General features: G+C 60.4%; 51 protein-coding genes, 2 tRNA genes and 1 other RNA gene. 17 read left to right on the plus strand and 37 right to left on the minus strand.

Annotated elements, in window-relative coordinates; translation table 11 throughout:
- Positions 1 to 155 precede the first annotated feature (155 nt).
- A complete protein-coding gene (locus HMPREF2526_RS01775; RefSeq protein WP_046647925.1) occupies positions 156 to 590 on the minus strand; it encodes an RDD family protein in 435 nt (144 codons plus the stop codon).
- 129 nt (positions 591 to 719) lie between these two features.
- Here HMPREF2526_RS01775 and glnA point away from each other — a divergent pair, with 129 nt between their 5' ends.
- Positions 720 to 2,153: a type I glutamate--ammonia ligase gene (gene glnA, locus HMPREF2526_RS01780; RefSeq protein ID WP_046647924.1), complete on the plus strand. Its 1,434-nt coding sequence runs from the start codon at positions 720 to 722 to the stop codon at positions 2,151 to 2,153.
- Between the two features lie 1,620 nt (positions 2,154 to 3,773).
- Positions 3,774 to 5,651: a hypothetical protein gene (locus tag HMPREF2526_RS01790; protein ID WP_070510551.1), complete on the plus strand. Its 1,878-nt coding sequence runs from the start codon at positions 3,774 to 3,776 to the stop codon at positions 5,649 to 5,651.
- 169 nt (positions 5,652 to 5,820) lie between these two features.
- Here the strand turns inward: HMPREF2526_RS01790 and HMPREF2526_RS01795 are convergent, their stop codons facing one another.
- Positions 5,821 to 7,272 carry a hypothetical protein gene (locus HMPREF2526_RS01795; protein ID WP_070545492.1) on the minus strand — a complete coding sequence of 484 codons (1,452 nt, stop codon included), beginning with the start codon at positions 7,270 to 7,272 and terminating at the stop codon, positions 5,821 to 5,823.
- 478 nt (positions 7,273 to 7,750) lie between these two features.
- Between HMPREF2526_RS01795 and HMPREF2526_RS01800 the strand changes: the two genes are divergently transcribed.
- Positions 7,751 to 8,719 carry a TDT family transporter gene (locus tag HMPREF2526_RS01800; protein ID WP_083295498.1) on the plus strand — a complete coding sequence of 323 codons (969 nt, stop codon included), beginning with the start codon at positions 7,751 to 7,753 and terminating at the stop codon, positions 8,717 to 8,719.
- 35 nt (positions 8,720 to 8,754) lie between these two features.
- On the opposite strand, the gene HMPREF2526_RS01805 is transcribed toward HMPREF2526_RS01800, so the two are convergent.
- The 7 genes from HMPREF2526_RS01805 to thrC form a co-directional block, all read right to left on the minus strand.
- Positions 8,755 to 9,333, minus strand: coding sequence for an META domain-containing protein (locus HMPREF2526_RS01805; RefSeq protein WP_230308874.1), 579 nt, complete (start codon positions 9,331 to 9,333; stop codon positions 8,755 to 8,757).
- A gap of 167 nt (positions 9,334 to 9,500) precedes the next feature.
- Positions 9,501 to 10,112 carry an META domain-containing protein gene (locus tag HMPREF2526_RS01810; protein WP_070545497.1) on the minus strand — a complete coding sequence of 204 codons (612 nt, stop codon included), beginning with the start codon at positions 10,110 to 10,112 and terminating at the stop codon, positions 9,501 to 9,503.
- Between the two features lie 274 nt (positions 10,113 to 10,386).
- Positions 10,387 to 11,484: a DNA alkylation repair protein gene (locus tag HMPREF2526_RS01815; protein ID WP_065422016.1), complete on the minus strand. Its 1,098-nt coding sequence runs from the start codon at positions 11,482 to 11,484 to the stop codon at positions 10,387 to 10,389.
- A gap of 115 nt (positions 11,485 to 11,599) precedes the next feature.
- Entirely contained in the window at positions 11,600 to 12,133 is a 534-nt protein-coding gene (locus HMPREF2526_RS01820) for an NUDIX hydrolase (RefSeq protein WP_070517383.1), read from the minus strand.
- A 16-nt stretch (positions 12,134 to 12,149) separates the two neighbouring features.
- Positions 12,150 to 12,929, minus strand: a complete 780-nt coding sequence (locus HMPREF2526_RS01825) for a trypsin-like serine protease (RefSeq protein ID WP_232745386.1) — start codon at positions 12,927 to 12,929, stop codon at positions 12,150 to 12,152.
- 61 nt (positions 12,930 to 12,990) lie between these two features.
- Positions 12,991 to 13,143, minus strand: coding sequence for a hypothetical protein (locus tag HMPREF2526_RS13350; RefSeq protein WP_168163144.1), 153 nt, complete (start codon positions 13,141 to 13,143; stop codon positions 12,991 to 12,993).
- Positions 13,144 to 13,147: 4 nt separating this feature from the next.
- A complete protein-coding gene (gene thrC, locus HMPREF2526_RS01830; protein ID WP_070517381.1) occupies positions 13,148 to 14,593 on the minus strand; it encodes a threonine synthase in 1,446 nt (481 codons plus the stop codon).
- A 38-nt stretch (positions 14,594 to 14,631) separates the two neighbouring features.
- On the opposite strand from thrC, the gene HMPREF2526_RS01835 reads away from it, so the two are divergent.
- Positions 14,632 to 15,933 (plus strand): MFS transporter, encoded by a 1,302-nt coding sequence (locus tag HMPREF2526_RS01835; RefSeq protein ID WP_070517379.1) that lies wholly within the window; start codon positions 14,632 to 14,634, stop codon positions 15,931 to 15,933.
- A 12-nt stretch (positions 15,934 to 15,945) separates the two neighbouring features.
- On the opposite strand, the gene HMPREF2526_RS13460 is transcribed toward HMPREF2526_RS01835, so the two are convergent.
- The 5 genes from HMPREF2526_RS13460 to HMPREF2526_RS01855 all read right to left on the minus strand — a co-directional run bounded on the left by HMPREF2526_RS13460 (position 15,946) and on the right by HMPREF2526_RS01855 (position 21,562).
- The gene (locus tag HMPREF2526_RS13460; RefSeq protein WP_158395987.1) at positions 15,946 to 16,098 is read right to left on the minus strand and encodes a hypothetical protein; all 153 of its coding nucleotides are present in this window, start codon (positions 16,096 to 16,098) and stop codon (positions 15,946 to 15,948) included.
- Positions 16,099 to 16,232: 134 nt separating this feature from the next.
- Positions 16,233 to 16,670 (minus strand): hypothetical protein, encoded by a 438-nt coding sequence (locus HMPREF2526_RS01840; RefSeq protein ID WP_070517377.1) that lies wholly within the window; start codon positions 16,668 to 16,670, stop codon positions 16,233 to 16,235.
- A gap of 29 nt (positions 16,671 to 16,699) precedes the next feature.
- Complete coding sequence (locus HMPREF2526_RS01845; RefSeq protein WP_070510008.1) at positions 16,700 to 17,017, minus strand: hypothetical protein; 318 nt, start codon at positions 17,015 to 17,017, stop codon at positions 16,700 to 16,702.
- Between the two features lie 140 nt (positions 17,018 to 17,157).
- On the minus strand, positions 17,158 to 20,217 hold the full coding sequence (locus HMPREF2526_RS01850) for a bifunctional [glutamine synthetase] adenylyltransferase/[glutamine synthetase]-adenylyl-L-tyrosine phosphorylase (RefSeq protein WP_070545499.1): 3,060 nt from the start codon (positions 20,215 to 20,217) through the stop codon (positions 17,158 to 17,160).
- Positions 20,218 to 20,224: 7 nt separating this feature from the next.
- On the minus strand, positions 20,225 to 21,562 hold the full coding sequence (locus tag HMPREF2526_RS01855) for a glutamine synthetase family protein (protein WP_046647739.1): 1,338 nt from the start codon (positions 21,560 to 21,562) through the stop codon (positions 20,225 to 20,227).
- Between the two features lie 199 nt (positions 21,563 to 21,761).
- Between HMPREF2526_RS01855 and HMPREF2526_RS01860 the strand changes: the two genes are divergently transcribed.
- Positions 21,762 to 22,838 carry a DUF2786 domain-containing protein gene (locus HMPREF2526_RS01860; RefSeq protein ID WP_070545500.1) on the plus strand — a complete coding sequence of 359 codons (1,077 nt, stop codon included), beginning with the start codon at positions 21,762 to 21,764 and terminating at the stop codon, positions 22,836 to 22,838.
- A gap of 110 nt (positions 22,839 to 22,948) precedes the next feature.
- A complete protein-coding gene (locus tag HMPREF2526_RS01865) occupies positions 22,949 to 24,688 on the plus strand; it encodes a CYTH and CHAD domain-containing protein (RefSeq protein WP_070545502.1) in 1,740 nt (579 codons plus the stop codon).
- A gap of 147 nt (positions 24,689 to 24,835) precedes the next feature.
- On the opposite strand, the gene HMPREF2526_RS01870 is transcribed toward HMPREF2526_RS01865, so the two are convergent.
- Positions 24,836 to 25,024: a hypothetical protein gene (locus HMPREF2526_RS01870; RefSeq protein ID WP_046647736.1), complete on the minus strand. Its 189-nt coding sequence runs from the start codon at positions 25,022 to 25,024 to the stop codon at positions 24,836 to 24,838.
- 146 nt (positions 25,025 to 25,170) lie between these two features.
- Here HMPREF2526_RS01870 and HMPREF2526_RS01875 point away from each other — a divergent pair, with 146 nt between their 5' ends.
- The gene (locus HMPREF2526_RS01875) at positions 25,171 to 26,442 is read left to right on the plus strand and encodes a galactokinase family protein (RefSeq protein ID WP_070545504.1); all 1,272 of its coding nucleotides are present in this window, start codon (positions 25,171 to 25,173) and stop codon (positions 26,440 to 26,442) included.
- Here the strand turns inward: HMPREF2526_RS01875 and HMPREF2526_RS01880 are convergent.
- From HMPREF2526_RS01880 to HMPREF2526_RS01900, 5 genes are all read right to left on the minus strand, one after another.
- The gene (locus HMPREF2526_RS01880; protein ID WP_070545506.1) at positions 26,439 to 27,842 is read right to left on the minus strand and encodes an RNB domain-containing ribonuclease; all 1,404 of its coding nucleotides are present in this window, start codon (positions 27,840 to 27,842) and stop codon (positions 26,439 to 26,441) included. The genes HMPREF2526_RS01875 and HMPREF2526_RS01880 overlap by 4 nt on opposite strands.
- Before the next feature lie 36 nt (positions 27,843 to 27,878).
- An RNA gene (gene rnpB / locus HMPREF2526_RS01885) (RNase P RNA component class A) lies at positions 27,879 to 28,311 on the minus strand.
- Between the two features lie 15 nt (positions 28,312 to 28,326).
- The gene (locus HMPREF2526_RS01890; protein WP_070545508.1) at positions 28,327 to 29,508 is read right to left on the minus strand and encodes a bifunctional RNase H/acid phosphatase; all 1,182 of its coding nucleotides are present in this window, start codon (positions 29,506 to 29,508) and stop codon (positions 28,327 to 28,329) included.
- Positions 29,505 to 30,221 carry a zinc ribbon domain-containing protein gene (locus HMPREF2526_RS01895; RefSeq protein ID WP_049156859.1) on the minus strand — a complete coding sequence of 239 codons (717 nt, stop codon included), beginning with the start codon at positions 30,219 to 30,221 and terminating at the stop codon, positions 29,505 to 29,507. The genes HMPREF2526_RS01890 and HMPREF2526_RS01895 overlap by 4 nt, the downstream gene beginning before the upstream one ends.
- Positions 30,222 to 31,070, minus strand: a complete 849-nt coding sequence (locus HMPREF2526_RS01900; protein WP_070545510.1) for a Nif3-like dinuclear metal center hexameric protein — start codon at positions 31,068 to 31,070, stop codon at positions 30,222 to 30,224.
- A 103-nt stretch (positions 31,071 to 31,173) separates the two neighbouring features.
- On the opposite strand from HMPREF2526_RS01900, the gene HMPREF2526_RS01905 reads away from it, so the two are divergent.
- Genes HMPREF2526_RS01905 through HMPREF2526_RS01915 form a run of 3 tightly spaced genes read left to right on the plus strand, consistent with a single transcriptional unit; the run spans position 31,174 to position 33,034 of the window.
- Positions 31,174 to 31,665, plus strand: a complete 492-nt coding sequence (locus HMPREF2526_RS01905; protein WP_070545512.1) for a low molecular weight protein-tyrosine-phosphatase — start codon at positions 31,174 to 31,176, stop codon at positions 31,663 to 31,665.
- A gap of 31 nt (positions 31,666 to 31,696) precedes the next feature.
- On the plus strand, positions 31,697 to 32,695 hold the full coding sequence (locus tag HMPREF2526_RS01910; protein ID WP_070545514.1) for an SURF1 family cytochrome oxidase biogenesis protein: 999 nt from the start codon (positions 31,697 to 31,699) through the stop codon (positions 32,693 to 32,695).
- Positions 32,696 to 32,716: 21 nt separating this feature from the next.
- Positions 32,717 to 33,034, plus strand: a complete 318-nt coding sequence (locus HMPREF2526_RS01915; protein ID WP_168163145.1) for a hypothetical protein — start codon at positions 32,717 to 32,719, stop codon at positions 33,032 to 33,034.
- A 399-nt stretch (positions 33,035 to 33,433) separates the two neighbouring features.
- On the opposite strand, the gene HMPREF2526_RS01920 is transcribed toward HMPREF2526_RS01915, so the two are convergent.
- A complete protein-coding gene (locus tag HMPREF2526_RS01920; RefSeq protein ID WP_158013216.1) occupies positions 33,434 to 34,126 on the minus strand; it encodes a DUF2599 domain-containing protein in 693 nt (230 codons plus the stop codon).
- Positions 34,127 to 34,460: 334 nt separating this feature from the next.
- Here HMPREF2526_RS01920 and HMPREF2526_RS13765 point away from each other — a divergent pair, with 334 nt between their 5' ends.
- Positions 34,461 to 34,685, plus strand: a complete 225-nt coding sequence (locus HMPREF2526_RS13765) for a recombinase family protein (RefSeq protein WP_371326138.1) — start codon at positions 34,461 to 34,463, stop codon at positions 34,683 to 34,685.
- Here the strand turns inward: HMPREF2526_RS13765 and HMPREF2526_RS01925 are convergent.
- Together HMPREF2526_RS01925 and HMPREF2526_RS01930 are read right to left on the minus strand one after the other, a co-directional pair.
- Positions 34,642 to 34,717, minus strand: a tRNA-Val gene (locus tag HMPREF2526_RS01925). The two genes, HMPREF2526_RS13765 and HMPREF2526_RS01925, sit on opposite strands and share 44 nt — an antisense overlap.
- A gap of 113 nt (positions 34,718 to 34,830) precedes the next feature.
- Entirely contained in the window at positions 34,831 to 35,268 is a 438-nt protein-coding gene (locus tag HMPREF2526_RS01930; RefSeq protein ID WP_046647091.1) for a DUF3052 domain-containing protein, read from the minus strand.
- Positions 35,269 to 35,441: 173 nt separating this feature from the next.
- On the opposite strand from HMPREF2526_RS01930, the gene aceE reads away from it, so the two are divergent.
- A complete protein-coding gene (gene aceE, locus HMPREF2526_RS01935; protein ID WP_070545519.1) occupies positions 35,442 to 38,198 on the plus strand; it encodes a pyruvate dehydrogenase (acetyl-transferring), homodimeric type in 2,757 nt (918 codons plus the stop codon).
- A 259-nt stretch (positions 38,199 to 38,457) separates the two neighbouring features.
- On the opposite strand, the gene HMPREF2526_RS01940 is transcribed toward aceE, so the two are convergent.
- Positions 38,458 to 39,474 (minus strand): alpha/beta fold hydrolase, encoded by a 1,017-nt coding sequence (locus HMPREF2526_RS01940; protein ID WP_070545521.1) that lies wholly within the window; start codon positions 39,472 to 39,474, stop codon positions 38,458 to 38,460.
- Between the two features lie 26 nt (positions 39,475 to 39,500).
- On the opposite strand from HMPREF2526_RS01940, the gene HMPREF2526_RS01945 reads away from it, so the two are divergent.
- Both HMPREF2526_RS01945 and HMPREF2526_RS01950 read left to right on the plus strand, forming a co-directional pair.
- Complete coding sequence (locus tag HMPREF2526_RS01945; RefSeq protein WP_070545523.1) at positions 39,501 to 39,803, plus strand: acyl carrier protein; 303 nt, start codon at positions 39,501 to 39,503, stop codon at positions 39,801 to 39,803.
- Positions 39,804 to 39,820: 17 nt separating this feature from the next.
- A complete protein-coding gene (locus tag HMPREF2526_RS01950) occupies positions 39,821 to 40,579 on the plus strand; it encodes an HAD-IIA family hydrolase (protein WP_158396164.1) in 759 nt (252 codons plus the stop codon).
- 12 nt (positions 40,580 to 40,591) lie between these two features.
- Here the strand turns inward: HMPREF2526_RS01950 and HMPREF2526_RS01955 are convergent, their stop codons facing one another.
- The 3 genes from HMPREF2526_RS01955 to HMPREF2526_RS01965 form a co-directional block, all read right to left on the minus strand.
- On the minus strand, positions 40,592 to 41,023 hold the full coding sequence (locus HMPREF2526_RS01955; protein WP_049156841.1) for a hypothetical protein: 432 nt from the start codon (positions 41,021 to 41,023) through the stop codon (positions 40,592 to 40,594).
- Between the two features lie 400 nt (positions 41,024 to 41,423).
- Positions 41,424 to 42,227, minus strand: a complete 804-nt coding sequence (locus tag HMPREF2526_RS01960) for a serine hydrolase domain-containing protein (protein ID WP_070510630.1) — start codon at positions 42,225 to 42,227, stop codon at positions 41,424 to 41,426.
- A 10-nt stretch (positions 42,228 to 42,237) separates the two neighbouring features.
- Positions 42,238 to 42,909: an excalibur calcium-binding domain-containing protein gene (locus tag HMPREF2526_RS01965; protein WP_070510631.1), complete on the minus strand. Its 672-nt coding sequence runs from the start codon at positions 42,907 to 42,909 to the stop codon at positions 42,238 to 42,240.
- Between the two features lie 154 nt (positions 42,910 to 43,063).
- Between HMPREF2526_RS01965 and HMPREF2526_RS01970 the strand changes: the two genes are divergently transcribed.
- Entirely contained in the window at positions 43,064 to 44,713 is a 1,650-nt protein-coding gene (locus HMPREF2526_RS01970; RefSeq protein ID WP_049156837.1) for an alkaline phosphatase D family protein, read from the plus strand.
- Positions 44,714 to 44,866: 153 nt separating this feature from the next.
- Here the strand turns inward: HMPREF2526_RS01970 and HMPREF2526_RS01975 are convergent, their stop codons facing one another.
- From HMPREF2526_RS01975 to HMPREF2526_RS02010, 8 genes are all read right to left on the minus strand, one after another.
- On the minus strand, positions 44,867 to 46,432 hold the full coding sequence (locus HMPREF2526_RS01975; RefSeq protein ID WP_049156835.1) for a mechanosensitive ion channel family protein: 1,566 nt from the start codon (positions 46,430 to 46,432) through the stop codon (positions 44,867 to 44,869).
- A gap of 43 nt (positions 46,433 to 46,475) precedes the next feature.
- The gene (locus tag HMPREF2526_RS01980; protein ID WP_232745382.1) at positions 46,476 to 48,074 is read right to left on the minus strand and encodes a peptide ABC transporter substrate-binding protein; all 1,599 of its coding nucleotides are present in this window, start codon (positions 48,072 to 48,074) and stop codon (positions 46,476 to 46,478) included.
- Positions 48,075 to 48,122: 48 nt separating this feature from the next.
- Positions 48,123 to 49,196: a trimeric intracellular cation channel family protein gene (locus HMPREF2526_RS01985; RefSeq protein WP_046647250.1), complete on the minus strand. Its 1,074-nt coding sequence runs from the start codon at positions 49,194 to 49,196 to the stop codon at positions 48,123 to 48,125.
- A gap of 100 nt (positions 49,197 to 49,296) precedes the next feature.
- Entirely contained in the window at positions 49,297 to 49,653 is a 357-nt protein-coding gene (locus HMPREF2526_RS01990) for a hypothetical protein (protein WP_070510638.1), read from the minus strand.
- Between the two features lie 74 nt (positions 49,654 to 49,727).
- Positions 49,728 to 50,177: a Panacea domain-containing protein gene (locus tag HMPREF2526_RS01995; protein ID WP_070517348.1), complete on the minus strand. Its 450-nt coding sequence runs from the start codon at positions 50,175 to 50,177 to the stop codon at positions 49,728 to 49,730.
- Positions 50,178 to 50,294: 117 nt separating this feature from the next.
- A tRNA-Ile gene (locus HMPREF2526_RS02000) sits at positions 50,295 to 50,368 on the minus strand.
- Positions 50,369 to 50,475: 107 nt separating this feature from the next.
- A complete protein-coding gene (locus HMPREF2526_RS02005) occupies positions 50,476 to 51,015 on the minus strand; it encodes a hypothetical protein (protein WP_070545525.1) in 540 nt (179 codons plus the stop codon).
- Positions 51,016 to 51,121: 106 nt separating this feature from the next.
- The gene (locus HMPREF2526_RS02010; protein ID WP_230308877.1) at positions 51,122 to 51,496 is read right to left on the minus strand and encodes a hypothetical protein; all 375 of its coding nucleotides are present in this window, start codon (positions 51,494 to 51,496) and stop codon (positions 51,122 to 51,124) included.
- A 197-nt stretch (positions 51,497 to 51,693) separates the two neighbouring features.
- On the opposite strand from HMPREF2526_RS02010, the gene HMPREF2526_RS02015 reads away from it, so the two are divergent.
- The gene (locus HMPREF2526_RS02015; protein ID WP_070545545.1) at positions 51,694 to 53,022 is read left to right on the plus strand and encodes an AAA family ATPase; all 1,329 of its coding nucleotides are present in this window, start codon (positions 51,694 to 51,696) and stop codon (positions 53,020 to 53,022) included.
- 65 nt (positions 53,023 to 53,087) lie between these two features.
- Here the strand turns inward: HMPREF2526_RS02015 and HMPREF2526_RS02020 are convergent, their stop codons facing one another.
- Together HMPREF2526_RS02020 and HMPREF2526_RS02025 are read right to left on the minus strand one after the other, a co-directional pair.
- On the minus strand, positions 53,088 to 53,660 hold the full coding sequence (locus HMPREF2526_RS02020; protein WP_070545529.1) for a PIN domain-containing protein: 573 nt from the start codon (positions 53,658 to 53,660) through the stop codon (positions 53,088 to 53,090).
- A gap of 58 nt (positions 53,661 to 53,718) precedes the next feature.
- On the minus strand, positions 53,719 to 54,162 hold the full coding sequence (locus HMPREF2526_RS02025; protein ID WP_070510649.1) for a helix-turn-helix domain-containing protein: 444 nt from the start codon (positions 54,160 to 54,162) through the stop codon (positions 53,719 to 53,721).
- Between the two features lie 359 nt (positions 54,163 to 54,521).
- Between HMPREF2526_RS02025 and HMPREF2526_RS02030 the strand changes: the two genes are divergently transcribed.
- Entirely contained in the window at positions 54,522 to 56,786 is a 2,265-nt protein-coding gene (locus HMPREF2526_RS02030; protein ID WP_070545531.1) for a DEAD/DEAH box helicase, read from the plus strand.
- The last annotated feature ends 109 nt before the right edge of the window (positions 56,787 to 56,895 follow it).

Consider the following 56,895-nt stretch of genomic DNA (forward strand, 5'->3'; position numbering starts at 1 on the left):
GTTTCGTCAGATGGTTCTACTCAGAGGGTTTACTTGACCCCAAGTAAACCCTCTAGCGTTATGAAGAAGGTTTGTTTGCCCCCAAACAAACCTTTTCAGGGGAACCATTTGTGGGGCATCTGTGGTGGATACGACCGGCTGACGCAGAACAAGCCTTAAGCCATGATGACGGCGGTGCCGGTGGCGCGGTCGTGGAGGCCGCGGCCGTCGGCATCGACCATCGCTGCGGGGAAAAGCACTGCAGTCAGCAGCGTGCGGACCGCGGCTCGCCACAAGCCAACGGAAGAGCCCGGCACATCAAGACGTGCGACTCCCATCCCCAGCAGCGCCATGCCCGGGGTGCGGGCGAAGAGCCAACCGCACACGATGCCCATGACTACCCACACCGCATAGCCCAAGAATGCCGGGCCACCGAGCGAATTCGTAAAGAGCTCGAGGAGATTGGCTATCAGCATTGCCAAGAGCCAGTCAATGAGAACGCCAAAAGTGCGCCGCATTACAGAAGCCAGGGAACCTGAGCCCTCCTTGGGCAAGCCCATTGTTTGCCCAGGCCACTGCCCGTTCTCAAAGCCATCGTTGTTATCAGCCATGCCCACCAATCTAGCCGTCGGCTCTGCTAAGCAGAAAATTTGCCTCCACGTGCCCCAGACACCCCAGCGACAAAGCCAATACCTGTAAACTAGTCGGGAGTACTACACGTCAACCAACAGGAGACCACCGTGTCCTTTGAGACAATCCAGGACGTCATCGCATTCATCAAGGAAGAGGACGTCAAGTTCGTTGACATCCGGTTTACGGACGTCCCCGGCACTGAGCACCACTTCTCTATTCCGGCCGAGGAATTTACTGAAGACGCAGCTGCCGAAGGCCTCGCCTTTGATGGTTCTTCCATCCGCGGATTTACCACCATCGATGAGTCCGATATGACGCTGCTGCCGGATCCGAAGACCGCCTTCGTGGATCCTTTCCGCACCGCGAAGACCCTGAACATCAAGTTCTTCGTCCACGACCCGTTTACGTTGGAGCCCTTTAGCCGCGACCCGCGCAACATCGCGCGCAAGGCTGAGGAGTACCTCGCTTCCACCGGCATCGCGGATACCTGTAACTTCGGCGCTGAAGCTGAGTTCTATATTTTCGACTCCGTGCGCTACAGCACCGACGTTAACCACGGCTTCTACGAGGTTGATACCGATGAAGGCTGGTGGAACCGCGGTTCCGAGACCAACTTCGATGGCACCCCGAACACCGGTTTTAAGACTCGCGTGAAGGGCGGCTACTTCCCTACGGCGCCCGTCGACAAGCACGGCGAAGTTCGCGACGCCATGGTGGAGCAGCTGCAGAAGGCAGGCTTTGTCATCGAGCGTTTCCACCACGAGGTGGGCAGCGGCCAGAACGAGATCAACTACCGCTTCAACTCCCTGCTGCACGCGGCGGATGATATTCAGACCTTCAAGTACATCATCAAGAACACCGCGGAGCAGTTCGGCAAGACCGTGACCTTCATGCCTAAGCCGCTGGCCGGCGATAACGGCTCCGGCATGCACGCCCACATGTCGCTGTGGCAGGATGGCAAGCCGCTCTTCCACGATGAGGCCGGCTATGCAGGCCTGTCTGACATTGCTCGCTACTACATCGGCGGCATCCTGGCCCACGCACCGGCGGTTCTGGCGTTCACGAACGCAACCCTGAACTCCTACCACCGCCTGGTTCCGGGCTTTGAGGCACCGATCAACCTGGTGTACTCGCAGCGCAACCGCTCGGCTGCCATCCGCATCCCGATTACCGGCTCCAACCCGAAGGCCAAGCGCATCGAGTTCCGTGCGCCGGACCCGTCCGGCAACCCCTACTTCGGTTTCGCCGCCATGATGATGGCAGGCCTCGACGGCATCAAGAACCGCATCGAGCCGCACGCCCCGGTGGACAAGGACCTCTACGAGCTGCCGCCGGCAGAGGCTGCGTCCATTCCGCAGGCCCCCACCTCCCTGGAGGCCTCCATCGCTGCGCTTGAGGAAGACAACGACTTCCTTACTGAAGGCGATGTCTTCTCCGAAGACCTCATCGAGACCTACATCAACTACAAGCGCGAGAACGAGATTGCGCCGGTGCGCCTGCGTCCGACTCCGCAGGAATTTGAGATGTACTACGACTGCTAGTTTTGAGGTTTGTCCCTGGCCTGTGTGTTTCCGTTTGTGCAGGTCAGGGACTTTTCATGTTTTGCGGTGTTTGCATGTTTTCGGGGGTTTGCGGGATTTCTACGGGATTTTGCCTTGAGGTAGCCCCCTTAAAACGACGAAAGCACCTCCACCATTTAGGTGGGGGCAATCCTCAAAGCTCTTCATAAACTTCAAAAGCTAGAGGCGAAGGCATGTTTGCACAACTGACCTGCGTTGATTTGCATTACTGCTAGGTAGAAGCGAACCCCTCGACGTTTCGTCAGAATTGTCGAGGGGTTCGCTATTTTTCATATCCTATTTGGGCGGTTTTCGACTCGATTAGCCCTGTCACTGCCCGCTTCACGGGCTATTTCCGGCACCTGACCACGGGTTCAAGGCCACGGCCTCCTGGAGAGTTCCAGCAAGGCTCGTGACTTCTTATGCGGCTTCGCCAATCTGAGGCGGGGCATTAGCGCCCGCAATGCTCAGCATGTCCTCGCGTGCCCGGCCTTTACGCGGGCGCCCGCCCCGAGGGGGGGACGTGGACCAGGGCCCTCGTCAACTTGCCTGCGCAAGTAGTTCATTGCCTGCAAGGCATTGGTTCCAGCGACAGCAAGACCGATAAGGAGCATGAATGCGGCCACGCTTCGCGTATAGCGTTTTGTCCGCTCCCCCCCTTACCAATAGCAACCAGGCTTTTCAGACTGTGGTTGCGTGCCTCGATAATGTTGCGTGGCTTACGGTAGAGCTTTTCCCACTCTTTCGTATAGAGAGGGAAGGCCCTGCTGCGCGTACTTATGGAAGCGGTCGTGTTCGTGGATACTCACCAGTACTGAGGCTTGGGAGCAAATCTTGCCGGAGGTATTCACCTTGTCCAGGACGTGTTGTGGCAGTGGCATGGGTGGCTGACCCAACGCGGTTTTCTTGGCCGCTGCTTCGCGAGCGCGTTTGTTACCAGCCCGAAGCGGACAGATCACCTTGCCAGACAATGCCGGGCACTCGAAACGTTGTGAGCCGTCAGTGCGTGTTGCCTTAATCGGAAGTTGAAGGGTCTTGCGCCGAGCGTGCTTCGCCTCGCGCTCAGCGCCGATCATGTCTTTGCTTTCGTGGTCCGCCTTGGGATACAACAGGTCCTCATAGGCAGCAATACACGGACAGTAGGCTTGGCCCGCAACCTGGGTAATACCCTCCACGTCGGCAGTAATACCGAGGGCTTCTTTTCTGTCTGGGAGGTCGCCAATATGTCCCCAGTTGTCCTGGCGCGTTGGGCGTTGGTACTTGTCGACCGCAGAAGCAGGCGAGCAAATACTCGGTCCCCAATAAGATACCGCCTCGGCAAACCTGTATTCTGGAAAACCGCCATTGCCTGCAAGTCATTCTCACCTTCATGCAGCCGACACGGGCGAGCTAGTCTGAATTACCCGCACCAAGGTCGGCACGTACTGCACCGCGCGGCGGTTGCGGTTGCAGGGTATTCACACAAACATTTTCCTGGGTACATGGGAGCGGGTGTAGCTAGTCCCTAGACACTCGGATTTCACGCATCTCCAACAACGAAAGACTACGAGTACTGCCTGGTAAACTCTAGTGATCTGAACTAGACGCAACTTGGGAGTACTCGTGGATAACGACGATATTGAAGAAGCAGCCGTTAACTACATCCAAGACCTGCTCCGTGGGAACAAGCACCTGCGGGCTGAGCTGTCTAAGAACGACAAGACAGCAATCGTTGACGGCGAACTCAAATACTACGCCCCCGACAAGACCAAAAAGACCGAACACTTTCAATGGGCAGTTAGGTCGCAGTGCAAGGGGCACGAGCTGAAACAGGCCGAGCAATTCAAGAATCTCGCCAAGTTCAAACTAAAGAAGAAATACCTGACTGGTTTTCACAACTCAGACGGCGTAATACTCTTCGTTGTCCATATTCGAGGCTTGGAACGCCGAGCTTATTACCTCATTCTAGGCCCACTTGACATCGAACACGAGCTGAGGGAAATGGGCGACAAGAAATCCCGAACAGTGAAACTGTTGCCGTTCCCCGAAGACTGTGACGCGCAAACTAGAATCGCGAAACTTGCCCGAGCGAAGTGCCAACCCAGCAACATTAAGTTGTCGGATGACATGCTGTCCCTAGCAACAGGCCTCCACGTTTCGACAGTGGATTCCCTTAACTTCAACAAGCCGGGAGTAGTCGGTATCGGGACAGGTATCCCCTCTCATATCGAACTGAAACTGCGAGACGGAAACAGGGTGCCACTGCCCGGTCACTTCCAGTATTGGCCGGAAGAATACGCTTCACATGAACTCGGCCATGAACTTCGCGCAGGCTCAATTGTCATTTCGGATGCACGCCGACGGCTTATCAACGACCACCTTATGGAACTCGCTGTTACTCCCTCCTTACGCATCACCCTAGACATTAAGAACCAAGGCGGAGAGGTCAACTCTTCCCTAGTCGAGGACTTTGACGAAGCACTTACCAATCTTGAATTTCTTAACTACTGGATCGAAAACGAATCGTTTGACATCGGGGAAAACGAAGTCCGGTGGAAACTCAACGACTACGACTTCACACCTCAAAGGCAAAGCCTGCGAATCTTTCAAGACATCAACGCCTTGTGCGAACTCCTCAACGTCGACACCTCGCTACTGCATGTTCGCGACTTCGATACCAACCTCGACATGCTGGAGAACATTGTCAAGTACTTCGTGTACGGTGGCAAGTTCTCTCTCCCCGACGAACAACCTCACAAACTTATGGTCGAACTTGGAAAATGGCAGCTTCGCTTCCTTGCTTCCCACCGCAACAACGAAGACTTTGCGACCATCAAAAGCGTTGGAGACCTCGACAATGGGCAGTTTTGGTGGGTTGCCAAAGACGACCCCGAGGTCCACACGCGCATTACTGCATTTGAAGTTCTCACGGCAGAAGAAATCTCAACCACACTCAACCTTGGACTTGAGCACATCACCGAGGCATATGAGATGTATGTGGACAACGACAGGAGAACCAACTTCGCCAACGAGACCGTGCTGAAACTTATCGAGGCCGCGGACTTACAGCCACGACGCGCCACGGAACTGCTCAGAGGAGCCAGAAAACTTGCCACCTGGCTCTTCACCGAACCCGAATTTTCCGAGATTGCGCAGGTAAACGTGTGGCAAATTGATAAGCGGCTCGGGAATCTGACTGACGCTGACCTTACGGATATTCGACTTTTTCGCGAAAGTCTGCCAGCCAATCACCACTATGTAGCACCGTTAAAAGCAGGAGCCTCAATCCTGCTGGGGCAGCCCGACGAAACCGCATTTTGGTTGGAACGAAGTCGCGAAGACGACCGCACCAGGTTCAAGGAAACTCCGATTTACCAGTTGCACACGGACCCGGAACTCACATCGAGATACGCGGATGCAGCGCCGCGGCCAGAAGCTAAATGGGAGCAGTACGAAAGAAAGTTCATCGAGGAGTCCGTTCTCAAGGAACTCTCGCGCTAACCAGACAAGGACGAGACATCGGCAATGGAGTCACACATCCCTTTAGCTCTTTGGGCTCACTCGAGCCCTGTCACCCACTGTTCCCTGGTGAGCAGTGTGCCTGCCTAACAGGGAAGTTATCGTACCCGATCCCGTTCAGCGCCAATGCGATTCCTCAAAACGAATCCACCTACGCTGGCCCCGAAGTCTCAGCGCCGTCGAACCCGACCTGCGTCCACACGTCCAGCTCGGAATCATCGAGTGTCCCCGCGACCTCAACAATCTCCTCTTTGAACACCTCCCTATCGAGTTCCGGCACCTGCGGGACGGCTAGCACCGGCACGGGGTTTTCTCGCTCCAGGATATGCTTGCACCACGCGAGGTAGTCAGCATCGACATTGCTGGTTCCCTCCAGCTCGCTCACGAAAGCGAGTAGCCCCTGATGCTCTCGGTAGATACTGGCTTGCCGACGCAAAGTCTCCAGCTCGAACGCGCGCCCCTCACGAACCCTCAAAATCTCGGCGGCGTGGTCTTTACGACGCTGCCACGACGCCTCCGCTTCACGTTTGAAGTCGCTGTCGCAACGAGTAAAGAATCTCTCGACGGCAGTCTGCGTCATGCGCGTCGCTAGTGCCGTGTCTAGGCGACGAGGGTTACGCTTCGTGTCGTTGACCCTATTCCACCCCATTTCAATGGTGAGCAAGCCATTCGGAACATGGTCATACACCGGCTCCATGCCCCTCGTTTTGTCCCAGTTATAGCGATTAAGCTCTGCTTTTTCTTTCCTGATTGGTTCACGCTCCACCTTGTCAGTCTGCTCGGTGACTGTAATCTCCCGGCCAGCGACATAGACACCTGTGCGTGACGGCGTGTTCCACTTCCTCGACTCAATTTCTCGCGAATTCACCTCCCACCCAATCCGTTCGGCCTCGGTGAAAAGCACATGAAGTAGCCGCCTTGCACGCGGCGCAGCTTTCGCGGAGACATCAAAGCTGGCCTTGTCAGTAAACAGCGCAACCATCGGGTGCAACTTGCTCACTCGTCGCTCCCCGGAAAGAAGCAGACGTGAGCTTTCTGTAAGAACCACCTCGTCGACAAACCCGGCCTGCACATGCGTCGGCCACCACGAGTTCCAGCCTTCTTCCTTGAGGTTAAAGACAAGACGACGTGAGCGCTGCTTTTCTTGCGCCACGCGTTGCGCAGCCTTAAGACGGGGTTCCCACTCGCGCTCAAACTCCTCCTTGCTGCACTTGACGCGAAAGAAGCCGCGGTGCGCGCCCTCGATAGCGGCAAGGAGCTGTTGTGCTTCCCCAACGGTCGGCGTAACGCGGGGACGATACGGGGTGGCGGGGCGATTGGGTGTGGTCACGACTCGCTCGCTACCCGTGGCCGGCCCGCCAACAGTAGTCTTCTTCTTTTTCTTCGGCCGAAGTGGCTCCGTACCTGTGAGCACCCGCTTGCCGCGCTCGGTGATGGTTGCCGTCCATGCGTCGCCATGTCCTTTAATCTTCACCAGCTCGTAGCCTTCGAGACTGCGGGCGGAAATCTTGTAGTTGCCGCTGGGTGCCGAGTCTTCGGGGCAACCAGAGTTCACCCATTCCAGGACGGTGCGCTGGAGGTCGCTGAGCTGTTGTGGGGCCATAGGGAGATTATCTCGGGATACTTACCTAAGTGCAGGGCGAATTGCTTTTGGCCTGGAATTGGCCCCTCATCGAGGGGTAGCAAATTTGATGTTACGGGGTAGGTTTCTAGAGGGGCCGTCTAGGCTGAGGTCAGAGAGTTTACTGACACCCATACACTCGGGGGTATTTCTCGGGAGATAATTCCGTTCCATTGACCAGCGACAACCAAATATTTGACAAAAAATCAGCAAGTTACTGTTGCGCGCGCGTTCAATTTTGTTCCTCTACGCTTACACTTAAGACATTGCTCCTCACCGTTCCCAGCAATGAGGGTTGGTGAGGTTTTCTAGCCTGGAGAACACACGCGGTTCCAACGGCGGTGAAGTCAACCGCCACACGCGCTCTGTGTGCCCTCCCCTACTGCAGTACACAACAAGGTGCAATCTCACGTCCTAATCCCGCTGATCAAACGAGCTTTCCTGCAGTGGGGTGGCTACCATGCCATCTGTGACTGACAGATTCCGCCAACTGCCACCGCCCGGCCCCGCGTGGGGCGGCAGCCTCATGGGCACCTCCATCGTCTCCCGGCTGCTCGTTGAGGAAGACATGCTGGTTGGCTCCGCCATCTTCGCAGCGCTAGCCTGCGTCATCCTGCTCGTGCTGACGGTCGGCTTCGCGCTCTACCGCCAGCCCAGCTTCGCGCGGACCTCCATGGCGGAATGGTCCATGTACTTCATCGGCATCCTGGCACTCGGCGCAGCACTGTCCGGATTGACGGATATCGGAACCTTCCGCCTAGTGGGCTTCTGGATCGGTGGCCCGGTCACCGTCATCACGTGGGCCATCCAGCTCACCCGCTTCGACGGTCAGCCGCGGTTTACCTGGGGCCTGCCGCTGGTCGGCCCCATGATTTCCTCCTCCGTAGCCGGCTTCCTCGCCCTCGACTACGGGCGCGCCTACCACGTGATGGGCACCGTTTTATTCATCATGTCTATCTCCACTGCGGTCCCCATCTTCATCCGCGTGTATTGGGCTGCTTGGCACGGCAAAGTCAACCTCACCGGCGCCAACTCCGCGACGGCATGGGTGCCGCTGGGCGTGGTGGGCCAATCCACTACCGCCATGCAGATCCTCTACCCCGGTAGTTTCTCTGTCTACTACGGGCTCACCGCCATGGTGATTGCCATCCCCCTCGCGCTTTATGCCATGGTCACCTTCTACCCCAACGTGGCTCGCTGGGTGGATTACTCGCCCGCGTGGTGGGCCTGCACATTCCCACCGGGAACGGTCAGCATGGGCGGGCACCAAGTAGCGCTGGTGAATGGCTCGGAGCTTCTCGACGTCATCGCGCTCAGCATCCCGGTGCTGCTTGTCGCACACTGGTCTGCCTGCTCCTGCCGCTTCATTGGCTGGCTCGTCGAGGGCCGGCGCGCACGCACAAGCGGGGCCAGCCCACTCTCGGACTAGCCCCGCCACGTGCAATGCTGGACGCTTAGGAAGCCTTAGTTCTCGGCCTTCTCAAACTGGATGACCTGGCCCTGGCTACCCAGTGCGTAGTTGTTTCCCTCCAGGGGGAAGACAACGGGCTTGGCCGAGAGAATAGCCTTGAGCGCATCGGCGTCGGCCATGGCATCCGGGGAGCATGCACGCAGCGTAGAGTTCAGGTTCTCCACCACAATGGCATCGGTCTGATCCAGCTTGTAGCTAGCACCACCGGAGTTGCAGCCATCGTTGTAGGCGAGGGTTCCATCGGAATTGAAGGTCACGGAAATCTCTGGGTTCTTCTTTGCGGTGAAGGTACCGTTGAGAACCTTCTGGGCCTCATCAGCCGGCAGCTTGTCTTGCAGACCGTCGACGTCCTCGTACTTCTCAATCAGCCCGGAGCCTTCCGGCGCTTCAGAGTCCTCCGGGGTGCCCGGACCGCCAAAGAGGCGGGAGCTCAGCTCCTGGATCTGGCTGGACTGCGGGGAATCGACGGAGGACAGCTCTTGCGCACCGGCAGTACCGGCGCCCAGGACGCCGCCGGCGAGGGCGACGAACGCGGTTGCAGTGGTTACTTTCTTCAGTGTGCGTGAAATCATGGCCCCGAAGCTATCGGCCACGGCCGCCGACATCAACCCATTTCATGCGTTTCCGATGATATTTTGAGGCAACTCTACAACTCCCCCATCCCCTTACAGGCCGCAGACTAAAACACAGAAAGTGGCCAACCTCCCGCTGGGGGTTGGCCACTGATAAGGAAGGTTATTTACTTCTCTTCAGGGGTATCGACCTTGACGAACTGAATTGCCTGCCCATCTTTGACCAATGCGATGGTGGTGTCATCGATGGAATAGACCTGTGGCTTCTTCGGAACAATGACGTTGAAATCGTGAACATCGACCATCACGTCCGGCTCGCAAGCCTTCATAGTGGTAATGACGTCTTTGATCTCTAGGGCGCCGGTGTCCTCCGCGATAGAGTATGTACCGTTACCGAGGTTACAACCATCAGAAACTCCTACGGTTCCATCCGGTTGGAAGGAAAGCCCGATCTTATCGTTCTTCTTCGCAACGAAGCTGCCGTTGAGAACCCCCTTGGCTTGCTCTGCCGTCAGCGGTTCTGTGAGGCCCTCCACGTCCTCTGCCTTTTCAATCAGGCCAGAACCTTCCGGCGCTTCTGGGTTTTCGGGGTTTTCCGGAGCAGGCTTCGAGCTACCAAACAGTGTGGAGCTCAGCTGTGCCAGCTCACCGGAGCTGGAGCCGAAGGAGATTCCAGAAGAAGGCTCTGCCGCGGAGGCAACCCCGGTTCCGAGTGCCGTGCCAGCGAATGCGGCGAAGGTTGTGGCGATGGTTACTTTCTTGAATCTGAGTGACAACATGATCCTGAAGCTATGCGGGATAGTTTCATATAGCAATGTTTTTTATGCATTTCCCATGATATTGACACGTTCTCCCAATGTCGCCGGAGGCCAGTTCTCCCCGCTTGCCGCAGCCAGGCTGGCAGCATAAACACCTGTTTAAAGCACTAAAACCAGATTAAGAGGCGCGCTTGACGTATCCCATCCGCAGTCAGAACATGATGAGAAGGGCGATCGAGCCCCACAAAGTGGCGGGCACACTCACAGGTTTTGGTGCAGTCATCTAGCGCCGCGGTTACAACTGGGTTAGCTCAAATTCCACTTGCTCGCCTTCGCGGCCGTTAATCACCAAGCTTAAGGCCTGCGTGCCCGGATAGTAGGTGCGTGTGCTGGTGACCCGAAACGGGTGCGTCTTGGTCACCACTCGGGTTTCGCCCGGATCAAGCGTGTATTTGCCGAGGCGAAACACACTGGGCTTCCGGGTTCCGTTCTTTTTAAGGAAGTGCACGCGATACTCTGCAAGCACATGTGCGGGCGCATCGCCGGTGTTGGTGAGTGTCGTTGAAAGAGTCGCCTTTTCACCAATGGCCACAGTGTGGGGGAACTCGGGGCGGGTGGCGGTGACGGCGGTGGACGGAGAAAAGCCAACAAGCTCTAGGGCCTCCTTATTGCCGCGCTTGATCAGCCCGCGCAACCCCTGTTCCACCACCCACGCTGCGTGCGACGATCCGCTGTCTGCCCATCGCGAGGCGGTTGCAAGAGCCAACTCGGGGTGCGTACGGCCAATGTCGTTGAGGTTGTTGGCTACGGACTTGCGCACGAACAGCGACGCATCGTCGTACAGCCGGCCCAGGACCGGAAGGATCGGCGAGGGGTCCGCCACAAACGGCGCGTGCACCTTTGCCCACGGCAGGCGCGGACGGATGCCCTCGGAAGCCAGGCGGCGCACGTTGTGGCTGTCCGAACCAGCCCACTCATTCACCCGGGCCATGGTCAGCTCTGGGTAGCGCTCTAAGAAGGGACGCACCGCGAACTCACCGGTGAACACCCTGGTGAGCGCCTCAATTGCATCTAAAGAAACCTCCGGCTCATCTATCCCGTACAGCTCGATGAAACGGCTCACCGGCCACAGGTGGAATGCGTGGTTGAAGTAACCTTCCCCCTCCGCAAGCTCGGGCCCAAGCTTATCGACGATTCCGCCAATCACCCCGACATAATCCCCGCCGAGCTGTTCCCGAAGCCCTTGTGCAAACACGGTCACGCGGTCCAGGATCTCTAAATCCTCGACTCGCGGCGCGACCCACGCGGCATACTCTTCGCCGTCAATTCCAAGCTGTGCACCGAGTTTTTGTGCCGTGTCAGCGTTGAAGTAGTCCTTCATTTTGGGAGCCATAGCTGTGCATGTTACCCGGCGCGGAGAGACTTTTTCGCGGCAGGATTAAGGATTGCCGCCTCGATACACCAATTAGCTCCAGTGCCCTCACATCAATGCTTATGGAGAAAACCTTTTAAGTGGTGCGCTTGACATATCCCATCCGCGGGCGGAAGCCCTGCGGGTGCTTCATCTGCGCCACGGCGTCCCCGATGATCATGCGGTGGCGGGCGCTGACAGACGTCGGCATCTGCGCCACCGAAAACCACTGCGCGGCCAGGTTCTCTTCGTCGGAGATAACCGGCTCCGCATCGTCCAGCACGGAGACCCGGATGGAGGTATCCATGTAAAGACACTTATCCCCATTGGGGCAGACTACTGGGCCAACCTGGCCCACGCCGAGGAGCGCTTCGATGCGTCCATCGAGGCCCACTTCCTCCTTGACCTCGCGCAGCGCGGTCGTCGTAATCTCCTCCCCCGGCTCGCAGATACCGGAGATGGGAGCCCACGTGCCATTATCGGCACGCTGGGCAAGCAGCACCGAGGGCAACTCCCAGATAGCGGAACCCGTGGGCACGGCCCGCACGATAACCGCGGTCACGCTGGGAAGGAAGAGCTGCTCGTGACCGATTTTCTCACGCAGAGACACAATGAAATCAGGAGTCGGCATGGGTTAAGCCTAGCACCTAAACCCGCTCCAGAATCTCCGGCAGGAGTTCCTCGATCTTGGCGGCAGGTGTAAACGACATCTGTGCTTCCGAACCATCCGCGCACCCCTCACTGCTGGCTGCAGCATCAGTGGTGCCCGAGAGAACCCCTACGATCACGTCCTCATAAGGGCTGCCCTGCGCGCCATACACCGGGGCTCCTGAATCGCCATGTGTGGAGCACACCTGGGCGCGCGCCGCGACGGTCTCCACCGTGCGGTCATCAAACTGGAGTTTGCCCTGCCCCTCACGATGTGTCAGCGGGCCGCAGGTCTCACCGGTGATGCGGCCCAGCTTGCAGACGCTGTCAGGCAACATGTGTTCATCCGCCGCGACGACGGTAGTGGGCATGTCCCGCGGGACATAAAACTCAGCCTCCCTGGTGATTTCCACCAAAGCGAAATCCAGCTGGTGCGTCTTCGGCGCGCTGAGATCGGAGTAGATAATGGTGCCGACGGGCTCTGCCGGGTAGACAAATTCACCGTCGGCAGCGCCTGCCCACACGGTATCCCCCGGCTCACCGCAATGGGAAGCGGTGACGGCGATGGTGCGGGCGTCGTCAAGCACGAAGCTCCACGCCACCGTGCACAGGTTGAAGTCAAAGGCTTCGCCGGGCACGGGCTGCGTGGTCGAAATATCCAACGCCGCGCCCGGTGGCACCGGGGAGGCATCCTGCGAATGCACCTGCGGCTCAGCTGGCACCACGGTGGAGTAGACAGCTGAGCTGGAGGCTGCCTTCTGTACGGGTCCGGCTCCCATCGGCACGGTGCACCCGGCCAGCGCCAACCCCGCTGCGCTCAGTGCCCCAAGGAGGCGCCGGCTAGTCTTCCTTCGCGGATGCAGCCTCACCCGAGTCCGCCTTATTCTCCTTATTTTCCTTCTCCATCTCAGCGACCTGCTTCATGTCGCGGATGAACTTCTCCGGATCAAACTCGGTGAAATACTCCGGGCCTGAGAATTGTTCCTGTCCCATTGTCTTAAACCTCCGTGCTCTTGATGTACTGCGTGATGTAGTCCTTCACCGCCGCCGCATCATTGGGCAGATCCGTCACATGGCGCTCGGCGTCCAAGATGCCGGCGAAACGCTCCGGCACCTCCGGCTCGCTGCCGATGGCCTCCTTGATGGTCTCCGCAAACTTCACCGGCAGGGCGGTCTCTAGGCAGATGATGGGGGTGTCGACCCCATATTCTTCCTGTACCGCGCGGGCGACCTTGATGCCGTCCGCGGTGTGCGGATCCACCAGCACGTCGTAGCGCTCGTGGACATCCTTAATGGTGGCGAGGCGATCCGCGTGGGTGGAGGAACCGGACAGGAAACCGTACTCCGCGTGGGCGGCGTCAAGTGCCTGCTTCTCGACGTTAAAGCCGCCTTCCTTCACCTTCGTCCCGAACAGCTCCTTGATCTGTGCGGCATCGCGGCCTAGCAGATCGAAGGCGAAGCGCTCGAAGTTGGAGGCGCGGGAAATATCCATCGACGGCGAGGAGGTCTTGTGGGTTTGCTCCGAGGAGCGCGGGCGGTAGTTGCCGGTGCGGAAGAACTCATCGAGCACGTCGTTTTCATTGGTTGCCACAATGAGGCGGTCGATGGGCAGCCCCATCTGGCGAGCGATGTGGCCGGCGCAGATATCGCCGAAGTTGCCGGTCGGCACGCTGAAGGAGACCTTTTCGGTGTTTTCCGTAGTGACCTTGAGGTAGCAGTTGATGTAGTACACCACCTGCGCCATGAGGCGGGCCCAGTTAATGGAGTTCACCGCACCGATGCGGTTCTCGGCCTTAAAGTTGGCGTCGGCCGATACCGCCTTAACCACGTCCTGGCAATCATCAAAGACGCCATCGAGGGCGATATTGCAGATATTCGGGTCATCCAGCCCGAACATCTGAGCCTGCTGGAATGGCGTCATGCGCCCAGCCGGGGTCAGCATGAAGACGCGGATGCCCTTGCGCCCGCGCATGGCGTACTCCGCCGAGGAACCGGTGTCACCCGAGGTAGCACCCAGAATGTTGAGGGTTTCGCCGCGGCGGGCCAGCTCGTATTCGAAGAGTTCGCCCAACATCTGCATGGCCATGTCCTTGAAGGCGGCCGTTGGCCCCTCAGAGAGGTGGCCAATGTAGAGGCCCTCCCCCAGTTCGCTGACGGGGACGATCTCCTCGTGGTCAAACTTGGGGTAGGTGTAGGCGCGCTGGGCAATTCCTTCGAGGTCTTCTGCGGGAATATCATCCACAAAAAGCTTGAGCACTTCCGCAGCCAAGGCCGCGTAGCCACCCTCCGCCAGGGTCTGGCGCCAGTTAGTCATGGTGGCGTCATCGATGCGGGGGTAAGTTTCCGGCAGGTAAAGGCCTCCATCAGGGGCCAGACCTCCGAGGAGGATATCCGTAAAGGAGGCGGGCTGGCGGTCGGTATCGCGGGTCGAAATGTACTTCACCCCCTGCATCTTAGTTGGTGACGCGTAAAGTATCAGCCATGTCGGTTCCTCATCCTCGCAATGTAATTACCACTAAGGCTCTCTCCGTGTGGGTAGCTGCGGTGTTGGTCTACATCGTGGCAATTACCGGCCGCACATCTTTTGGCGTAGCGGGGCTTGAGGCCATTGATCGCTTCGAGGTCGATGCCTCGCGCATTGCTGTTTTCACCTCTGTACAACTGGGAATTTATTCACTGGCGCAGATCCCGACGGGCATGCTCATCGATAAGTTCGGCCCGCGGCGCCTGCTAGTCATTGGTTCCATCATCATGGGCGTGGGCCAGGTGAGCCTCGGTTTCACCAGCAATTATTGGGTAGCCATTGCCGCCCGTCTGCTCATCGGCGCGGGTGATGCCACCGCCTTCTTGTCGGTGATGCGCATCCTGCCTTACTGGTTCCCGCTGCACCGCACCCCCATGTTCACGCAGGTCACCTCCTCCCTGGGACAGCTGGGTCAGTTTATCTCTGCCCTACCTTTTGCCATGCTTCTGGGCTGGGGCGGATGGACCTTGGCCTTCGTTACCTTGGGCGCGGTGGGCATTCTCATCGCTGTCGCCGCCGCGGTGGCAGTTGCTGATTCCCCGGAAACGCTCGGAATCGTAAAGAAGCCGAAGGAAAAGCCGAACGCGCAGCCAGAGAGCATGGGCGCACTGCTCTCCCAGGTTTTCCGTTCGCCCGTGGCCTGGCAGGCATTCTTCATTCACTGGGTCGGTCTTGCCGCCACCAACGTGTTTGTCATGCTGTGGGGCATGCCCATGATGACGGCGGGCATGGGATTTTCCAAGACCAGCGCCGGTTGGGCCCTGACGTGGTTTACCGTGTGCATGGTGCTGGTAGGCCCCCTGCACGGCAGGTTATCGTCCAGGGCCAGAGGTTTCCGCCCCTGGCTCGCCTTAGGATTTGTGGCTGTGCATTGCACGGTGTGGGTCCTGTTCTTCCTCTTCGGCGGCAGCTACCTCTCACTGATCATCCTCATCAGCGTGGTGTCCTTGTGCACACCGGTGGCAAATTATGGATTCGACATTGTCCGCGAAAACCTCGACCGTAAGGTGGTCGCCACAGCAACGGGCCTGGGCAACATGGGCGGCTTCCTGGCCACAGTCATCGGCGCCCAGCTGGTCGGCGTAGTACTGGACCACTTGGGCAATGGGCCGGATTATCCGTTCTCTGATTTCCAGCTTGCCGCTTGGGCAGTCTTCGGTGTGTGGTGCATCGGCATAGCAGGTGTCCTCATCACGCACGTCCTGCGCAGCCGGGGCGAGGAGGACGGCCCGCACGCCAAAATCATCCAGGTGAGTTAGTACAAGGCTGGGCTACTGGAGGGACAGGGCGCTCAACGAAGCCTCAAGGGGCACCCCGTTGGCCACTTCGAAGACGCCCAGCCCGCCGCCGATGGGAACGAGGATGGCGATGCTCACTCCCACTGCGGTCCTGAGAAGCTCGCGCAGTTTTCGTCGTTTCTCCACTTCAACGCACCAACCTTTATCGTTTCGTTATCTGTGCGTGTGAGCTTAAGAGCCATGGCTGCAAGGCAAATCCTCGTTGACTGCGCATCTCCTGCCAGTCCCTGTGACTTCAGTGCCAGCGTTGCCAGCGGGGCCTATTCAGCCGGGGTCGACTCCACGAAGATCGGCCCCTCCACCGGGGCGACGATGCCAGCGTCGAAGGCAGAAAGCGCCCCCTTGGCCTCTTCCTTGGTGATGGCGCCCGCCTCAACGGCCTTGTCCAGATCGGCTTCGAGGACCTGGCGGGACCTGTACCTATCCGACGCCACTGAAAGCAGGCCACGCGGGACCGATTCCGACGGGATCCCCAGCGCCTCCGCCAGGGCCACGATACGGTCATTTTCGGTGGGGTCGAGGTGGGCATTCACCGACTGATCCTGCGGCACGCCACCATTGACGACCTGCTCCACCGTCAGTGCTCCCTCCGGTACGTGATTCCTCTCCGTGACCCACCAGCCTGCGCCGACGACGGTGATGACGGCCGCCACCACGAGGACCCATACGGCGATGATCTGCTTGGACTTCACGGGCATAATTCTAGGCTTCCCTATAGCTCATCGGATTAATCCACGCTCGGCCCAAACGTCCCAAAGGAAGTCCCGTGCGGAGGGTGCGGTGGATCAAGGCGCTCAGAGAGGGCATCGATGATGGAACGGATGGTGGACTCCGCTGCGGAGCGGTCAAGGTTGGTGCGACGTGGCGTATCAGGTTTCGAAACGTCGGGGCGGACGCGGGGCTTGGCGACGTCCACGTGCATCACCGTCCCCTCCACGCTCAGCGCGGCTGCGGGATCACACCCAGCAGCGCGGGCCGCGGCAAGGAAGGCTTCAAGGTCCGCGAGGGTGGCATCGCTCAAGTCGAGGGATAGGTTGAGGCTCATAGTGTGCTCCTTAGAAGGCTGGGAAAGTAACTGCTGCCCAGGCTATCGGCTTAGCACCGGTATGAACAGGGCACGGAACCAAGATCAGGGATAGATCCGGGTAGGCTCAGGGCCCGGCTAAGGGGGTAGGACAGCTGCTTTTAGTCGTGCTCGAAGGATTCCGCCTCCCCCCAGAACACCTCGTCGACCACCTTGCGGGCGTGGCGGGTGATCTTGAGGTAATGGTCGAGAAAATCCTGGTTATGTTCGGGATCCCACCCTGCAGCGCCAGCCACCTGCGCCAGCTGCGGCCCCGGTGCCGGCAGCTGGTCCACGCGCTTGCCGCGAACCAATACCAAAGCGTTTCGGGCATCGGTGGCCAAGAGCCAGGCCTCCCGCAGCTCCTGTACCTGGTGCACGGGTATGACTTCATTGTCTTCGAGGGCATCGAGGACGCGCAGCGTGGACGGCTCATGCAGCGCCGGTACCTCGTGGGCATGCATCATTTGGAGCAGTTGGACGGTCCATTCGATATCCGTCAACCCACCGCGCCCCAGCTTGGTATGGGTATTGCGGTCCGCGCCGCGCGGTAGGCGCTCATTGTCAACGCGCGCCTTCATGCGACGAATGTCACGAATGGTCTTCTCGCTCACGCCCTTCGGCGGGTAACGGAAAGCATCCACCATGGTGAGGAAACGCTGGCCAACGTCCTCATCACCCGCCACAAAGGCAGCGCGGAGCAGCGCTTGCATCTCCCACGGCTCGCCCCACTGTGAGTAGTAACGCTCATAGGACTCAATGGAGCGCGCGACCGCTCCCGAGCGTCCCTCTGGCCGCAAACCTAGGTCAACGTCCAAGGGCGGATCTCCGGACGGTTTTGCCAGACGGCGGCGCAGCTTCTCAATGATGCCGATGGCCCAGGGCAGCGCCTCCTCTTCGGGGTTGCCTGCAACTGGCTCCGCTACCACGATGACATCGGCATCCGAACCGAAACCCAGCTCCATGCCACCGAGCCGCCCCATGCCGATCACGGCGATGCGAGCCGGTGGTTCGTCATTGTCGTTCTCCAGCCGCCATGCCCTGACCTCGGCGCGGAGCGCTGCCTCCAACACCGCATTCCAGATGGTGGACAGCTCGTAACAGACTTGCTGAACCGGCAGGAATCCCAGAAGATCCGCTGCGGCAATTCGTGCCAACTCCGCGCGGCGAAGAGACCGCGCGACCGAGACGGCCTTGTCCGGATCCGCATGACGCTTGGTGGAATTGACCAAAGCAGAGGACACTTGCTCGGGTTTGGTTTCCAGAAGCTTGGGCCCCGCCGCGCCGTCGGAGAGCTGCTTGACGACGTCTGGCGCCCGAATGATGAGCTCCGCCGTAAACGGCGAGGTGCCCAGAATTTTCATGAGGCGCTGGCCGACGACGCCTTCGTCGCGAAGCATGCGCAGGAACCAGGTTCGGTCGTAGGCTGCTTCCGAAAGCTTGCGGTAGTTCAACAAGCCCATGTCTGGATCCGCGGTGTTCGAGAGCCACTCCATCAACGTGGGCAGCAAGATGGCCTGGATGCGGGCCTTGCGCGACTGGCCCGCGGCCAAAGAAGTGAGATGCTCGAAGGCTCTGTCCGGATGGCGATAGCCCAGCGCTGCCAACTGCAGGAGGGCTGCCTCGCGCGACAGCTTGAGCTCATCCGCCGACATCGATGCCACGGAATTGAGCAGCGGGCGGTAGAACAAGCGCGAGTGGAGCTCAGAGATAAGCAGGCGAATCTTCCGAAGATGGATGTTCATCCGATCCGCCGCCGACTGGTGGCCCTGCGGGTGAAAGCCCGAGTTGATGGCCAGCCACTCGAGCGCCGTGTTGTCATCCTTCGCCGGCAACGTATGTGTTCGGCGGAAACGCTCCAATTGGAGGCGGTGCTCCAGCAGACGAAGAAACTCGTAGGCCTCGATGAGCTGGGTGCCATCCTCGCGCCCTACGTACCCGGCGCGCACGAGTGCGGCGAGCGCATCGACCGTCGCGAGCGTGCGCAACGATTCATCCGAGCGACCGTGCACCAACTGCAGCAATTGGACTGCGAACTCTACATCGCGCAGACCGCCCTCCCCCAGTTTGAGTTCTCGAAGGCGCATCTCTTCCGGGACGTTCTCGAGCACGCGGCGGCGCATAGCCTGTACGTCTTCCACAAAGGACTCCCGTTGCGAGGCAGTCCACACCATGGGCCCGATCTGGCTCACGTAGTCCTTACCTAGGGGCAGGTAGCCGGTCTGCGGTCGCGCCTTCAGTTGTGCCTGAAACTCCCAGGTCTCCGCCCACCGCTTGTAGTAGGCCACGTGCGAATCCAGAGTTCGGACGAGAGCGCCGGATTTTCCTTCCGGACGCAGGTTGGCGTCGACCTCGAAGAAGCAGGCAGAGCCGATTCGATTGAATTCCGATGCTAGGCGCGTAACCTTCGGCGTCGCCTCCGAGCCCACGAAGATAACGTCCACATCGGAGATATAGTTCAACTCCCCCGCGCCACACTTGCCCATCGCGATAACTGCCAGCTGCGCATCGAGGGGCTCATCGCCATAGACCACACGGACCGCACCCGCGAGTGCGGCCGTCAAGGCGGCATCTGCGAGAGCCGTCGTCAGCCTGGTGACTTCACGAAACCCCACTCGTGGTTGCGGCCGCGACTGCCCCTTGCGGGAGTGGAAGGTACCGGCGAGGTCATGCGCGGCGATGCGCATCATCAGCGTCCGGTATGCCACCTTGAGAGATGCTTTGTGGTCACCAGGGGATGCGCGGTAGGTGCCGGGCGATGTCAGCTCGGGGTTCGCCGTGTCTGGGCGGTCTGGTTGCTCTGCGTACGTCGCCGGTTCCGCCCCCACCTCGCCCAATAGTGTGTTCAGCATTTCCGTTGGGGTAGGCAACGGGCGCTGCAGTTCTTGCCAGGTCTCCGGGTGGGCGGCGAGGTGATCACCGAACGCCGAGGAGCCGCCCAATAGGGCAAGCAGCCGAACTCGAAGGGTTTCGTCTTCACGCATCGCCGGCCCAATCTCGGGCGCTCCCTCGAAAATCCTCATCAAGGTATTGAGGGCCATGTCGGGATCACCGGTTCCGGCCAGTGTCCACAGCAGCTCCAGGGATTCTGGATTATCCCACTCGAGACGGGAAAGATCCTCCGCAGCAGTTGGCCGGGTAAGGCCGAGAGTCGCCGGGGACGGTACTGACGCTGGACGCATGCTTCTCCTAGAAATTCAGGTTGTTGCGCAATTCGAATGCGGTGATCTGTTGCTGATACTCATGCCACTCGTCCCACTTTGCGCGCAGGAAGTATTCAAAGACGTGCTCGCCGAGGACCTCTGCCATGAATTCGGAGCGTTCAAACTCTCGGAGTGCTTGGTCCAAGCTGCTGGGCAGGTCCTTGTACCCCATCGCACGGCGCTCACGGCGGGTCAACTGATGGACATTGTCCTCGGCCGGATCACCGAGCTCATACCCTTCCCTGATACCGCGCAATCCGGCGGCCAGGAGAACCGCATATCCCAGGTAGGGGTTCATCGCTGAGTCTAGAGAGCGGATCTCCACCCGTCGCGACATTTCCTTGGACAGGCGGTAGGTCGGTACTCGGACGAGGGCCGAGCGGTTGGACACGCCCCAGGTCACCGACCCCGGGGCTTCGCTGCCAAACATCAGGCGCTTGTAAGAGTTGGTCCACTGGTTGGTGATCGCCGTCATTTCCACTGCATGCTCAAGAATGCCGGCGATGAACTGCCGTCCCGTACTGGAGAGGGAAATCTCATCGTCGGGGTCGTGGAAGGCGTTGGAATCGCCTTCAAACAGGCTGAGGTGGGTGTGCATTCCCGATCCCGAGCGGTCTTCGAAAGGCTTGGGCATGAATGTGGCATGCACGCCCTGCTGGGAAGCCACCTCCTTGATGAGGTAGCGGAACGTCATGATGTGGTCTGCCATGGACAGCACATCAGCATGACGCAAGTCGATCTCCTGCTGCCCGGGTGAGGTTTCATGGTGGCTGAATTCCGTAGCGATGCCCATGGATTCCAGTGCATACATCGACCGGCGGCGAAAACTCGGGGCGTTATCGTGGGTGGCTTGGTCGAAGTAACCGCCGTTGTCGGTGGCAATGAGGTTGTTGATATCACGCGCATCCTCAAGGAGATAAAACTCGATCTCCGGTGAGGCCTTACACGTGAACCCTTCATTGGCCGCCTCTGTGACCTGCCGGCGCAGGATGTGGCGTGGATCCACCAGGGAAGGGTGCCCATCGGGCTGGGTAATGTCGCAGAACATGCGCGCTGACAACAGCTCTGGCTCTTCCTTATCGAAGGGCATGATCTGGAACGTTGAGGGATCCGGCATGGCGATAGTATCGGCCTCTGAGATACGGGAGAATCCCTCCACCGAGGAGCCATCGAAGCCAACACCTTCCTCGAAGGCAGATTCCAATTCGGAGGGGCTCATCACCACAGATTTCAACGCCCCCAGGATGTCAGTGAACCAGAGGCGAATGAAGCGGATATCGCGTTCTTCAACTGTACGAAGGACGAATTCGTGTTGGCTGTTCATGTTTTAAACCCTACCGCCGCGCACCGAAGCCGCGGCTGGGCGTTTGCTCTTTTGCCCCCGCAGCGTCACCTATCGACCCAGTTGGCAAGAGTAACTCGGGGGCAAATTTTTTCGACCTTCCAAACCCTTGTCGCTGTCACATGCTTGAATGGCCCCATATCCAAACTGATGTACGAACAAAGATAGGAATGTGATTTCCATGAACACCAACCACGCAACACTGAGCGAGCGAGGACTCGACCTCATTATCCAGGCGGCCCAGCGAGGATGGTCTCCTAAGGATCTTCTTCACGTCGTGGGCGACTTTTGCCACCCACTCATTTATCGTGCCGCCGGCCAGGTGCCCGCACAGATTAGTTCCACTGCGTTGCGCAAAGAGTGGTTGAGCCTCACTCCGCCTGCTTCGATGACCATGTCCACCGATGAACTGACGCGACTCATCGAAGCAACCATGTTGCTTCCCTTACTTCGTGACGTTGACGTGCTCGTGCCTGAGAGAAATAGCTCCCAGTCAGCGCATGGCAGCAAGGAGGATAAAATCCGCACCAAAATCTCCCACCTTCTGCGGAAGGCCGAATCCACTCCCTACGAGGAAGAAGCCAGTGCGCTCATTGCCAAGGCACAAAGCCTGCGGCAACGACACCGGATCGATGGTGCTCTCGACGCTTCGCCCAGCTCCGTAGTTTCCACGCGCCTTCATATCAGCGCCCCCTATATCAAGCACAAGACCACACTTCTTAGCGTCATCGCGGATCGCAATGGATGCACTGTGCTGCAACTTCACCCCAAAGGGATCATCACAGTCTTCGGCGCTAAAGAGGACGTCCACCATGTCGCCGACCTCTTCGCTTCAATTCTTCGGCAGTGTGAGTGGCACATGCACCACAGAGAACACGCGAAAAGCGCACGCCAGATCGGCAATGTTGCAGCTTTTCGCCGAAGCTTCATTTTGTCTTATGCCACCCGAATCGGTCAGCTCTTAGATGAGGCAAACACCACGCTGGGGCCACAAAGTACAGACGCGACGGCTTCCACAACACGCAATCCGGGGGTTGGGCATGATGCAGTAGTCCTTGCCCAACAATCTTTATCAACGGTGGAAGATCGCCGGCGTAGCGCAGAAGCGGTAGTAGATCAGCTCTTTCCCAACGCCCGCACCATATCTTTAGCTATGGGGAGCCGAGCAGGCGTGTCCGCCGGGGCATCCGCTGCGGAAAGGTCTCATTTAAGTGGTGATTCCTCAGGGCTGGCAGGACGTGCCCAACTCACTCGTTAGGGCGGGCTCAAAGGCTGGCACAAGTGCTCTAATGACTAGGTAAACTAGTTGGAAGTGTAGAGGTTTTGTGCCTCCTCTTTAAATTTTCGCTCCCCGACGAAGGTGTGTACATGTCTCCGAAGACGTTCCTTGAAATCGAAGCCAAGTTCGCCGTGGATGAAGCCACGCCGGCGCCCGATCTCACCAACCTCGACGAGGTTGCCCGAGTAGCAGAAACCCGCCACCAATCGTTGTCGGCAATCTATTACGACACGGAGGACCTTCGCCTTACCCACGCCAAGATCACGCTGCGCCGCCGCACCGGTGGAAATGATGACGGTTGGCACATCAAGATCCCCGGTGCCGAAGGCCGCACCGAAATTCGTGCCGAACTCGGCGAACCAATTGATGGCAAGTACGAGGTTCCGGCCGAGCTTCTCCACCAGGTTCGCTCAGTGATCCGCAATCATCCGCTGGAGCCCATTGCGCAGGTCGACAACAACCGCACCGAATTGCTCCTTGTCAACGCCGATGACCAGCCGGTCGCTGAGTTCTGTGATGACCATGTCACCGCCTTCTCCTTTCTTCCGGGTGGCTCCCAGAGCACCTGGCGTGAGTGGGAAGTCGAGCTCGCTGGGGAGCTCCCTGGATCCAAGGAAGGCAGCGCTCTACTGCGGCACGCCACTTCCCTACTCATTAGCTCTGGGGCTCGGGTTTCTTCCTCGCCGTCCAAGTTGAAGTCGGCATTGGGTGAATCCGTCAACAATGTCGAGCTTCCCCCGTCACTTGCCACGTCCAACGTGGAGCCGGGCTCGCCCGCGGCAGCGGTTGTGGACGCATTGAAAGCCAACCGCGACAAGCTCGTCGAATATGATCCACGGGTTCGCCGCGATGAGTGGGATTCGGTTCACCAGATGCGCGTTGCTACCCGTGAACTGCGCAGCCACTTGCAGACCTTCCACGGCATTGTGGTGGGCCCCGAAATCGAGCGCATTGAGTCAGATCTGAAGGAACTTGCGGCCATGTTGGGCGTCGCCCGTGACGCCGAGGTCGTGGAGGAACGTTGGCAGAACCTCCTCGCGTCCGAGGATTCCGACGTCCTCGATGAAGCCACCCGCGAACACATTGCACACGACATGGGCCGCGCATACCGCCGAGCACACCGTCGAGTCATCGCGGCGCTCGATTCCGATCAATACTTGGCTCTGCTCGATGCATTGGATGCCTTCCTCTCCGACCCGCCGGTTGCTGGTGAAGACACGCCCGCTGACGCCGACAGCACCTCTGCCAGCGGCGAGGCGGAAGACTCTGCGGTCGACGATTCGGCGTCTGCTGCCCCCACTGAAGAAAAAGAGGAAGAACAAGAGTCAGCAAAGGTCTACGAGCCGAAGCACGCCAAGCCAGATGAGGACGAAGAGCCCCACGATCTTGATACGGTGATGGCCCTGCACCTCAAGCAGGCTTATGACAAGCTGGTCAAGCGCCACAAGAAGGCAGTCTCCAACTGGGATAATACCGAGCTGACGCTACATGAACGTGAAGAGTACTTCCACGATATGCGCAAGGCAGCAAAGAAACTGCGCTATGCGGCGGAGGCAGCTGGTTCCGCAACCTCGTTGAAGACGAAGAGCCTCTACAAGGCCTGCAAGCAGATGCAGTCAGGCTTGGGAGACTTCCAGGATTCGGTGACCTCTCGCGACAAGCTGCTCGAACTGGCAGAGACCGCACGACGCCGAGGCGAGGACACCTTTGGCTATGGTCTGCTCTACCAGCGTGAGCGCGCCATCGGTTTGGAAGCGCTCAACGCCTACTCGGAGAGCTTCAAGGCCATCAAGTCTGCGTTCAAGCCGCTGCGCAAGAAGCTGCGCTAATTCCTCCCCGCTGGGCGCGCTGCAACGCCCGGCAGGTGGAACAAACATTTCAACGGCCCACTCCGTCGCGTTTCTCGCGAGGGGGTGGGCCGTTGGCTTTGAGTTACCGCCGCTCAATGGGGCGTCCTGCAGGAGTCCTGCAGGACTTTAGTAATCGTCCTCAGCGGCGTCCTCGGCATCAGCCGCAGCAGTGCGGGCTTGCGCGATTTCGATGGCGCGCTCGGCTTCCTCGCGGGAATCATAGGGGCCCATGCGGTTCTCCCAACCAGACACCTTGCCCTGGGTCACCTCACCGGTGGACGGGTCGTAGAACCACTTGTTATCAGCCTCGGCCATTGTTTTCTCCATTCTTTTAGGCGCTCGATCAGTGCACCCCACACTACAGACCGCCCATCGACTACGCCCGTTAGAATAGATAGGTCACCTCACTCCTGCCCCGTTTACGGGCAGGATCTCGCCACCAGCAAAGGAGAACCTTCCCGATGCCCCTGTGGACTGCCCCTTCGACCCCGGCCGTCGACCGCGTTCGCGTCGCGCACAGCGACAACATCGGCGCCGAGCCGGCGCATGTCGCCAGCGCCCCAGCCACCTGGGCACTCATCGGCGAGCACATCGACCACTACGGCGGCATCACCATCATGGGCCTGGCTGATCTCCGCGCAGCGGTAGCCGTGAGTCCTCGCAGCGATGGCATCGTCAACGTTCGCCTCGAGCACACCAACGGCGAGACCGTTGAGGACCAGATTTCGCTAGAGAAAGTCTCCTCCCTCGCCGCGGAACAGCAGCCCGGCGTCGATTCCGAAGGCCAGCCCATCGAGCCCCCAGCGCCCGAGGGCGCCATCGCAGCGCGCCTCGGCGGGATCATCTACACCATGATCAACCGCCAGCTCCTCACCCGCGAGACCGCCGGCGCCGACATCACAGTGGTCAACGATATCCCAGATTCGGCCGGGCTCGGAGCCGCCGCAGCCATTGATATCGCGACCGCTTTGGCCTTGCTCGGCGGCGCGGACGATCTGCACGACGCTCCTCTTCGCGCCCGGATCGCAGAGGTATGCTCCCAAGCTGTCGGCACCTTCGCCCGCTTCCCTGCGCTGCGCGCCCGCCACTCCGCCGCACTGCGTGGCGCGGGTGACTCCATTACCATCATCGACTACGCCGACGGTTCCGTCACCCAGGCACCGCACGTGGTCAACAAGGACATTGCAGCTTTTGCCCTCGCCGTCCCCGGTGACTTCGATTCCGCTGAGGCTGTTGCCGAAATCCGCGCCCGCGAGCGTTTCATTGACGCCGCCTGCCGCGCCTTCGGCACTGCATCGCTGCGCCTCCTGCCGGATGCGCCCCAGCGTGTCCTCGAGTGGCTCGCCGCCGTCCACAAGGTGCACGGCCCCGAAAACCAGCCCACCATCGACCAAGCCACAGCATGGCTCACTTTCTACTCGGAAGAAACCGAGCGAGCCGAGAGAATTGCCCGCGCCTTGCGCTCACGCCGCGGCACCGAGCTCTTCCCGCTGCTGACCCAATCGCAGTCGGCCTTGGCCACGGTCTATGGCTTCAAGTCTGCGGAAAAACTCGCACAACTGGCCACCGCTCGTGGCGCCGTCGCCGCGCGCTCCGCCCACGCCGGGACTTCGACCGCGGTTATTGCTTATGTCCCAAGTACCAAGGCCCCGAATTTCGCGGCCGACCTCGCCGAGGACGGCCTGCTTGTCGTCCCCCTATCGGCCGGTGCCCCCGCCATTACCGAGGATTAATCCGCCGGCCACGCAAAGAGCACATCGCGCTCGGCAACATCGGCCTTAACCAGCGAGACGGTGGTCTCGCTGCCGGTGGGCGGTTGCCCCACAGCCACTCCAATCACCGGCGGATCCAGAACGACGAGACGCGCTTTCTCGCGCTTTTCTCCGCCGTCGACAACCACGGCCTCAAAGTTGGTTCCTACCCACGGCGCCAAGACCGTAGCCTCTGTCAGGTTAAGACACGCCTTATCCACTTGGGAGGCCAGCTGCGAGGTCGAGCGCATTGTGGAAATGACATCCCCGGCGCGCTCGCGTACCCACTCCGGCACCTCATATCCGCCGCTCAGCGCCAAGCACACCTCCGTGGCAAATCGGTCGACGAGGCGGCGCAGCGGGGCAGTCACGTGCGCATAGTATCCGCCGATTCCCGCATGCACGTCCGCCTCACCGTCCTCCAGCCACACGTAGTCCGCCCCGCGCAATAGGCGCTGGGCCTCGCGCATCACCGCCATGCCACGCGGTGAATCCGCGTCCACGGAATGGAGGAATTCCGAAATGCTGCTCTCCCCCAACTCAAAGCCCAGAGCCTCAGCCTCGGTGCGAAACGTTGCCTCAGCTTCCGGCGTGGCCGCGGACAGCGTGCGCAGGAACCCCACTCCGTGTTCTTCCATGAGGCGCCCGGCACACATGCCGGTAAGCAACGAGATTTCGGAGTTATAGTCCATCACCTCATAGCGCGGCTCCATCACCAGCTCGTAGTGCCCCTTCTCCGCATCATTCGTCTCAGATACGCGCTGCGAGGGAAGGCGCAGGTTGATCGCCTCGCGGCGCAACGAGGAGGCCTGGCGCAGCTTGCCCACCTCCGGCAGCAGGGCGATAGAAGAATGCAAAGTGCCATTCTCCAAGTCCGCATGGGCCTGGTCGTAATCCAGCCGGGCGCGGCTGCGCACGAGTGCGCGCTCCACCGAGAAGTCCTCCACCTCACCCGCAGTGTCGAGGTCGAAGGTCCAGAGGACGGCGGGGCGGTCGACGTCGGCAAGCAGCGAGGCCCTATCCTCAGACAGCTCCGCCGGATGCAGCCGCGCTGGCTCATCGGGCAGGTAGATGGTTTGCCCGCGCGTGAGGGATTCGGTCTCCAGCTCAGAGCCCGGTTCGATGAAAGCGGCGACATCCGCGATGGCGTACAGCACGCGGTAGCCGCCATCGCGGGCCTCTATAAAGACGGCCTGGTCCAGGTCCATGGAGCCGGCCGGATCGATAGTCACCAGCGGGATGTCGCGGGCATCGCGGCGCTGCTCGGCGTAACGATCCTGCGCGGACGCGGCCTGCGCGGTGACTTCTCCTGGGAAGTCGGTGGGAACGGAGAATTCCTCGGCGATGGGGCGAAAGTCCAGGGGCGCGGCATACAGCTTCATGCCGCCCCATTGTTCCAAAAAATAAAGATATGGGCGCGAATGAGCCAACCTATAAGCCGGATTCTGTGCCGCGCACCAAGGCGCGGTGGTAAACATCCATCCAGGCCAACCGTTGCCAGTTGGCTCAAGCAGCTACCTTCAGGCTTCGACGAGCAGCCTACTAACGCCTGATCGGGCCCGCTTTCCAGCGGGCCGTGATGCCTTGCTCCCAGTGGGGTTTACCCAGCCACCGCCATCGCTGACGGTGCTGGTGCGCTCTTACCGCACCCTTTCACCCTTACCGCTTGCCTATCGCCACACCGAAGCGAAGCGAAAGGCGCGGCGGTCTACTTTCTGTTGCACTTTCCCGCGGGTCACCCCGGGTTGCTGTTAGCAACCACCGTGCTCTGTGGAGTCCGGACTTTCCTCGGCCCGCGCCTAGCCCCAGAAAGGGGCCGGTTCGACGGAACGCGTTTACCCGGTCGGCTCATTCGCGCCTGTTAGTTTATCGCAGAGCGCCCAGATGCCCCACATCGTTAAATCGATGCAGGGTGCTACCGCCGTCGAAGAACTCAACTTCGCTCAGCGAAGCCAGCTCCAGGAACAGGTGGTTGGGGGTCTGCGGTCCAGAGTCGAGCGCTTGGCGCACGAAGGACTTGATGGGGTTGACGTGGGAGACCACGAGCACGGTGTGCCCCGCATAGCGCTGCTGCAGCTCGCGGCGCGCGGCGCTGACTCGGCGGTGTACGGCGCGCAGGGACTCCCCGCCCGGGCAGGCTACAGACGTATCCTTCAGCCAGCGCGCGTGGAGCTCGGGGTCGGCGGCGTCGGCCTCGGCAAAGGTCTTGCCTTCCCAGCGCCCAAAGTCCACCTCGATGAGGTCGTCGACGGTTTCCACGCGCAGATCACGGCCCTTAACCACGGCCGCGGCTGTTTGCTGGCAGCGGCGCAGCGGCGAGCACACCACGGCATCGATGTGGGTATCGGCCAGGGCTTGGGCGGCGGCGAGCGCTTGCTTCTTGCCTAGCTCGGTGAGCTCGGGGTTCGCCCGCCCGGAATACTGCTTGGCGGCGGACATCGCCGTCTGGCCGTGGCGCAGCAGGATGAAGCGGGTGGCCGGGCCACACTCAGGGCGCCAGTCGGCCGCGGTCGATGACGCCGCGCTTGGCGACGCCTCCCCCGCCTCCCCGCCGGGTTCTACACCGCCCGCCGCATCGACAGCAGCGTCGGCTTCAGCGGCGTCGCCGGCACCCATATCGAGGATGCCCACGGGCTCGCCCTTCGCGGCGGCATCCATGGCCACGTTGGAGAGCTCATCGGCCACCGAGTTCTTGGCGCGCGGGACCCACTCGAGGCTGAAGCGCGGAATCTGGTTGAGAAGGCGGCGCGCCTCGATGGCGAGCTTCTGCATGTCCGGGTGCTTGATCTTCCAGCGCCCGTTCATCTGCTCCACCACGAGCTTGGAGTCCATATAGAACTCCACCTCGTCCGCGCCCAGCTCCACCGCGGCCTCGAGGCCGCGCAGCAGGCCGTGGTATTCGGCCACGTTATTAGTGGACTTCTGCCCCACGACGTAGGCGATTTCCCTGAGCAGCTGCGAGCGGTCCTCGTTGTAGACTGCCGTGCCCGAACCGGCTATCCCGGGGTTGCCGCGGGAGCCGCCGTCAGCGAAGATGACTAGCTTCATGAGGCCGGGCGTACCAGGTAGGAGCCGCAGTCGCTGCACTGCGGGACCTCGTCGGCCGCCGCGTTGCGCACCGCGTTCTGCTCGGCCGGCGGCAGCACGATGAAGCAGCCGCCGCAACCGCGCCCGGTGAAGGCCGCCGCACCCACACCGTTTTCTTCGCGCACGGTCTCGTACTCCGCCACGATGTCCGCGGGCAGCTGCTCGCGCAGCTCGCCGATGCGAACCTGCGGATCCGGTCGGTTCGCCGCGGCCTCCTGGGCGGCTTCGGCCGCGCGCTTGAGCACTTCGAGCTTGCGCTCGGAATCGGAGACCTTCGCGCCGTGGACATCCAGGTTGGCGCGCAGTGCGTGAATTTCGTTGTGGGCTTCCTGCAGCTCGCTCATGAGATCCGCGATGCGGGACTTAGCCGCATAGAGATCGTGCTCCAGATCCTTGCGAGTCTCCGGGTCGGTCGCGGCACCGAGCTGGGCCTTATCGTCGCGCTCGCGCTGGCGCAGCTTGCGCTCGTCGGCCTGGATGCGCAGGATCTCCATCTCCATATCGTCGACGGCGAGCTGGGCGGAGCCGGAGGCGTCGAGAAGCCGGGCGTGTGCGGCCTGTGCCTTCTCGTATTCCTCTTGCTCCGGGATGGTGGGGGTTCCACCGTGCGCCTGGGAGCGCTCCAGGGTCGCCAGCTCCAGCAAGATGCTCTGCAGATCCTGTGACAGTTTCATTTAGTTCTCCTTATGCGCAGAAATCGTCCATGGGTCGGTGCGGACATCGATGATCTCGGTGTTCACGCGCAATGCGTTCTCCACAATATCGCGCGCCTGGGTGGTCCAGGGAAACTCGCTGGCCCAGTGAGCGGTGTCCACCACGGCTGGGCCTTCAGGTTGGGCCAGGTGCGCAGCGCGCAGATGTTCATCTACCGGGTGGTGGCGCAGATCGGAGGTGACGTAGACGTCCACGCCGAGCGCTGCTGCTTGGTCCAGGAAGGAGTCACCCGAGCCACTGGAGACGGCCACGCGCTTCACCACGCGCTCCGGATCACCGGCCGCACGCACTCCCCACTCGGTTTCTGGGAGGGCATCGGCCACGCGCTGGGTGAATTCGCGCAGCGTCATTGGTTGCTCAAGCTCACCCACGCGCCCCAGGCCCAGCGCCTCGTCGAGGTTCTCATAGGGCTCGACAGGGACGATGGGGCGGCCGGGCGTGATGCCGACGAGTTCGGCCAGCTTGTCGTTGACACCCGGGCGCGCTTTATCCGCGTTGGTGTGCGCGGCCAGGAGGGCCACACCGTTGCGGATAAGAGTGTGAATGACCTTGCCCTTCGGGGTATCCGCCGCCACCGAGGTCACCCCGCGAAGCAGCAGCGGGTGATGCACCACAAGCATCTGCGCGCCGAGCTCCACGGCCTTGTCTGCCACCTCCTGGGTGCAGTCCAGAGCGAAGGCCACGGTGCGCACCTCGTCCGCGGGGTCACCGCACACCAGGCCGACTGCATCCCACGACTCAGCGAGCTGCGGCGGGTAGGCCCCGTGGATAACGCGGCGAATCTCGCCGACGGTCGTGTGTTCTGCCATCTTGTTTGCTCCTTATACGGCTTCAGGTTTCACGTCAGTCGCGTCGCTGCTATATCCTAGCTTTCGTTCGTCAGCGCACCCCTCTAGCTTAAGGAGCCTTTGCATGACGCCTCCGGAGAACGACAACCAGCTCCACATCGTCTTCGTGTGCACGGGCAATATTTGCCGCTCACCAATGGCGGAAGTCATTACCCGTGATGCCATGGAGACCGACATGCTCGATCTCCTCGCCCGCGTGGACTCCTGCGGCCTCGGCGGCTGGCACGTGGGCCAGGGCGCTGATGAGCGCGCTGTGGCTGAGCTGCGCCGCGGCGGGCACGATGGCGCTGGCCACCAGGCCGCCCAGCTGGGTCCGGAGCACATGGACGCGGACCTGTTCGTGGCCATGGATACCGGCCACCGCGATGCCCTTATCGAGCGCGGCATCCCGAAGGACAAGGTGCGCCTCATGCGCAGTTTCGACCCGAATTCTCCGGAGGACGCCATCGTGGAGGATCCGTTCTACGGCACGGAGGAGGACTTCGCCCGTACCCGCGAAGAGATCGACGCCGCCGTTCCAGGTCTGCTCGAGTGGATTAAGACGAACCACGGCTAGATAATCTTTTGCGGCTACTAGACTGATCATCATGCTCAAGACATTCCTCAAGCCTGGGTGGGTGCTCTTTCTCATCTTCATCGTCGCCTTTTCCTATTTGTCTTTCACGGTGCTCGCACCGTGGCAGCTGAATAAAGACGACCAGATTGTGGAGCGCAACCACCTCATTGAGGAGGCCTACGACGCCGACCCCCAGCCGGTCACCGAGGTCTTTTCCACCGATGGCTCCCTGCGCAAGGAGTGGGAACGCGCGGAGCTGACCGGCCACTACCTTCCGGAGGATGAGGTGCTCTTGCGCCTGCGCCCGGTGGAGTCCGCTCCGGGCTTCCAGTCGCTGGTTCCCTTTGAGACCGACTCCGGCGAGACTTTCCTGGTCAACCGCGGCTGGGTACCCACGGATGAGGGCAATTCCGTTCCCCACATCGATCCGGCCCCCTCGGAGAGGGTGACCATCGTGGGCATGGCGCGCTACAACGAGCGCGAGCACACCTCCGCCCCCATTGAGGAGCAGGGCTACACGCAGGTCTACTCCATCAATACGGAGCAGATTGCAGAGCTTGTCGACGTCCCCCTCGCCCACGACTACCTCCAACTCTCCCCCGAGCAGCCAGGTGAGCTGCATGCGCTGCCAGTGCCGAAGTTGGACCGCGGCAATCACCTCTCCTACGGCTACCAGTGGATTGCCTTCGGCGTGATGGCGCCGCTGGGCTTTGCTTACTTCGTGTGGTCTGAGATTCGGGAGCGCCGCCGCGCCCGCGAGGAGGAGACCCTGATGGCTGAGGCCACTGCCGCAGCTATTGGCACCGGCGCCGGCTCCCCCGATCCGGCCCCGGGCGATACGGGCCCCGATGCCCAAGCCTCTGCCCAGACCGAGACTTCCGACGAGCACCCCGACGCTACGGCGCCTTCTACCCCAGCATCGACGCCCGCGGCTACCGCCCAGCCTTCCCGCCGCTCCCGCTCGCGCTATGGCTCCGCCAAGCCGGACTTCTACGAGAAGATCCGCGAGCGTGGCCAGGAGCGCTTCTAGCCTCGCCCCCCAAAGGGGACGATGATGAACGCGATTGCGTGGACGCGAGAAGCGACCGAAACCGAGATTGCCGACAGTATTCTTGAAGCCGCTGGCTGCACCGCTGAGAACTGCATTCCCAACTGGGACGAAGACATGCCAGAAGCAGTGTCGCCAATCAACGGTAGTGAAGAAGAATGTCTCCGAATCGGCAAGCAGGCAAACGGACTCTACTGTGTCAGGATCTTCTCCATGAGATTCTATCCAGGGCACTGCCAAGGCATCTATGGTGACGAATATCGCAAAGAAAACGTCGCACTCAACCGGATCAATCTCCGCGAGTGGCCAGGCGAACACTAAGACAAACGGTGCCCACCTTATGTTGGTGGGCACCGTAAATTCATCGCCATAAGCTAAACGCAATCACAAACGGGACAGAACATGACCGCAGCAATCTTTCTCCAGACGCTACTAAATATGGGTCAATGCGGATACCGATGCACCTTCCTGTGCTCGAACCAGGCCCAAATCAAAGAAGCCAAGAACAACAGTGGCGTAACCCACGCCAGACGATGCCACCAATGTGCTCCAAAGTATGATTCATCAGCACTTAGTCCTGCTAGATAATTGATTACAAGCGTTGCGATGAACAGCACTACAACGACAGTAACGCTCGACCAGTAGGCTGCGCTTTTCTGTTTACGCGTCAATGCCATCCTCCTCAATACATGTTTGCTGTTTTAGCGCGGGTTTGTGTGGTTAATCGTCTCCCTCACCCGGATTACATCGTTCGGCTATTGTTCTAGGAAGTCCAACATCAGGGCGCCAATCCTCCAAGTTCCAACTAGGCTTAACTCGGGCGACTTGAGATAGCGGGTGACACACAAACTGGTTGTGGAGGCTTCCAGTATCCGCAACCCCCTTGGATTTTGCTTCATTCCAACCTGCAGTTTCAGGGATTGGTGACCGCATTGCCCTTCCCAAGACCGTAGGAAAGACCTTGTATCGCGTACCTTCGGGCTGTTTTACAATGTCCACACGGTCGATTAGGGACAGTCCAAAAGCAGCCCTGATTGGTTCATCATTACTTTCGGCGGCTGCACGCTCCGCAACTTGGTTGGAGGGAAGATCAACGACCGTCACCACAGTGTCTTCGACCTCAAATTCAAGGCCAGCTGGTGCGACTGCGTAGAGCCCCACTTCACCGCCAGGTTTTACTACTTCAAGGAAGTTGGAATCGCCCAGCAGGTTTACTTTGGTTCCGGCTGGCCCCTCAATGCGAAAGCTATCCCCCGCCTTCAGTTGCGCCTCTGTTTCGCCACCACTGGAATCGGTGTTAGCTCCAATCACTGACACATCGCTCCCCTCTACGGGAACGTATTTGTTTACCTCATCTGCGGAAGCCTGCACTGAAAATGTCGAACTCAGTGCAAACAATGCCGTGGCGCTCACGCACGTCAGCCCCTTTTTTAACATGATGACCTCTTTTCCAGATTTCCAAGATGCCCGGCTCGTCACCGGCTTACCTCAAACCTACGGCTAATGAAAAATGTAGTCAATAACTATTTGCTAACAATGATCATTCATCTGCATAAACATCATCTACATAAACACTGGTCACGCTTTTGTGACCTAATTCATTTTCGTAAGCATTAGTTCCACTTGTACATGGAGCACCGTTACGCATCCGTACATTCGTAGAGGGGAGTGGATATCGAATTGGGGCGAGTGGCAGCCTTTTGAGGTATACCCAACCGAACACTCCACGGGCATTGCCGGCCAAATCATCGGCTACGCCCGCGTCAGCACTACCGACCAAAACCCCGAACGCCAACACACCCAACTCAAAGCAGCCGGAGCAGTCCGCATCTACACCGACCATCAAAGCGGCCCTCAACCCCTCCCTAGAGCACCGGCCTCCGAGCACGACGAAACCCCTCTCCGACTTAACGGAAAGGGGTTTCATTTGGTGCGGCCTGAGGGGATCGAACCCCCGACCTACTGGGTGTAAACCAGTTGCTCTTCCAGCTGAGCTAAAGCCGCAGTGCACTTGGTGTGCTCGAACAAGATTAGCCCATGGGCACCCGCAGCAACAAATCGGGGTGTGATTCGCCGCTGCGAATGCCGCGTGAGCAGGTACATCCTGCGATTATTCCTTAGGGCTTCTTGGTGTAGCCGCGGGCCACGAGGCAGGACCCCTGCCACTCGCCGAGGCGCTCGGCCTTGGTCTGTACGAGGCCGGCCAATTGTGCAGATTCGGAGATCTCGCCTGGCTCCAAGTTGCCTGGCTTTCCAGCTCCTGGGGTCAGCAGCCAGATGCGGCCGGAATCGCCCAAGGGACGGGTGGCATCCACCAGCCCATCGACCAAGTCGCCGTCCTCCGCGCGCCACCACAGCAGCACAAGGTCGCACAACTCGTCGGTCTCTTCCTCGAGGAAGTCCTCCCCCAACACGTCCTCGATGGACTCAGAAATCGTGGAGTCACAGTCTTCGTCCCAACCAAGTTCTAGGGCAATCTGGCCCTCCTCGATGCCGAGCTTGGCTGCAAATCCCGTCACTCGTTGAGTTCCTTCCGATGAAGTAGTTGATGTCATGCAGAGTATTTTAACGGCTACGGTGCACTTTTTCGCGTCAAACCTCCCCCGTTCCTCCCCAGAGGTGGACATTTTCCCCCATAAAACCACCCGTGGGGGCCTCCGAGTGACCCACCGCGAAAGGGGCGCGTATCCTAGAGCAAGATCTGTGTACTACGACCCAGGAGGATTTAATGGCCGACTTGGACGCCCACAACGGCGACTCCAACTTTCCCATCGTTCGCGATGGCGTGGCAGCATACCTGCATGACTCCGACCCCGAGGAGACCCGCGAGTGGATGGACTCCCTCGACGGTCTTCTAGATTCTTCCGATCCGGAGCGCGCCCGCTACCTCATGCTGCGCCTTCTTGAGCGCGCTACCGCCAAGCGCGTGCCGTTGCCGTCGCTGACGTCCTCGGATTTTGTTAACACCATCCCTACCTCCCTGGAGCCAGAGTTCCCGGGCGATGAGGAGTTGGAGAAGCGCTACCGCCGCTGGATCCGCTGGAACGCGGCCATCATGGTGCACCGCGCACAGCGCCCGGGCATCGGCGTCGGTGGCCACATCTCCACCTACGCAGGCGCTGCCCCGCTGTATGAGGTGGGCCTGAACCACTTCTTCAAGGGCAAGGATGATCCCTCCGGCGGCGACCAGGTCTTCTTCCAGGGCCACGCCTCCCCGGGTGTCTACGCCCGCGCCTTCATGGAGGGCCGCCTGAGCGAGGAAGACCTCGATGGCTTCCGCCAGGAGCACTCCCGCGGCGAGGGCAATGGTCTGCCGTCCTACCCGCACCCACGCCTGATGCCGGACTTCTGGGAGTTTCCCACCGTGTCCATGGGCCTGGGCCCCATCAACGCTATCTACCAGGCACGCTTCAATAAGTACCTGGAGACCCGCGGCATCAAGGACACCTCCAAGCAGCATGTCTGGGCCTTCCTCGGCGACGGCGAGATGGATGAGCCGGAGTCCCGTGGTCTGCTGCAGATGGCTTCCCTCTATGAGCTGGATAACCTGACCTTCGTGGTGAACTGTAACCTGCAGCGTCTCGATGGTCCGGTGCGCGGTAACACCCAGATCATTCAGGAGCTGGAGTCCTTCTTCCGCGGTGCCGGCTGGTCCGTCATCAAGATTGTCTGGGGCCGCGGCTGGGACAAGCTGCTGGAAGCCGACAAGGACGGCGCCCTGGTCAACATCATGAACACCACGTCTGATGGTGACTACCAGACCTTCAAGGCTAACGACGGCGCCTACGTGCGCGAGCACTTCTTCGGCCGCGATGAGCGCACGCTCAAGCTGGTGGAAGACATGTCCGATGATGAGATTTGGGCACTGCGCCGCGGTGGCCACGACTACCGCAAGATCTACGCCGCATACGACAAGGCGTTGAGCTACGCTGGCACCGGCCGCCCGACGGTCATCCTGGCCCACACCATTAAGGGCTACGGCCTGGGCCACAACTTCGAGGGCCGCAACGCTACCCACCAGATGAAGAAGCTGACGCTGGAGGATCTGAAGCTCTTCCGCGACAAGCAGGGCATCCCGATCAGCGACGAGCAGCTCGAAGCAGATCCGTACCTGCCGCCGTACTACCACCCGGGCAAGGATGCTCCGGAGATCAAGTACATGCTGGAGCGTCGTAAAGAGCTGGGCGGCTTCCTGCCGGAGCGCCGCGAGAACTTCGAGACGCTGACCACCCCGGATCTGTCCAAGCTGCGCTCGGTCCGCAAGGGTTCCGGCAAGCAGGACGTCGCCACCACCATGGCGCTGGTGCGTACCTTCAAGGAGCTCATGCGCGACAAGGAGCTGGGCAAGCGCGTCGTGCCGATCATTCCGGATGAGGCCCGCACCTTCGGTATGGACTCTTGGTTCCCGACTCTCAAGATCTGGAACCCGCGTGGCCAGAACTACGTTCCGGTGGACCACGACCTCATGCTCTCCTACCGCGAGGCCACGGATGGTCAGATTCTGCACGAGGGCATTTCCGAGGCCGGTGCCGCAGCCTCCTTCACCGCGGCTGCTACCTCCTACGCCACCCAGGGCGAGGCGATGATTCCGCTGTACATCTTCTACTCGATGTTCGGTTTCCAGCGCACCGGCGATGCCTTCTGGGCTGCTGCCGACCAGCTGGGCCGCGGCTTCATCATCGGTGCTACCGCCGGCCGCACCACCCTGACCGGTGAGGGCCTGCAGCACATGGACGGCCACTCCCCGATCTTGGCGTCGACCAACCCGGCCGTGGAGGTCTACGACCCGGCCTTCGGCTACGAGATCGCTCACCTGGTTCCGCGCGGTATTGAGCGCATGTACGGCGAGGACAACGAGCCGATCATGTACTACATCACCGTGTACAACGAGCCGGTCAAGCAGCCTGCTGAGCCGGAGAACCTCGACGTCGAGGGCCTGCACAAGGGCATCTACCACTACAACACCGCCGAGTCCGGCTCCATCCCAGCCAACATCCTGGCCTCCGGTGTGGGCATGTACGAGGCCCTGCGCGCCCAGGAGATCCTGGCTGAGGACTTCGATGTCAAGGCTTCGCTGTTCTCCGTCACCTCGTGGGTCAACCTGGCTCGCGACGGCGCTGCCCGTAACCAGGAGGCACTGCGCAAGGGCACGGAGCCGACCGAGGCTTTCGCTACCTCCCAGCTCAAGGGCTTCGAGGGGCCGTTCGTCGGTGTCTCCGACTTCGCTACGGACCTGCAGGAGCAGATTCGCCCCTACGTCCCGGGCGACTACATCGTCCTGGGCGCAGATGGCTTCGGATTCTCCGATACCCGCGAAGGCGCTCGCCGCTACTTCAACATCGACGCCGAGTCCATCGTCGTCGCCGTCCTCGAGGGCCTGGCCCGCGAGGACAAGGTGGAGCGCAGCACCGTGGAGAAGGCAGCTCGCGAGCTGAAGCTCGACGACCCGACCGCCACCATCTCCACCTCCTCCGACGAGGATTAAGGCTGATGAGGATTAAGGCTTAGGGCTTAACAGCCCCAAGCCCTCCGGCCCCTTCTGCCCCATTGTGGGTAGGAGGGGCATTCTTTTTGCCTAAACCCAGGGCGGCCAGCTGTCGTTGTTGCCAAAGTTCTGGCCAGATCTTGAATCAGAGGCTCTATCTTTGGCAGAACGGGTAGTTCGACCACCGCGCGGGGCTCAGCCACCGCCAACAAAAGGCCCTGCCGCTGTCGACAAAGGACTTAGCCGGCATTAGCGCGGCTTAGTCGCCACCGAGCACGCGATCGAGGACCCGGCCCAAGGCCTTGGAGACCTCGCTGGGCTCTTCCAAGATGACCATGTGGCCAGCACCGTCGACGACGGTCAGGGTGGAGTCCGGCCAGTGGCGGGCAATCACCTCCGATTGGCGGTGCGGGGTCACGATGTCATGCTGGCCCACCACGATTTCGCCCGGCACGCTGCGCAGCCGGGCCGTTGCGCCGAACTCAGAGTGCTCCACCAAGTCATCGAAGAAGCCCGCATAGCTCGACATCGGCGTATCCAGCAGCATCGCCACGTGGAATTGCAGCTTGTCCATTTGTGGGAAGCCCTGCAGCAGCGCCGCGAAAGCCGGGGCGATGACAGCCGCTACCTCAAAGCGCACCCGGTTGAGCCGACGGGGCAGCTTCAAGCACGCGCGGTAGACCGCGCCGAGGGTCTTCGATTCCAAGATGCGAGCCACGCCTGCGGCGGCAAAGCGCTGCATAGAGGTGGCCACCAGCGCCATCCCCTCAACGCGGTCAAAGATCTGGCGCGGTGCGCGGCGCAGCAGGTTAAGCGCAATCATTCCGCCCATCGAGTGCCCAAGCAGCACCAACGGCCCCTCGGCGGCACGCTCAGCGATGACGGCCAGCACATCGTCGGCCGCGCCCCGAACCGTGCACTGCGCGGGGGCGACGTGGGTGGATTGGCCGTGGCCGCGAACGTCGACAAGCAGGCAGCGCACCGTGGGATAGTTGCGGCGCACGTCGTTGACCTGGGAATAGAAGCTCTCAGCAGACAGGCAATAGCCGTGGATGAAGACCGCGGTGACCTCCGCGTCCTCCGGGCCCACCTCGTACCACGCCACGCGCACGCCGTCGTTGTCGACGAAGCCCGAGTCGCTCACCGCAGTCAGGCCCGGTTCAGTCGTGAGATCATGCAGCTCATTGTGGACGGCGTGCTCGATGGCGCGCATGCGGGGGCGAACCCGGCGCGACCAGCTGCGCGCGACGGCGGAGGAACGTGCTCGAATAACCATGACATTTCAATACTAGACTGGGCCCCATGGCTAATGACCTTTCAGCGCAACTCCAAGCCCGTTTCGGCTCCGCGCCGGCCGAAGAGCAGGATTCTGCACCCACCGGCGACGCCTATAGCGAGCTCACCCGCCTCATCACGAAGGTAACCGGCGTGGAGGAAGAACTAGAGCGCGAAGCAAAGCTGGAGGACCTGGGGGTTGAATCACTCGAGCGCATCGAATTAGCCGTGCGCCTCGAGGAAGCCTGCGGGGTCCGCCTTAATGAAGAAACCATGCTCTCCGTAACCACGGTGGGCGAACTTGCTGACTACGTGGAGGAACACTCGTGATTTCTTACCTCTCTGACATGGACGGCGTCCTCATCAAGGAAGGGGAGATGATTCCCGGCGCGGATAAATTCATCCAAGCGCTGAAGGACAACAACATCGAGTACATGGTGCTGACCAATAACTCGATGTCCACTCCGCGGGACCTGTCAGCACGCCTTCAGAACACAGGACTGGATATCCCGGCCGAGCGTATCTGGACCTCGGCGACGGCCACGGCGGCCTTCCTCTCCAACCAGGCAGGGCTGTCCACGGCTTATGTCGTGGGCGAGTCCGGCCTGACCACCGCGCTGCACGAGGCCGGCTGGATCCTCAACGACCGAGAAGCGGACTTCGTGGTCTTGGGCGAGACCCGCACCTATTCTTTTGAAGCCATCACCACGGCCATCAATCTCATCCGCAACGGCGCGCGCTTCATTGCCACTAACCCGGACGTCACGGGCCCGGCCCCGCAGGGCGTGCTGCCGGCCACGGGTGCTGTGGCCGCACTCATCACCGCGGCGACCAACCGCGAGCCCTACTACGTGGGCAAGCCGAACCCGGTCATGATGCGCAGCGCCTTAAACAACATCGGCGCACACTCGGAAAACACCGTCATGATCGGTGACCGCATGGATACCGACGTCAAGTCAGGCCTCGAGGCCGGCATGCGCAGCATCCTGGTGCGCTCCGGCATCAGCGATGACCGCATCATCGAGCGCTATCCTTTCCGCCCGACGCGCATCATTGACTCCGTGGCGGACCTGCCGGAGCGCATCTTCGATCCCTTCGCGGACTAGGCCTTCACCGACTTAGACCGCACGCTTGACGACGCCCCGAAAACCGTACTCCCCCGCCAGCATCTCCACCGCGCGGCCCAGCGCTTCCAATTCGCTGGGCGTTCCGGTGAGCACTTGCTGGCAACCGATTCCGGTGCAGCCTGCGTTGTCGGCTTTTATGCCGACAACGTCCCACAGCGGGTCCCGGCGCCAGCGGGTACACCACTGGGCGGTCAGCGGGTCATCGCCGGGGACGATGAATTCGCTTTCGCTGCGAATACAGCGAGCCATGGCGCGCTCGATGGCCGGGCGCAGGCTGCGCGGCATGCCCGAGATCTGCAGCACGGCGGTGCAGACCTCACCGCAGGCGCGGTTGGGCCACGTATCCGCTGGGCTGCCAAGTGGGCTGGCTGAAGGGGCCGGCTCGGTTGCACCGGCTACCTGCGGGTGAACGCGTTGATTCACTCCTTAAACTCCTTTGACGTGCGAGTGATGGCACGCCGGCATGCGCCGACGCAAGACGAGCTTCGTCTTCCCCTACGAACTAGTCTTCATCACGCCACTCGCGCCGAGGCGCGAACACCGATTGGTGTGGCCACGGTATGTGGCCACTCGGTGCGTCATTGTGTGCCCACGATTTTCCCCTGCCACTTAGGCCACAACAACCCTCAACCTGCACTTAAGCCCCCACTGCCTCAATATCAGGTTGAGACTTTCGCCCGGAAATTCACCCCATTAACCACATTCGCCACATGAGGGCTCACGAGCATCATGTGCGCGCGGTCGCCACAGGTGCCCCACTACCCCCGTTGTGGCGCCTGTCGGTGCGCCGCTACGCCATCCAAGTTCTTCACCGCGGCTATGGCTAGCGCGCCTGGCACTCCTCCCAGATCGCCGTATTGGTCTCGGCCCACAGCGGCTTGCACCAGTCTCCGAAGTCGCGGTCCGTGAGCGCCACCATCGCCCACTCACCGGCCACCCACAGGTAGGTTCCGCTCATGCCGAAATGCCCCACGGCATCGGCTGGCAAGCCGCCCATCCATTGCTTCTTTTCGCCATGGATTTCAAAGCCCAACCCCCACGTGCAGTCCTTGAAGCTGCCGTAGCCCGGCACAATCCCGCGCAGCCCGGGGAACTGGACGCTGCGCATGTCTTCCACGGTGGAGGAATCCAGCAAACGCGGCGCGTACACCTCGGCGGCAAAGGCGGCTAGGTCCTCCACACTAGAAACCAAGCCGTGCCCGGCCGAGCCTTCCAGGGTGGTGGCCTGCATACCCAGCGGAGCGCACACGCCTTCCGCAAGGTAGTCAACAAAAGGAATCTCGGTTGCAGACTCGACTACCTCGGCGGCCCACTCATAGCCCGCCGAGGAGTAGATACGGCGCTCGCCCACCGGTTTTTGAGGCTCGCGTGTATCAAAGCCCACCCCCGAGGCATGGGCCAACAGGTGGCGCAGCGTGGAGCCTTCAGGACCGGCAGGCTGATCCAGCTCCACAGCGCCCTCCTCCACTGCCACCATCACCCCATAGGCGGCCACCAGCTTGGTCACGGAGGCTACTGGGAAGCGGCGGGAGACATCACCGACCTGTTCTACTACCTCACCGCGGTGCAGCAAGGCACCGGCAACGGTATCGACGGGCCAGGACTCAAGAGAAGAAAAAGCGCTCATGCGCTCCAGCTTAACGAGGATCGCGCTCGCAGCCTACGCCATCACCATCGCGGTCAAACTTGGAACGGAAGCCCGGGTCACTCGGGTAGATGGGGCGGCCCAGCGCGTTCCACACATCGGCGCAGCGAGAGTAGTAGGCCGGAGCCGGTGCCGGCTTCGGTGCGGGGGCAGGTGCAGGCGCAGGGGCGGGAGCCGGCGCAGGAGCCGGTTCCGGAGCTGGCTGCGGTGCGGGCGCGGGGGCCGGAGCAGGGGCCGGAGCAGGTGCCGGTGCGGGCTCCTGTGCCTTCGGCGAAGGAATCACGCCCGGCAGCGGGTTCGGGATGATTCCCTGCTGCACGGCCCAGAACACGCCGCCGGCGATGGCCGCGAGAAGCGCTGCGCTAATGCCCAGGCCCAAGGCAATCCTTTCGCCCTGGGAAGACTGCTCGAATTCGGCGTCATCTTCCTCCTGGTTGGAGGAGCCAGTGCCTTCGGTGGAGGAGCCCAGCTCCTTGCTGGAGGATTCAACGTCCAGCTCCGAAGACAGGCCGGACTCGAGGTCGCCCGTATCAGACGGAGAGGAAACCGCGGTGGGGGCCTCCTCGTAGGATGCGCCGGTCTCCGCTTGAGCGGGGACGACAACGGACAGGGAGAGAGAAACAGAGACAGAGGCGGCGAGAACCGCGCGAGAGAACTTCTTCATAGGCATAAGTTATAGCCCGTAACTCACCCCGCAAGAAATTGCTCCACCCCAAGGGGTAAAGCACACGTGAAGCCACGGAAAACCACACCTGACCGGCGGGCGAATTCTCTGTCCCCGAGTTGCGACACCGCCTCAGCAGAGAAACCGTAGAGCCATGCGCCGCTCTCTGACTCGTCGCCGCCTCCTCCACGCCTCTGGATTAGCCACAGCCACCGCCGCCTCCCTCGTCGCCTCTTCAGCATCGGCAGCCGATCCCACGTCCACCTCCTCCCTCGGGCTAGTAGAGCCGCCCGCGGGCACGCTGCCCTTCGTGCACGGAGTGGCATCCGGCGATCCGATTCCGGATTCAGTCATCCTCTGGACGCGCATCACGCCCACCGAGGAGGCACTGCCGGGCAGCGGCGTAGGCCCTTCGGTCACCGTGGAGTGGGAGGTGGCAGCGGATGGGGAGATGAGGGACGTCGTCAAGCGCGGCACTGTGGTTGCCTCCGCAAGCCGTGACCATACTGTCCACGTGGACCCGCACGGCCTGCAGCCGGACACCGAATATTTTTATCGCTTCCTCGTCGATGGTGTCTCCTCCCCCATCGGGCGGACCAAGACCGCACCCGCGGCCACCGCCTCGCCGGAGCAGCTCACGTTTGGGGTCGCCTCCTGCGCGAATTGGGAGTCGGGCTTCTTCAGTGCTTACGCGGACATCGCCCGGCGCGCGCACTCCGGGCAGCTGGATTACATGGTGTTCTTAGGCGATTACATCTACGAGTACGCCGCCGGCGAATACTCCGGGTTTGGGCCGGTGCGCCTGCACCACCCCGCGCACGAGATCACCACGCTGGCGGATTACCGCACGCGCTACGGGCGCTACCGCACCGACCCCGACCTGCAGGCAGCGCATGCCGCTCTGCCGTGGATCGTGGTGTGGGATGACCATGAAACAGCCAACGATAACTGGGCCGGCGGCGCGGAGAACCACGACCCCGCTACGGAAGGAAGCTGGCAGGAACGACAAACGGCGGCCATGCGCGCCTACTTCGAGTGGATGCCCGTGCGCGCCACCGCGCCTTCCGAGGACGGGCATCTGTACCGCTCACTGACCTTCGGCGATTTGGCGGAGCTGACCATGATGGACCTGCGCACCTACCGCGACCAGCAGACGCCGTGGAACCCAGTGGCGTTTATGAAAGAGGGCCGGAGCATGCTGGGCTCGGAGCAGTATGACTGGCTGCTGGGAAAGATTGAGACCTCGCAGGCCACGTGGAATCTGCTGGGGAATTCGGTGATGTTTGCCCCGCTGAATCTGGTGTCACTGCAGGAGAATTCGCTGACCGCACAGGTGGCTGCCGCCCTGACGAAGAACATCACGGGGATTCCCGTCAACGGGGACCAGTGGGATGGTTACTCCGCAGAACGCCGCGCGCTTATCGACGCCCTCCGCGCCTCCCCTGCCCACGCCCTGTTCCTCACCGGCGATATCCACACCGAATGGGCGCATACGATTAGCAAGGACGAGGAGGTGGTTGCCGCGGAGATGGTGTGCGGGTCCGTGTCGGCACCCAATATCAACGAGGCGCTCAACCTACGCGCGGGCAATACTGTCTCCCGCCTCGCCGAACAGGTATTACGCCAGGCCAACCCGCAGTGCCACCACGTCGAGCTGGATAGCCACGGCTATTGCTTCGTCACGCTGAGCCGCGAGGAAGCCCAGATGCACTGGCTGCGCGTGGATGATGTACTCAGGCCGGGTTCCCCCGTGAGGCAGGCGCATGCGCTGACCTATAGGCCGGGCGCGGGAGTTGTGAGCTAGCTTGCTTGCGTTAACGATCGGTGGCGATGGGCCGATACATAAGGTGTAGCGCATTACGCCGCTGCACTTCCCTATCACTCATATCTCTCGTGCGCCCTCTCCAAGCGTCTCTCTCACCTCTCTCTGTGCAGCGCCTCTCTACCCCCTTCGGGTCTACATCTCGGCGGAAGGCTCCGAGGCCCCTTCAGTAGCGGTAGCCTGTGCGCCCTCGGTGGGCGCAGGAGTTTCGGAGACCCCTTCCTCCGCTGGTGTTTGGGTTGTCGGTTCCCCTGGATTCACAGGTGCGAAGGTGGCCTCACTGTCCGGGGTGCTATCAGTGACTGTGCCCTGCACGCTTTCCACCGGCTCCTCGGGCGTCGAGACATAGGAAGGCTCGTCCTGCGGCGCGGTTTGTGGCGTTGGCGAAGGTTCGGAGGGCTGAGTGGACTCGGACGTTGTCTCTGATTGTCCCATCCAGCGCGAGGGTGATAGCCACCCGGCATTCTCCACTCCGTCTGGGTTGGCGGACGCTAACAGCAGCACACTGATCGCGCCGAGCCCGGCGATAAGCCCTGTAGTGGAGCGGCGCACGCGCCCGCCAAGCGTCCAGAAGGAGTCCCACTTGTTCTCCGGCTTATCCGCGCGCCAGATACCGCGGCCGTAATCATCCTCTTCCTCGTCGTCGGGTTCGGCCGAATAGGCCGGGCGCCCTGGGCCGTCATCCTTGCTGTCTTGCGCTTCGGCGGCCGCGTCAGCGACAGCGTCGGCGGCCACAGCCTCCGTCTCGGATGCCGAGCTCTCTTGTCTCGACTCGGTGTTAGCGCCTGCCGCCGGCATGACGGTAGTGGGGGCATCGGCATCCACCGCGCCGCCCAGCACCTCCAGTACCTCACCCGCGACGTTTTCAGCGTTAGGCAGCTTGTACAGGTCCCAGAAGGAAGACAGCAGCGCCGAGCGGATCGCGCGCTCCACCGCCCACTGGCGTGCGGGGTTGACCTGCACCAAGACGCGGTACTTCACCTGCCATGGCTGGCCGGCCACCGTGGGAGCAACCAACCCAGTAGCGGGCAGAACGTCGAGCTCACCAGCCACGTCCGCGCGGATGTCCGGGGTATCGATGGCGCGTTGTGAAATCTTCTCTACCTGTTCGGTCAGATCCTGCACGGAATCGCCCTCATGGACCGGGATGGCAATATCCACCACCGCGCGCGACCACTCTTGCGAGTAATTTGTGACCACGCCCGCCGAACCGTTCGGCACCATGACAACTTCACCGGTCGGCGTACGCACCGTCGTTGTGCGCAAGGTCAGCGATACGACGGTGCCCTCCACGCCGGTCACGCCGTCGAAGCTGACATAGTCACCCACACCGAACTGCTTTTCCGAGAGGATAAAGAAACCGGCGAGGAAATCACCGATGATCGACTGTGCGCCGAAACCGACGGCAGCCGAGACCACGGTTGCCGGGATGGCCGCGCCCAGGGGAGGCACTCCAACGTTGGCCAGCGCCGCCAACACGAGCAGGAAGTACGCCACCGCCTGTGCCACATAGACCAGCGCGCCGGCCAGCGCCAAGCGCGCCTTGGTGGACTCTTGGTTTTCATCGAGGCGGGACTCAATGACCCGCACCGCCAAGCGGCCGATGCGCGGGATGAGAATCGCCAACAACAGCATTCCTAGCAGTGGCAAACCATGGTCAACGAAGGCCTGCCAAATGGCGAAAAAGTAATACTTCAGCATTGCGCCAAGCCTAGTCCTACAGCCTGACAGAACCCTTGGAATCTCAAGCGCGGTGGATGAGATAGTAGTTCGGAGTGGGCTTCCACGTGTAGCCAGCAGGGATGATGTCCTTGCCGTAGGCGCTGAATGCCTTAGTCGTCCACAGCGGAATCGCCGGCATCTTCTCCAGCAACAGCTCCTGGGCCTGCAAGTAGTACTCCTGGGCCTCCTCCCGGTCCTTCGCCTGGCCTACCTTCTTCAGCAACTCGTCGTATTCGGTGCTGCGAAAACCTGACTCGTTTTCTGAGGAATAGGAGGCAAACAGCGGCACCAGGAAGGTCGACTCATCCGGAAATTCCGCCTGCCAAATCGTCCTGAAAGCACCGGTAATGTGCCGCGCTGTGACCTCTCGACGCAATTCCTTCAAGGTCCCAAATTCCTTGCTTTCGGCGAGCACACCGAGGGTATCCGTCACCTGCTGAGCCACCGCATCGACCCACGTCTTGTGGCCGCCATCGGCGTTAAACGCGATGCTGAACGTCCCCTTAAAGGGGTCTAGCTTCTCCGCCTGTTCCCACAGCTCGCGGGCTCTATCCGGCTGGTAGGTCAGCACGTCAGCACCTTCCGGCGCAGGCGGTGGGGAGCCGAAGAGCGGCGCTACGAAGCTGTTGGCCGGAGTCACTCGGTCGTGGAAGATGTCCCGCGCAATCTTTTCTCGGTCTACCGCCATGGACAGGGCCCGGCGGCGCAGGCGGCCAGCCTCGCCGCGGAAATTGGCATCGTTGGCGGGAATGGTGATCTCCATGATCGAACCGCCAGGCTTAGTAAGGGCCCGCGCGCCGAGCTCCTTTTCGAAGCTTCCGAGCTTCTCCGCCGGGATGCGCGTCAGCACGTCCAGCCGGCCCGCCACAAGATCCTCGTAGGCCTGCTCCTCCGAGGCGTACACGACGAACTTAATGCCCTCATTCTGCGGGTGTCGCGGCCCTTTATAACGCGGGTTCGGCACGAGGGTCAACGCCTTCTCACGTTCCCACGAGGCCAACAGGTATGGCCCGCTGCCAATCGGGTCCGTGCCGCGCTCACTCAGCTTGTCCTGATCCGCAGAGCGCATGGGGAAAAAGACGGAATAACCCAAGCGTTCAATGAAGCCCGCCGTGGGGCGCGAGAGCTCAATGCGGAAGGACTTCTCCCCCGTCACCGTCAGCCCGCGCATCTCCTTCCTGCCTTCATTGAAACCGAGAATCGGCGCAAAGTGATGTGCGGAAAGCAGGGACTGGCGCACTGCCGTATTCCACGTATCGACGAAGTCCTGCGCGCTGACCTTCGAGCCATCGGAGAACACCGCGTCTTCACGAATCTGCACGTCAAACGTGGTGTCATCAACCTGCGTGACGGATTCCGCCATGTCGTAATGGGCGCCGCCGTCCTTATCCAGGTACATCAGGCCCGAGTACACCAGGTTGATGATGGTTTGGCCTGGCACGTCGTTGGAATCGGCCGGGATGAGGGAGCGCTGCGGCTCCGAGATATCGGTAGTAATGAGATTCATTCCCGAGGTATCCATGCGCTCCGGTTCCGTTCCGCAACCCGCCAGCGTGGGGGCCGCAACGCCCGACACCGCCAGCGCCGCGAGCATGCCCAGAAAAGAACGCCTCGACGTCACGCGTCCATCACCTCACTTTCATCACTAGATTAAAGCATTTCTCAGGTTCTAATCATCTCTTTTTTCATATCGGCGCATGAGTCTTTCCACCAATTCATCGGTGAGCTGATCATCGGCCAAGATGCGATCCAAAAGCTCGCGCGGCGTTGGCCCCTCAGCGCTCTGTTCCTCGTAGGAGTCACCGCTTAGGTCCACACCGAAGTCGGAGGACTCCGCTTCCGCAACGGCCGGCTCCATCATCTCCGACATCTCTGCGACTTCCTCGTTGAAGGAGTCGAGGAATTCGGAGGCATCGATGGCGGCTTCCGCACGGCGCTTGCCGGCTCGGACTTCGCGCTCGATGCGGCGTTGCAGGGCCTTTTCCATCTGGTTGTGGCGCCAGGAGCGAAGCTTCGTGGGCTCTAGACGACGCCCCACGGCACGCCCCTTGCTTTCCGCCTTGCGCGCCATGACCATGACGTAAGCCGCGGTGTCATTGACCGGCGCCCATTCCTGGCGAGCGGGTACGCGCCAGCCCGCCCAGATGCCCAGCATGGTGAGGACAAAGGACACAACCGGCCCGAGAATAACCCCCCACGCCAAGTAGCCGGCCGAGTCTGCGCCCAAGACCACCAGCGCGCAGGCCACCGCGGGGATCACGGTGGGGGTGTTATCACCAAAGACCGCGGGCTCGCGCCCCATGGCGATGTCACGGATCATGGAGCCGCCCGTAGCCGTGAACACACCCATCATGATGCAGGGAATCAGGGGCAGGCCATACGCGATGGCTTTGAGCGCGCCTGTCGACGCCCACAGGGCCGAGACCACCGCATCACCATGCGACTGCACGTAGTCCCACGTTTTGCCCTTGAAGTAGACGAAGCGGGCGATGATGGCGCCAGTAAACGCCAGGTAGAGATACTCCGGCTGGCTCATTGCGGCGACGGTGCCGCGGTTAATGAGCACGTCACGGATCATGCCGCCGCCGAGGGAAGAGAACATCGCGATGAAGAAGAAACCCACGATGTCATAGCCGCGCTGCCGGGCCATGGTGCCACCGATGATGCCCATGAGGAGGACACCTATGATGTCGGACCAGTAGTACAGCGACTCGATCAACGGGTCCATCTCGACAACGCTCATGGTGGTCATCGTATCGGGTGCTAAGCAATCTCTCGCATTGAGGAGCTATTCCTTGCAATGCGCCGCCTAGCTGGCGGACCGCTAAGGCTCAGAAAATGAGCTAATGCATGTAGAGCTCGTTGTAGGCTTTCTCAATCCAAATGACATAAAACACTTCCCCGTCTTTCCAGCCCGCGAAAGGAAGATTCCCTTTGTGACGGTAAACCCGGAATTTCTCCACATCCTGAAATTGCCGCGGAATCTGAGGCTTGATAGCGCTTGCCGGAATAAACTCTGAGCCGAGTCCGTGCCTGGGATGCTGTGCCAGCTCTTTCCATGAAAGCACTGACCGCTTGTGCCACTTTTCCAGAAACTCTGCGCGCATTGAATCATCTAGTTCTTCGAAGCCCCACCCCTGCTGCAGGAATCGCGTTGACAGGAGCGGATAGTCAGCCCGCGAGCTACGAAGAGCATCCACGACGCTTGAATCTGGGGCGCTCCTCACCCCTCTGGTTGGCCTACTCCCCCGTCGTTTACTTTTCGTGCCCACAGCTAGCAGAAGTAGTTCTTCAGATCGGCATCAGTTATTTCTAACCCGCGTTTGCCCTCCACGAAGTTCTTTTTCCACGGCGACTCGGTGTGGGTTTTATTCCGCAGAGCCCATGCAGAGTAGGGGCCATACTTATCCCATACCTCAATCAAGTCCTGCTCAACGTCGCGGTAATCATCCCAGTCGAAATCATCCGAGACGAACTCATCGGGGTCTATAGGAAGCTTTCCGTAGTGCTTAACGTCATGGTAGACGTCCACGACTACTGGACCATGAGCCCAGGCTTCCATTCGTTCAGGAAAAAGCGGCAGGCCGTCGGAGGAGCGCATATGCAGCCCTTTGGCGTAGTAGAGAAGCTTTTGAAGTTTGAGCTGCGTAATGTCAGCATCATCAGTTTCATCAGCCCACGCTACAAACCATTCGGCGATTTGCCGCGCCGTAAATTGCTCCATGCTTGCCCTCCTTCCACTTCCCGCTAAGAGTACAACAGGCCCAAGACATGTGAACATCTCAATGTTGGATCGATCGCGAAACACCTGCTTAAAGGAGAGCATAGAAGCTCTGAATTGTGGGGCCACCGGGGCTCGAACCCGGGACCAACGGATTATGAGTCCGTAGCTCTAACCGACTGAGCTATAGCCCCGCGTATTCCCTACCCACGCAACCCACACCAGCGCGCAGCCGGTGCGCCACGTACGGCAGCGAATCCGCTCCCAGCAACATTAATCGGCAGGCCCAGAAAACGGCAATTTAGGGCTCGTCCTGGCTGAGATCCTCGCCAAGGTTTGCCTCGTCCAGGTCTCCCGGGCCTGAACTCTGCGCCTGGTCTTCGTCAGCGACCTTCTGCCCCTTCACCGACACAACGACCCCGATAACGTAGGAGGCGATCACCCCGAAAACGCTGAGCCAAAAGAGTATCGAGGACAGGTCTAAGGCCCACCGACCGACAATCTGGGTGAAGGCGGATTTCACGCTCTCGTCGGTATCGCCGTAATCGACCAAAAAGAAGCCGGCCAGGAAGAGGAACACGGTCACAGCAATGAATGCCCACGACTCGCGCCACCCGAAGGCCTTGTACGTTCCGCCCCCTTCATCTTCCTTCGGGGTACGTACGGGGATGAGCCACAAAACTAACAGCGCAAGGACCACGATGCCGCCGGCCGGAAGGGTAAAGAATGCGAGCCATCCGCCGACACCAAATATGACCCGCCCCAAAGCAAAGAACGCCGCGCCTAACAGGCTCATGACAAGCGCCGCGACGGAGCTGATCTGAACGTTCCGATACTTCATGCCAAAAGCCTAGCGTGCATCGCCGCTACTTTCACCTACAAAACTGACGACGCTCAGCCCTAGACCCACTACATACTGGCTTCGGCCTCTGCGTCAGTTACCAGGCCTATTCTTTCTTTTTCATTTTCCTAGCTTGCCTGCGCTCGCGTCTCCGAGCACGTTTTGCTTTGCGGATATCCACTACCCAACGCGGAACAAATGGCCACGGAAGCGGAATCCCGAACGCGCCTGTAAAACCAATGACTCCGATGACGAAAGCTGCCATGATCGGGGCAAGCAGCACCGTTTCGGCGGACTCTGGGAGGTTCATATTTGCGACCAGCCCTGTGGCACCGGCAGCGCCCATGATGAGCGTGCCGTAGGGATAAATGAAGAGCACACCATCACTTTCGGCGCCTTCCGCATCGGCTGAGTCGTACCATCTTTCCGACCTGGGAGTTTTTCGCACGCCCCGGATGTAATAGGTCCAATAAAGAGCCATGACAATCACTAACCCGAAACATACGAGCAGCTCAGTAGTATCCCCACCCATAGGACGTGGCCTCCTGTGGTTGCTTTTGCGGTACGCAACAAACGCTACCAGCGCCGGCTGGGTTAAGGCATGGGGCGAGAACTCAGCGCCCGAACCTAGGACAGAATTGTCTGATGAAGAATCTGGGAGCTTGTAGTCTCGTGATCATGAGGCTCCTTTCCTTTAGCGTGTCCAACTTCCGCAGCATCCGCGCCACCCAAACGCTCACGCTCTACCACGACTGGCAGCACTCCACCGGCCCGGAAGAAGGCTGGGCGCAGGTTAGCGATCCCATCTCCGTTCTCATCGGCCCCACCGCTTCCGGCAAGAGCAGCATCCTCAACGCCCTCGCTTTCGCCCTGCTCGCCATCGAGTCCTCCGCCACCGCCTGGCTTGCCGACGCCCCACCCAACCAACTCCCCCACGCCCCCTACCGCCTCAACCCCCGCACACAGCGCTTGCCCAGTACTTTTGAGCTGGAGTTCGAACTCAACGGCGTGCGCTACCTCTACGGCTTCCAGTGGAGCTTTACCGGCGTGCATGCCGAATGGCTCAGCCGCGTGCCCTCGACTCGGTGGAGCCCCTGCTTCGTGCGGACCCGCGGCGAGGACGTGCAGTGGACTAAGTCCTTTATGGATGAAGGGGACGTCGCCAAGCTCGGCCCCATCGATGACACCGAGCTGCTCTTGTCCGCTGGCCTGCGCGATGAGCACCCCATCCTCGCCCCGCTGGCCCGCGCCCTGGTGCACGACGTGTCCTACCTGCCGCACGGCCATACCTCCATGAGTACTGCCTCCCGCATCACCACCCTCATCCGTGAGGGCAAGCTGCACCTGCATGAGGCTGCCGCGCTGCTGCGCGCGGCCGATTCGGGAATCCACTCCGTGCGGCTGAACCAGGACCACATCCCCGAGCACGTCTTCCGCCAGATGCGCCCGGTCATTGATGCGCTCAGCCGCAGCGCCGGCAGCATCCCCCGACCAGACGAGTTCCAGGCTTACTCCGATGCGGAGATCGAGTCCCTACTGCACTCCATCATCGTGGAGCACAAAGTTGGTGACTCCTACTACGCGCTGAAGTTGACCGATGAATCCGGGGGCACGCAGAATTGGATGGCCACCGCTCCCCTGGTGTTGGACACGTTGCGCCGCGGTGGGATCCTAGTGGCTGATGAGCTGGATTCCGCCCTGCGCCCAGCGCTGTTGGATTTCATCATCGATGCCTTCCGCGAGCCCAGCATCAACGTCAACGGCGCGCAGCTCATCTTTGCCTCCCACGCCTTCAGCGTGCTTGAGCGCTCCAGCGAACTGGGCCTACGCCCGGAGAGCTTCTGGTCAGTGGAAAAGACCGATGCCGGCGAATCAGAGCTACACAACCTCAGCGAGACATCCGTGTCACTCGACAACCCCGACGCCACCCACCGCTTCCTTCGCGAGCGCTACGGCACTGCCTCCCGTGCGGCTCTCGATGCGCTGCAGGAGCTTGTTAGGGCTTAAGAGTGCGGGCTATAGCACCACCGACCACTGGAAAGTCTGCGGCTACAAGCGCTGAGCGGATGAAACTAGCGCTGCGCGAGCGCCTGCAAGGCTTCACGCACAGCGCTGGCAAAATTGTCGCAACCCGCTCTCCTCAGCGCATCGTCTAGGCCCTGAAAGCCCTTCCTTTTCTGCCAATACTCCAGCTGCTGACTCGTACATTCAATCACTAAGTTTGGAGCGGAATCGCGAATGAGCATGAGGAATGCATCCGCATTCATTATCTCGTAGCGCTGCTCGCTGGCAGTAATGGTTATATCCTGGGGCGAGTTATCAGTAAGGATGATGTCGGCTTGTGAGGCGAAAGCCGCCGCGTGGACATGGTAGTCATGACGATCCAAACCGTCGAAAGGCATGTCTCCGGGAAAATCATCAATGATTTCCTCCATCACCGCACCGATCTTCTCGACACGGTCCTTGATAATTCTCCCAGGTGCTGTGGGATGTTTCCGCCGCATCGCCCGTACCGTTTCCGCAAGTACGTCTTGAGACGTATAGAACACAAACATGTCTCCAGATACAATCTGCAGCGCAAAAAGCCAATCTAGGATTGTACGGCTCACTAAAATGTTTGCGTCAACGAATACCTTTTGCGGCATGTTCTCGAGGATAGTAACCGCGTTAGCCCAGTGCAGTTTCTAGCAGTTCTCAATGCACCTAGGACTGTGAAAAGAAACTCTCGTTCTCCTCTTCGAATGCACGCCATTCTTGGAACGCTTTCACGCGTTCCTCAGCGCGCTGGCGCTTCAACTGCAGGACATCCTCACGCTTAAACCGCGTATGTGTTCCGCGCTTGTGGGTAGCTATCCTTCCTTCCTTTGCCCATTTCATGAGCGTTGGACGCGAGATGCCTAACAGCTCGGCAGCTACTGTACTGGTGAGCTCCTCAGGAATGCGAGAGATTGTGACTTCCCCTCGCTGCGCGACAGAAGCCAAGACCTGAGAAATCAATCGCTGAACATCACGCGACAACGGGACTGGGCGCCCGTGCTCATCTGCTACCCGAAAGCTCGCTGCCTCGAGAGTCTGCAGCGACTTCAGCTCTTTGAGAGTAGTTTCTTCGATCATGAGCCGATCGTTGATGAGTGCAGAGGCAGTCATCAGCGCTCCTTTCCCAGCGTGACACTTACACCTGAAACGCCTTTCGCTTACAAGTGAAACTTCCCTCAAGGATAACCAAGTTGCGCACGAATGGCTAGAGGCCACCTCAATGCTCCACATACTGCGCATGTCCGGCACACCTGTCAGAATCAAGGCTTGTCTTTTGAAGCGCGCAGCCTATCACTGCGACCCCAGTCGCCCTCTGCAAAAAGCTCTGGAGCCTACGCGGCTCCAGGCGACAACGTTCCGGTGACCGGATCGTCGTGCGATTAAGTCTAAGCAATACAACGCCAAACCGACAAGGCATTTAGCCGCATGCCGTCATATAAACTAGTTCCGACGCACAAGGAACACACGCCATGACTGAACAGGAACGCCTCGAAGCGCTTGAAGCTCGCGTTAGCGAACTAGAATCCCAGGTAGCCCAGCTGCTGCAGCCCCTCGGTCATGCGCCCTCGCGCCCTAGTCCCGCAGACACACCGCCGCCGGCTAACGTTCATTCTGAAAGGCGCTCACCGGAGGAGAAGATTGCGCTCTTCATGGATTACTTCGCGGGGAGGACAGACGTCTACGCAGTGGCTAAAAATACTGCGGAAAAGAAGGCCTGGTATCCGGCCAGCAATGGCTACTATGACCGAAGAAACCCCGACCTGAAACCCTTAACACCGAAGGTGATCGAAGGGCATTTGCGCCGGGACAACCACTTCCACGTTGGTCTTTACCCACTGTGCACAGATGATAGCTGCCGGCTGTTAGTCTGCGATTTCGACGATGACGACTTCAAGCAAGCCGCCCGCGCCTACTCCGAAGAATGTAAGAACCATGGACTCGATCCACTCATAGAGGTTTCACGCTCTGGGAACGGAGCTCACGTCTGGGTATTCTTCGACGAACCTATTCCTGCCAGCCTCGCCCGTTCCGTGGGCATCGGACTTCTTGCCAAAGCTAGCCCGGATTCCTACTTCTCCAGTTTCGACCGTTTCTTCCCTTCCCAAGACACTCTGCCGGCGAAAGGCCGCGGTTTCGGCAACCTGATTGCCCTCCCATTGGCTGGCCACCATCGATCCGAAGGCACAACGGTCTTCGTCGACAGTGATTTTCAAGCATTGCCTGACCAATTCGAGGCCCTGGCTAGGACGAAGAAATCGGGGCTCGCCGAACTCAAGAGAATCTACGCTGAGCTTCAGCCCGATCCCGAGACATCCCTTCCCCAGGCCCCAACCCGCGCAGAACTAAAGAGGCTCAAGGCTTCTGGGAAAGTCCACGTCACGCACGATTCGCACGTCCACGTCGATTTATCGGGCGTCGACGCCACCACTCGTTCGGCCCTGCGACACCTCGGCGCTATTGCTAACCCGCAGTTCTATATCAAGCAAGCCCAGCGTTTCTCCACCTTCGGAACTCCACGGATCATCGTGCGCTTTGATGAGAAGGACCAGATCCTCACGCTCGACCGCGGCACGCTCGATGACGTCCTCGATATTCTGAAAACCGCAGGATATACCGTCACCCGCCGCGGCCATACGCCGAAACCACAGCGCATCGATGCATCCTTCGCCGGCGAACTACGCCCCTACCAGCATTCCGCCGTCACACAGATGCTCAAACACAAGTCTGGAATGCTCATTGCTCCTCCCGGCACTGGAAAGACCGTCATGGCCTGTGCAATCATCGCCCAGCGGTCAGTGCCCACCGCAGTTATCGTCCCTTCGAGGGAGCTTGCTACCCAATGGAACAAAGCACTCAAGCAGTTTCTTCCAGATGTCCACGTCGGGCAATACTCCGGCGCTAAGAAGAAGCTCAGCGGCGTGGTAGACATTGTCACAGCGCAGTCCATCAGCCGTAGTGATTCCAAGACTGACTTTCTCTCCGGCTACGGCCACATCATCGTTGACGAATGCCACCGGGTCGGGGCTGCAGGTTTAACCAATGTCCTCGCGCAACTCAACGTTCGTTTTATACTCGGCATGACTGCGACTCCGTACCGTTCCGACGGTCTTGATAAGTTACTGCCTCTCATTTGCGGCCCTATCCGCCATACCGTCGAGCTTGATCGCCCTGGGCAACGCAACTATGTAGTCCACAACACGGACTTCACCTACGATGCTCCTTACCTTTTCTGGCCCGACCTCGACACCGCTCTGGCGGTGGATGAGCACCGCAACCAGCTCATCGCCGATGTCATCACACAAGCCGCGCAGGGCGAGCACACTGTCCTCGTCCTAGTGAAAAGACGCGAACACCTCGCTGCCCTCAGCGCCTTGCTTACCGACGCCCCCTTCCCCGTCCTCCAACTCCACGGCGGACAGAAAGCCACTGAACGGCAGGCCGTGCGTGAACAGCTTGCCACCACACCGCATTTCGTCCTTTTAGCCATGTCCCAGGTAGCCGGCGAAGGCATCGATCTTCCCGCACTGGACACTCTTGTGCTGGCCGCCCCAGTAAGCTTCCGCGGCGTTGTCATTCAGCAGGTTGGCCGAGTCACTCGCGATACCGATGACAAGGAAAGCATCTCTGCCACCGTCCACGACTTTCTCGATGCCAACGTCCCTGCCCTCGCCTCGGCTTTCAGGAAGAGGAGCTCGACCATAGCCAAGCAGGGATTCACTCGCAACAACAGTTAGAGCTGCCCCATGGTTGACTGATTGCTACTAAGTTAGGGGATATGCACAACTGAAATCATTGTGCGTTGCTCGGGGGAAAGGTTAAAAGTGAGCAATGAAACAAATACGG

The organism is Corynebacterium sp. HMSC070E08 (assembly GCF_001808895.1).
GTDB classification, from domain to species: domain Bacteria; phylum Actinomycetota; class Actinomycetes; order Mycobacteriales; family Mycobacteriaceae; genus Corynebacterium; species Corynebacterium hiratae.

Coding starts and splice junctions, on each gene's coding strand:
- HMPREF2526_RS01945 (WP_070545523.1), top strand. CDS start 39,501: ATGGCTAATGACCTTTCAGCGCAACTCCAAGCCCGTTTCGGCTCCGCG.
- HMPREF2526_RS01915 (WP_168163145.1), top strand. CDS start 32,717: ATGATGAACGCGATTGCGTGGACGCGAGAAGCGACCGAAACCGAGATT.
- HMPREF2526_RS13350 (WP_168163144.1), bottom strand. CDS start 13,143: ATGGGACAGGAACAATTCTCAGGCCCGGAGTATTTCACCGAGTTTGAT.
- HMPREF2526_RS01965 (WP_070510631.1), bottom strand. CDS start 42,909: ATGAAGAAGTTCTCTCGCGCGGTTCTCGCCGCCTCTGTCTCTGTTTCT.
- HMPREF2526_RS01865 (WP_070545502.1), top strand. CDS start 22,949: ATGTCTCCGAAGACGTTCCTTGAAATCGAAGCCAAGTTCGCCGTGGAT.
- HMPREF2526_RS01940 (WP_070545521.1), bottom strand. CDS start 39,474: ATGGTTATTCGAGCACGTTCCTCCGCCGTCGCGCGCAGCTGGTCGCGC.
- HMPREF2526_RS01890 (WP_070545508.1), bottom strand. CDS start 29,508: ATGAAGCTAGTCATCTTCGCTGACGGCGGCTCCCGCGGCAACCCCGGG.
- HMPREF2526_RS01880 (WP_070545506.1), bottom strand. CDS start 27,842: ATGAAGCTGTATGCCGCGCCCCTGGACTTTCGCCCCATCGCCGAGGAA.
- HMPREF2526_RS01900 (WP_070545510.1), bottom strand. CDS start 31,070: ATGGCAGAACACACGACCGTCGGCGAGATTCGCCGCGTTATCCACGGG.
- HMPREF2526_RS01820 (WP_070517383.1), bottom strand. CDS start 12,133: ATGCCGACTCCTGATTTCATTGTGTCTCTGCGTGAGAAAATCGGTCAC.
- HMPREF2526_RS01805 (WP_230308874.1), bottom strand. CDS start 9,333: ATGATTTCACGCACACTGAAGAAAGTAACCACTGCAACCGCGTTCGTC.
- HMPREF2526_RS01870 (WP_046647736.1), bottom strand. CDS start 25,024: ATGGCCGAGGCTGATAACAAGTGGTTCTACGACCCGTCCACCGGTGAG.
- HMPREF2526_RS01970 (WP_049156837.1), top strand. CDS start 43,064: ATGCGCCGCTCTCTGACTCGTCGCCGCCTCCTCCACGCCTCTGGATTA.
- HMPREF2526_RS02015 (WP_070545545.1), top strand. CDS start 51,694: ATGAGGCTCCTTTCCTTTAGCGTGTCCAACTTCCGCAGCATCCGCGCC.
- HMPREF2526_RS01975 (WP_049156835.1), bottom strand. CDS start 46,432: ATGCTGAAGTATTACTTTTTCGCCATTTGGCAGGCCTTCGTTGACCAT.
- HMPREF2526_RS01815 (WP_065422016.1), bottom strand. CDS start 11,484: ATGGCTCCCAAAATGAAGGACTACTTCAACGCTGACACGGCACAAAAA.
- HMPREF2526_RS01800 (WP_083295498.1), top strand. CDS start 7,751: ATGCCATCTGTGACTGACAGATTCCGCCAACTGCCACCGCCCGGCCCC.
- HMPREF2526_RS01810 (WP_070545497.1), bottom strand. CDS start 10,112: ATGTTGTCACTCAGATTCAAGAAAGTAACCATCGCCACAACCTTCGCC.
- HMPREF2526_RS01835 (WP_070517379.1), top strand. CDS start 14,632: ATGTCGGTTCCTCATCCTCGCAATGTAATTACCACTAAGGCTCTCTCC.
- HMPREF2526_RS01905 (WP_070545512.1), top strand. CDS start 31,174: ATGACGCCTCCGGAGAACGACAACCAGCTCCACATCGTCTTCGTGTGC.
- HMPREF2526_RS01775 (WP_046647925.1), bottom strand. CDS start 590: ATGGCTGATAACAACGATGGCTTTGAGAACGGGCAGTGGCCTGGGCAA.
- HMPREF2526_RS02020 (WP_070545529.1), bottom strand. CDS start 53,660: ATGCCGCAAAAGGTATTCGTTGACGCAAACATTTTAGTGAGCCGTACA.
- HMPREF2526_RS02025 (WP_070510649.1), bottom strand. CDS start 54,162: ATGACTGCCTCTGCACTCATCAACGATCGGCTCATGATCGAAGAAACT.
- HMPREF2526_RS01845 (WP_070510008.1), bottom strand. CDS start 17,017: ATGAGCCTCAACCTATCCCTCGACTTGAGCGATGCCACCCTCGCGGAC.
- HMPREF2526_RS01850 (WP_070545499.1), bottom strand. CDS start 20,217: ATGCGTCCAGCGTCAGTACCGTCCCCGGCGACTCTCGGCCTTACCCGG.
- HMPREF2526_RS01995 (WP_070517348.1), bottom strand. CDS start 50,177: ATGGAGCAATTTACGGCGCGGCAAATCGCCGAATGGTTTGTAGCGTGG.
- HMPREF2526_RS01930 (WP_046647091.1), bottom strand. CDS start 35,268: ATGACATCAACTACTTCATCGGAAGGAACTCAACGAGTGACGGGATTT.
- HMPREF2526_RS01985 (WP_046647250.1), bottom strand. CDS start 49,196: ATGAGCGTTGTCGAGATGGACCCGTTGATCGAGTCGCTGTACTACTGG.
- HMPREF2526_RS02010 (WP_230308877.1), bottom strand. CDS start 51,496: ATGGCTCTTTATTGGACCTATTACATCCGGGGCGTGCGAAAAACTCCC.
- HMPREF2526_RS01840 (WP_070517377.1), bottom strand. CDS start 16,670: ATGCCCGTGAAGTCCAAGCAGATCATCGCCGTATGGGTCCTCGTGGTG.
- HMPREF2526_RS01910 (WP_070545514.1), top strand. CDS start 31,697: ATGCTCAAGACATTCCTCAAGCCTGGGTGGGTGCTCTTTCTCATCTTC.
- HMPREF2526_RS01950 (WP_158396164.1), top strand. CDS start 39,821: ATGGACGGCGTCCTCATCAAGGAAGGGGAGATGATTCCCGGCGCGGAT.
- HMPREF2526_RS02030 (WP_070545531.1), top strand. CDS start 54,522: ATGACTGAACAGGAACGCCTCGAAGCGCTTGAAGCTCGCGTTAGCGAA.
- HMPREF2526_RS01875 (WP_070545504.1), top strand. CDS start 25,171: ATGCCCCTGTGGACTGCCCCTTCGACCCCGGCCGTCGACCGCGTTCGC.
- aceE (WP_070545519.1), top strand. CDS start 35,442: ATGGCCGACTTGGACGCCCACAACGGCGACTCCAACTTTCCCATCGTT.
- HMPREF2526_RS02005 (WP_070545525.1), bottom strand. CDS start 51,015: ATGAAGTATCGGAACGTTCAGATCAGCTCCGTCGCGGCGCTTGTCATG.
- HMPREF2526_RS01860 (WP_070545500.1), top strand. CDS start 21,762: ATGAACACCAACCACGCAACACTGAGCGAGCGAGGACTCGACCTCATT.
- HMPREF2526_RS01795 (WP_070545492.1), bottom strand. CDS start 7,272: ATGGCCCCACAACAGCTCAGCGACCTCCAGCGCACCGTCCTGGAATGG.
- HMPREF2526_RS01960 (WP_070510630.1), bottom strand. CDS start 42,227: ATGAGCGCTTTTTCTTCTCTTGAGTCCTGGCCCGTCGATACCGTTGCC.
- HMPREF2526_RS01895 (WP_049156859.1), bottom strand. CDS start 30,221: ATGAAACTGTCACAGGATCTGCAGAGCATCTTGCTGGAGCTGGCGACC.
- HMPREF2526_RS01825 (WP_232745386.1), bottom strand. CDS start 12,929: ATGGGAGCCGGACCCGTACAGAAGGCAGCCTCCAGCTCAGCTGTCTAC.
- HMPREF2526_RS01855 (WP_046647739.1), bottom strand. CDS start 21,562: ATGAACAGCCAACACGAATTCGTCCTTCGTACAGTTGAAGAACGCGAT.